Genomic DNA, 57,671 nt, shown 5'->3' on the forward strand with positions numbered 1-57,671 from the left:
GGGGCCTCACACGTACCTCAGGGGGTACGCACCGGCTTTTCGGGGGGCGCGGGGAACCGCGCGACAAGCCACAGGCGACCCGCACCCACACCACGACACAAGCCACCCCCGACCGATGTCACCCCCGCTCCGTAGACTGGCCCCGTGAGCGAGCTCCCTCCAGACCACAACGCCGACGACCAGCCCGACCCCCTCGACAGCTTCGACGAGATCATCGCGGAGGAAACGACCCGCGACCCCGACCTCGCCGTCATCGAAGCCGGCAGCCGAACCCTGCGCACCCAGGGCGGCCCGCCCGACGCCGACATCCCGACGCGCCCCGCCGACCCCGAGGTCGACAAGGCCCTGCGCGAGGTCGAGACCGAGCTCGCCACCCGGTGGGGCGAGACCAAGCTGGAGCCCTCCGTCAGCCGTATCGCCGCGCTGATGGACGTCCTGGGGGAGCCGCAGCGGTCGTACCCGTCGATCCACATCACCGGGACGAACGGCAAGACCTCCACAGCGCGCATGATCGAGGCCCTGCTCGGCGCCTTCGAGCTGCGCACCGGCCGCTACACCTCGCCGCACGTGCAGTCGATCACCGAGCGCATCAGCCTCGACGGCGCCCCCATCGCGCCCGAGCGGTTCATCGAGACGTACCAGGACATCAAGCCGTACGTGGAGATGGTCGACGCCGCGCAGGAGTACCGGCTGTCCTTCTTCGAGGTGCTCACCGGCATGGCGTACGCGGCGTTCGCCGACGCGCCCGTGGACGTCGGTGTCGTCGAGGTCGGCATGGGCGGCTCCTGGGACGCCACGAACGTGATCGACGGGGACGTCGCCGTGGTCACGCCCATAGACCTCGACCACACGGACCGGCTCGGCACCACACACGCCGAGATCGCCACGGAGAAGGCCGGCATCATCAAGCAGGGTGCGACGGTCATCATGGCGCAGCAGCCGGTCGACGCGGCGCAGGTGCTGCTGAAGAAGGCCGTCGAGGTGGACGCGACCGTGGCCCGGGAAGGGCTGGAGTTCGGCGTCGTCGAGCGGCAGGTGGCCGTCGGCGGGCAGCTGGTGACGCTGCGCGGGCTCGGCGGCGAGTACCCCGAGGTGTACCTGCCGCTGCACGGCGCTCACCAGGCGCACAACGCGGCCGTCGCGCTCGCCGCCGTCGAGGCGTTCTTCGGCGTCGGTGCGCAGCGGGCCGACGCGCTGGACCTGGACACCGTCCGCAAGGCCTTCGCCGCCGTGGCGTCGCCGGGCCGGCTGGAGGTCGTGCGCCGTTCGCCGACGGTCGTGCTGGACGCCGCCCACAACCCGGCGGGCGCCCGGGCGGCGGCCGCGGCGATCGGGGAGGCGTTCCAGTTCAGCCGCCTCATCGGGGTGGTCGGCGCGAGCGGTGACAAGAACGTGCGGGAGCTGCTGGAGGCCTTCGAGCCGGTGTTCGCCGAGGTTGTGGTCACGCAGAACTCCAGCCACCGCGCGATGGACGCCGACGAGCTCGCCGGTATCGCCGTGGAGGTGTTCGGCGAGGAGCGCGTCCAGGTCGAGCCGCGGCTGCCGGACGCCCTGGAGGCCGCCATCACGCTGGCCGAGGAGGAGGGCGAGTTCTCCGGCGGTGGTGTGCTCGTCACCGGTTCCGTCATCACCGTCGGCGAGGCCCGACTGCTCCTGGGGAGGGGCTGAGTCCCGTGCGCACGCTCTGTTCTTCGACGCTGATCGGCGAGTTCTTCGTCATCGGGTTCGCCGGTCTGGTCGCCATGAAGGACCCGGACCTGTCCATGACGACCGTGTGGACGGTCAGCGGCATCGCGATGTTCCTGTGCCTGGTGCTGTGCGGTCTGGTGACGCGCCCGGGCGGGGTCGCCCTCGGCTGGGCGCTGCAGATCGCGCTCATCGCGTCGGGGTTCATCGTGCCGACCATGTACTTCCTGGGCGCGATCTTCGCGGCCCTGTGGTGGGCGTCCGTCCACTACGGGCGGAAGGTGGACGAGGCGAAGGCGAGATTCGCGGCCCAGGCCAGCTCGTCCACACCTGACGCTGCGTAACAGGCGCCCCGACACGCCGGGTAATCTCGTCCCACCGCACAACCTTCACCTCCAAGGAGCCCGTCGTGAGCCAGCGCACCCTCGTCCTCCTCAAGCCCGACGCCGTCCGTCGTGGCCTGACCGGCGAGATCATCAGCCGCATCGAGCGCAAGGCGGGCTGGCAGATCACCGCGCTGGAGTTGCGCACCCTGGACCAGGACACGCTGGAGCAGCACTACGGCGAGCACAAGGGCAAGCCCTTCTACGAGCCGCTGGTGGAGTTCATGGCGTCCGGCCCCGTCGTGGCGCTGATCGTCGAGGGCGAGCGGGTCATCGAGGGGCTGCGCGCGCTCGCCGGCCCGACCGACCCGATCGCCGCCGCCCCCGGATCCATCCGCGGCGACTACGGCGTCATCGTCCGGGAGAACCTGATCCACGCCTCCGACTCCGAGGAGTCCGCCGAGCGCGAAGTGAAGATTTTCTTCCCCGGCCGGGCGTAGCGTCCGCACCTCACCAGCACATACGGCAGGGTCTGGGGGCGGGGCCCCCGGGCTTTGCGGCATATGCGTGGCGATCGAGGGAACGATGGGCCCCGAACGCCCGTCTCCAGAAGCGAATGCGGTCGGCATCTGCTGACAATGGCGGAGACCCTCCCGCAGTCTTCGCGAAGGCGCGTCTACGATGGAAGCCTTCACGTCACAGCACCCACCTTTGCCTACCTGAAAAGCCCTCAAAAGCTCCTGGGAAGGCCAGACGAATCCTGATGGGGAACTCAATGTCGTTCATCGGCCGTGACATGGCTGTCGACCTCGGGACCGCCAACACGCTGGTGTACGTCAGGGGTCGCGGGATCGTACTCAACGAGCCGTCCGTCGTCGCGATCAACACCAACACCGGTGGCATCCTCGCGGTCGGTGCCGAAGCGAAGAAGATGATCGGACGCACGCCCGGCAACATCGTTGCCGTTCGTCCACTGAAGGACGGCGTGATCGCCGACTTCGAGATCACCGAGCGGATGCTCCGCTACTTCATCCTGAAGATCCACAAGCGGCGGTATCTGGCTCGTCCGCGGGTCGTCGTCTGTGTGCCCTCGGGCATCACGGGCGTCGAGCGCCGCGCCGTCATCGAGGCGTCGTCCCAGGCCGGCGCCCGTCAGGTGCACATCATCGAGGAGCCCATGGCCGCGGCCATCGGCTCCGGCCTGCCGGTCCACGAGGCCACGGGCAACATGGTGGTCGACATCGGCGGCGGCACCACGGAGGTCGCGGTGATCTCCCTCGGCGGCATCGTCACCGCCCAGTCCATCCGTGTCGCGGGCGACGAACTGGACAACGCGATCATCCAGCACATCAAGAAGGAGTACTCCCTCCTGTTGGGTGAGCGCACGGCCGAGCAGATCAAGATCACGATCGGTTCGGCGTACGACCTCGATTCCGACGAGCACACCGAAATCCGCGGCAGGGACCTCGTCTCCGGACTGCCGAAGACCGTGGTCATCTCCGCGGCCGAAGTCCGCAAGGCGATCGAGGAGCCGGTCAACGCGATCGTCGACGCCGTCAAGACGACCCTCGACAAGTGTCCGCCGGAGCTGTCCGGCGACATCATGGACCGGGGAATCGTTCTGACCGGTGGCGGAGCGCTGCTGCGTGGCCTCGACGAGCGGCTGCGCCGGGAGACCGGTATGCCGATCCACATCGCCGAGGACCCGCTGGACAGTGTGGCGCTCGGATCCGGAAAGTGCGTCGAGGAGTTCGAGGCGCTCCAGCAGGTGCTGGACGCCCAGCCGCGCAGATGACATAACTCTTCGATTCCGCCGTACGGGACGATCTCCTCTCGTGCGGCGGATCGTTGATACAGCTGCATAAGCTCCCACAAAGCAGCCCCTCGGGATTCCCTGGGGCTTCCCGAATTCCTATGAGGAAGGGCACGGCCGCCGCACGTGAGGGACACACGAGAGAGCCGGCTGCTCCTGGTGCTGCTGATCGCCGTCGCGTTCGCGTTGATCACGGTGGACATCCGCGGTGGGGAGGACTCGCCCGTCGACGGTGCCCGGCAGGGTGCGGCGACGGTATTCGGCCCGATCGAGAGCGGCGTCTCGGCCGCGGTCGACCCGGTCGGCAACGCGGTCTCCGCCATCCGCGACTCCGGTGACCGGCACGACCGGCTCGCCACGCTGGAAGAGGAGAACGCGGCCCTGAAGGCCCGCCTCGGCAGCGACGACCGCAGCCGCAGCCGCCTCAAGCAGCTCGACAAGATGCTGAAGATCGCCGGTCAGGGCCAGTACGGCATCAAGGGCGCCCAGGTCATCGCCATCGGGGCCGCGCAGGGCTTCTCCTGGACCATCACTGTCGACGTCGGCGCCAATGACGGCATCAAGCGCGACATGACCGTCCTGAACGGGGAGGGGCTCGTCGGCCGGGTCACCACCGTCGGCCCCAACACCGCGACGGTCCTGCTGGCCAGCGACCCCGACTTCACCGTCGGCACCCGGATGGAGTCCGGCGACGAGCTCGGCTTCGCCTCCGGGCAGGGCGACCGCCCGCTGCGCGTCGAACTCCTCAACGGCAAGGCCGAGGTGAAGAAGGGCGACCGCCTGGTCACCTTCGGCTCGCAGGCCGACCGGCCGTTCGTGCCCGGCGTGCCCGTCGGCGTGGTGTCCCGCGTGGATCCCTCCGGCGGCGGCCTGACCCGCACCCTGTACGTCACGCCGTACGTCGGTTTCACCAAGCTCGACATCGTCGGTGTCGTCGTCGCGGCCCCGAAGAAGGACCCGCGTGACACGGTGCTCCCGCCCAAGCCCAAGCCGACCCCCAGGCCGACAGTGACGGTGACCGTGACGCCGTCCCCCGAGGCACCCGTGGACGGCCAGAACCAGCAAGAGCAGTAGGAGCTGTCACCCCATGCGCGTCAACCGGATCCTGCTCTCCTCCGCCCTGGTCGTCGTCGCCCTGGTGATCCAGGTGAGCGTCCTCGCCCGCCTCCACCTGCCGGGCGCCGTGCCCGACCTGCTGCTGCTCACCGTGCTCGGCCTCGCGCTGGTGTACGGGCATGTGGGCGGCGCCCTCGTCGGCTTCGGCGCGGGTCTGCTCGCCGACCTGGCCCCGCCCGCCGACCACGCCGCCGGGCGCTACGCCCTCGTGCTGTGCGTCATCGGCTACCTCGCGGGCCTGGTGAAACCCGAGTCGGGCCAGTTGAAGTCCGCCACCGGCCCCATGGTCGTGGTGGTGGCCGCCGCGGTGGGCTCCACCCTGCTGTACGCCGGGGTCGGCGCCCTCGTCGGCGACACCGCCGCCCGCCACGTGGGCCTCGGCAGCCTGCTGTTCACCGCCGCCCTGTACGACCTGCTGCTCGCCCCGTTCGTCGTGCCGGGGATCATGGCCCTGGCCCGGCGCGCCGACAACGATCCACTCGCCGAGTCCACCTCGGCCTCCGCCAAGGCCACGGACATCTCCTCCGGCTGGCTCTCCGGCGGCACCGGCCTGAAGATCGGCAGCCAGCGCAACGGGCTGCGCGTGAAGGCCGCCCGGGCACGGATGGCGCGCGCCGGGCGCATCAAGGGGGTCAAGCGGCTGTGAACGCAGCGAAGTTCACCCGAACGGGTCGGTCCAGTAGGAACGCCGGTTCGTGGGCCCGTCGTTCATCACTCGTATCCGCACATCCGTGCCCGGACGCACCCGCACACCCGCACACCCGTACGCGCACCGAGAGGGGGAGGCAGCCGCAGTGACCAACATTCCCGAGACCGGCAGGAACTCACGGGTCCAGATCCGGCTCGTCGTCATCCAGATCCTCGTCCTCTCCCTCCTGCTCACCCTCGGCGGACGCCTGTGGTACCTCCAGATCCGCGAGGGCGCCGCCTACGCCAAGGAGGCGTCGGGCAACCACGTCCAGCAGGTCGTCCAGCCGGCCGTCCGAGGCTCGATCCTGGACGCGCGCGGCGTGGCCATCGCGGACAACGAGACGCGGCTGGTGGTCTCCGCCTCCCGCACCGACCTGCTGAAGATGAAGGACGACGGCAAGGAAGTCCTCACCAAGCTCGCCGGGGTCCTGGGCATGACGCCCAAGGACGTCCAGATGAAGGTCCGGCTGTGCGACGCCGAGACGCCGCAGCCCTGCTGGAACGGCTCGCCCTACCAGCCCATCCCCATCACCGACGAGGCCACCGCCAAGCAGGCCCTGCAGATCCGTGAGCGCGCTGAGGACTTCCCCGGCATCACCGCCGAGCCGGAGGCCGTGCGCCGCTACCCGAGCCCCGGCAAGGCCAACACCGCCCAGGTCCTCGGCTATCTCTCGCCGGTCACCGACGAGGAGATCAAGAAGGCGCAGAACACCAACTCGCCCTACCTGCGCTCCGACCAGGTCGGCCGCTCGGGCCTGGAGCGCCAGTACGACAGGGCGCTGCGCGGCAAGGCAGGCGTCACCCGCTACGAGGTCGACAACCTCGGCCGGGTCATCGGCCAGGCCGAGGCCGACCCGGCCCACCCCGGCGACAACCTCGTCACCAGCATCGACTCCCGGGTGCAGCGGATCGCCGAGTACCAGCTGAACGAGGCCATGAAGGAGGCCCGCAAGCAGCACGACCGCAACACGGGCACGAACTACAAGGCCGACTCCGGCGCCGTCGTGGTGATGGAGGCCAAGACCGGCCGCGTCGTCGCCATGGCCTCCAACCCCGCCTACGACCCGAACGCCTGGGTGGGCGGCATCTCCGCCAAGGACTACGCCCGGCTCACCGGCAAGAGCTCCAACTACCCGCTGCTCAACCGCGCCATCCAGGGCCAGTCGGCCCCCGGCTCGATCTTCAAGGTCGTCCCGACGGCCGCCGCGATCAACGCGGGCTACTCCTTCGACGGCCCCTACCAGTGCTCCAGCTCGTACAACCTCGGTGGCCAGGTCTTCAAGAACTTCGAGTCCAAGGGATACGGCCCGATCAGCCTCGGCCGCGCCCTGGAGGTCTCCTGCGACACGGTCTTCTACCGGCTCTCCCACGAGGAGTGGAAGCGCGACGGCGGCACCAAGCCGAAGAAGAACGCCAACGACTGGTTCTACAAGACGGCCCACCAGTTCGGCCTCGGCAAGGAGACCGGCATCGACCTGCCCAACGAGGTCACCGGGCGCGTCCCCGACCGCCAGTGGAAGCTGAGCTACTGGAAGGCCAACAAGGACGCCTGGTGCCGCACGGGCAAGCGCAACGGCAGCTACGCCGAGAAGATCGCCTACGAGAACTGCCTCGAAGGCAACCGCATGCGCGCCGGTGACTCCGTCAACTACTCCATCGGCCAGGGCGACACGCTCGTCACGCCCATCCAGATGGCCACCATCTACTCGGCCATCTCCAACGGCGGCACCCTCTACAACCCCTCCGTCGGCAAGGCCGTCATCAGCGCCGACGGCAAGACCGTCACGCCGATCAAGCCCAAGTCGCACGGCAGGCTGCCGATGACGCAGGAGACACGCGACCGCATAGACGAAGCCCTCGCGGGAGTCGCCACCCGCGGCACGGCCGCCTGGAGGTTCGGCGGCTGGCCGCAGGACAAGATCCCGATGCACGCCAAGACGGGTACGGCGGAGGTCTACGGCAAGCAGACGACCTCCTGGTTCGCCACGTACACCAAGGACTACTCGATCGTCATGACGATCTCCCAGGGTGGTACGGGCTCCGGCGCCTCGGGCCCCGCCGTCCGCAACATCTACAACGCGCTGTACGGCGTCTCCGAGGACGGCGACATCGACGCGAAGAAGGCGCTGTTGCCCACGCCGCAGAAGACCCTGCCGAAGATCAAGACGGACGGCACCATCGCCTCCCCGAAGGTCCCCAAGGACCCGGCCAAGGACAGCCAGGCGAAGAAGAAGGACCCGAACGCCCCGGCGGACCCGCTCCAGCCGGTCACCTCGGCCCCGCCGTCCCCCGAGAACCGCAACACCCGAAGGCGGCGGCGCCGCCGGGGAAGCCGGAGGTTGTCAGCATGACCGGCGGTGTGAACAGCTTCCAGGTCTCCGGTTACGGGCCCGAGCGCTCCGGCTGGACGCGGCTGCTGGCCCGTGACTCGGTGGCGCGGCGCCTCGACTGGCCGATCCTGCTGTCGGCGCTGGCCCTGTCGCTGCTCGGCACGCTCCTCGTCTACTCGGCGACCCGCAACCGCACCGAGCTCAACCAGGGCGACCCGTACTACTTCCTCATCCGGCACCTGCTGAACACCGGCATCGGCCTGGCCCTGATGGCCGCCACGATCTGGCTCGGCCACCGCGGCCTGCGCACCGCCGTGCCGGTCCTGTACGGCTTCTCGGTGCTGCTGATCCTGCTGGTGCTGACCCCGCTCGGTTCCACGATCAACGGCGCCCACTCCTGGATCCAGCTGCCCGGCGGCTTCTCGCTCCAGCCCTCGGAGTTCGTGAAGGTCACGATCATCCTGGGCATGGCGATGCTGCTGGCGGCCCGGGTCGACGCGGGCGACAAGCAGTACCCCGACCACCGCACGGTCGTGCAGGCCCTCGGCCTGGCCACCGTGCCGATGCTGATCGTGATGCTGATGCCCGACCTCGGGTCGGTCATGGTGATGGTCATCATCGTGCTCGGCGTGCTGCTGGCCTCCGGGGCGTCCAACCGGTGGGTGTTCGGCCTGCTCGGCGCGGGCACCCTGGGCGCGGTCACCGTCTGGCAGATCGGGATCCTCGACGAGTACCAGATCAACCGCTTCGCCGCCTTCGCCAACCCGGAGCTCGACCCGGCCGGTGTCGGCTACAACACCAACCAGGCCCGCATCGCCATCGGTTCGGGCGGCCTGACCGGCTCCGGCCTCTTCCACGGTTCGCAGACCACCGGCCAGTTCGTGCCCGAACAGCAGACGGACTTCGTCTTCACCGTGGCCGGGGAGGAGCTGGGCTTCCTCGGCGGCGGTCTGATCATCGTGCTCCTCGGCATCGTCCTGTGGCGGGCCTGCCGCATCGCCCGGGAGACCACGGACCTGTACGGCACGATCGTGGCCGCGGGCATCGTCGCCTGGTTCGCCTTCCAGACGTTCGAGAACGTCGGCATGACGCTCGGCATCATGCCCGTCACGGGCCTGCCGCTGCCGTTCGTGTCGTACGGCGGATCGTCGATGTTCGCCGTGTGGATAGCGGTGGGGTTGCTGCAGTCGATCCGGGTGCAGCGGCCGATGTCGGCCTAGCGTCCCAGGAGGGGGAGCGGAAATGTCCGGCGAGTACGTGGCCCGGTGCCCGGTGACCGAGGAACTGGTCAGCCGGCTCCTCGCGTTGGCGGAGCTGGACCTGACCGACGGCGACGCCATCGAGGCGCGGATGCGAGAGGCCGGCTGGCCCGACTGGTCGCAGGCGGTGCAGGGCCCGGCGTACGAGGACACACCGGACGTCCCCGACGCCACCCACGTCACCCCGCAGGGGCACTTCGTCACGTGTGACGGCGACGGTTCGCTCTATCTGCCCTTCGCCTACCTCTACTCGGTCGACGGCGGCCTGCTCGACGAGGACTGCTGGGGCCCACTGCCCGGCTGGACCAGCGAGGAGGGCGCCTGGCGGCCGGAGTTCGACGCCCTCTTCGCCGCCGTCGTGCAGCGCTTCACCGACCGGCTGGGGCTGCCGAACCACGACGTCCGGCAGCCCCGGTACGACACCCGGTACGTCAGCTGGCGCCTGGAGCACAACGTGCTGATCGTCGGACAGGGCCCGGAGCCGCTGTCGTACCACCAGTTCGAGGACGCCCATGTGTATCTCGTCTCCCGGACGGCGAAGGACGCCCCGTTCCCGGACGGCGAGGAGATGCGGGCCCTGCTGACGACCTGAACGTGACGCCCGCTCGGAGGGCGCTCACCACTGCTGTCCCGGCCGGTCAGCCACTAGATTTGTCTCATGGCGGAGACGAAACGCGAGATCGAGCGCAAGTACGAATCCGACGAGGGCGGGCTTCCCGACCTGACCGGCGCCGCCGGGGTCGCGGCCGTCGTGGACAAGGGCGTCGCCCACCTCGACGCCACCTACCACGACACCGTGGACGAACGCCTCGCCGCGTCGTCCGTCACCCTGCGCCGCCGCACCGGTGGTTCCGACGCCGGCTGGCACCTCAAGTTCCCGATCGCTCCGGACGTCCGCGACGAGATCCGCGCCCCGCTCACCGACACCCTCCCCGAGGACCTCGCCGCGCTGGTCCGCTCCCGTGTGCGCGACAGCGAGCTGCTTCCCGTGGTCCGGCTGCGCTCCGACCGCGACGTACGGCACCTGCTCGACGCCGACGGCCGACTGCTCGCCGAGGTGAGCGTGGACACCGTGCACGCCGAGCGGCTCACCGGGCGCGGCGGCGAAGCGCGGTGGACCGAGATCGAGGTGGAGCTCGCCGACGGGGGCGACCCGGCCCTGCTAGACAAGGTGGAGAAGCGGCTGCGCAAGGCGGGCGTACGGCCGTCGGCATCGTCGTCGAAGCTGGCCCGAGCCCTGGAGGAGACGGCACCGGGGAAGCGGCGCAGGCCGGCGTCCGCCCGGAAACCGGTGACCGCCGGAGACCATGTGCTCGCCTACATGCGCACCCAGCGGGACGCGATCGTCGAGCTCGATCCCGCCGTCCGCCGCGACGCGGAGGACTCCGTGCACAGCATGCGGGTGGCCACCCGCCGGCTGCGCAGCACGTTCAAGTCGTTCGGCGAGATCCTCGACCGGGCCGTCACCGGCCCCGTCGCCGACGAGCTCAAGTGGCTCGCCGGCGAGCTGGGCCTGGACCGGGACCGCGAGGTGCTGACCGAGCGGCTGACGTCGGCCGTCGACGAGGTGCCCGAGGGCCTGGTCCGCGGCCCGGTCGCGAAGCGCCTGCACGCGTGGTCGAGCGCCGAGCACGGCAGCGCCCGCGGCCACCTCCTCGGTGTCCTGGACTCCCACCGCTACCTGAACCTGCTCGACACCCTGGACGCACTGATCGCCGACCCGCCCCTGCTGAAGGCGGCCGGCAAGAAACCCCGCAAGCCGATCGCCAAGGCCGTGCGCAAGGACTTCCGCAAGGTGGCGAAGCTGATCGAGCGGGCGGCGGACCTGGAGCCCGGCACCGACCGGGACGTCGTGCTGCACGATGCCCGCAAGAAGACCAAGCGCACCCGCTACGCGGCGGAGGCGGCCGAACCCGTGCTGGGCAAGCCGGCCAAGGACGTGGTCACGTCGATGAAGGCCCTGCAGAACCTGCTCGGCGAGCACCAGGACAGCGTGATGGCCCGGCAGGCCCTGCGCGAGCTGTCGGCGGTCGCCCACGCCGCCGGGGAGAGCGCCTTCACCTACGGCCTTCTCCACGAGCGCGAGGAACAGCGAGCGCTGCGCGTGGAGGCAGAACTGCCCGGGTTCTGGGGCGGGATCAAGGACCGTGCGGCGGACCTCTGATCTTCCGGCGTACGGAGGTACCCCGCGACCGCGTTAGTCTGGATGGTCACCCCTGTCAGTTCAGTCCAGCCCACGAAGGTGCGCGACATGCCTGCCGAAGTCGCTGCGTCGGTCTTCCCGCAGCTCGAAGCTCTGCTCCCGCACGTGCAGAAGCCGATCCAGTACGTCGGCGGAGAGCTCAACTCCACGGTCAAGGACTGGGACTCCTGTGACGTCCGCTGGGCGCTCATGTACCCGGACGCCTACGAGGTCGGTCTGCCCAACCAGGGCGTCATGATCCTCTACGAGGTGCTCAACGAGCAGCAGGGCGTCCTCGCCGAGCGCACGTACAGTGTGTGGCCGGACCTGGAGGAACTCATGCGGGAGCACCACGTCCCGCAGTTCACGGTCGACAGCCACCGCCCGGTGAAGGCCTTCGACGTGTTCGGCCTGTCCTTCTCCACGGAGCTGGGCTACACGAACATGCTGGCCGCCCTCGACCTGGCCGGCATCCCTCTGGAGGCCAAGGACCGGGGTCTGGACGACCCGATCGTCCTGGCCGGCGGGCACGCGGCGTTCAACCCCGAGCCCATCGCCGACTTCATCGACTGCGCCGTGATCGGCGACGGCGAGCAGGCGGTCCTGGAGATCACCGCGATCGTCCGCGCCTGGAAGGCGGAGGGCCGCCCCGGTGGCCGCGAGGAGCTCCTCTTCCGCCTGGCGAAGACCGGCGGGGTGTACGTGCCCGGCTTCTACGACGTCGAGTACCTGCCGGACGGCCGGATCGCCCGTGTCGTGCCGAAGCGCAGCGGGGTCCCGTGGCGGGTCTCCAAGCACACCGTCATGGACCTCGACGAGTGGCCGTACCCGAAGCAGCCGCTGGTCCCCCTGGCCGAGACGGTCCACGAGCGCATGTCGGTGGAGATCTTCCGCGGCTGCACCCGCGGCTGCCGCTTCTGCCAGGCCGGCATGATCACGCGGCCGGTGCGCGAGCGCTCCATCACGGGCATCGGCGACATGGTCGAGCAGGGCCTGAAGGCGACGGGCTTCGAGGAGGTCGGCCTGCTGTCGCTGTCCTCCGCCGACCACACGGAGATCGGCGACATCGCCAAGGGCCTCGCCGACCGCTACGAGGACGACAAGATCGGCCTGTCGCTCCCCTCCACCCGCGTGGACGCCTTCAACATCGACCTGGCGAACGAGCTCACCAGGAACGGCCGCCGCTCGGGCCTCACCTTCGCCCCCGAGGGCGGCTCGGAACGCATCCGCAAGGTCATCAACAAGATGGTCTCCGAGGACGACCTGATCCGCACGGTCTCGACGGCGTACGGCAACGGCTGGCGCCAGGTGAAGCTGTACTTCATGTGCGGCCTGCCGACGGAGACCGACGACGACGTCCTCCAGATCGCCGACATGGCGACGAAGGTCATCGCCAAGGGCCGCGAGGTCTCCCGCTCCAACGACATCCGCTGCACGGTCTCGATCGGCGGCTTCGTCCCCAAGCCGCACACGCCGTTCCAGTGGGCCCCGCAGCTCTCCGCGGAGGAGACGGACGCCCGGTTGCAGAAGCTGCGGGACAAGATCCGCGGCGACAAGAAGTACGGTCGCTCCATCGGCTTCCGCTACCACGACGGCAAGCCCGGCATCGTCGAGGGCCTGCTCTCCCGCGGCGACCGCCGCATCGGCGCGGTCATCCGCGCGGTCTACGACGACGGCGGCCGCTTCGACGGCTGGCGCGAGCACTTCTCCTACGACCGCTGGATGAGTTGCGCCGACAAGGCACTGGCCCCCTTCGGCGTCGACGTCGACTGGTACACCACCCGTGAGCGCACCTACGAGGAGGTCCTCCCCTGGGACCACCTCGACTCCGGCCTGGACAAGGACTGGCTCTGGGAGGACTGGCAGGACGCCCTCGACGAGACCGAGGTCGACGACTGCCGCTGGACGCCGTGCTTCGACTGCGGGGTGTGCCCGCAGATGGACACGAGCATCCAGATCGGCCCGACGGGCAAGAAGCTGCTGCCCCTGACGGTCAAGAACGCGGCACCGGCTCCTGGCGGGCACACGCACTGAGGAGAACCGTCCGGTCCTGCTGTCGGCCCTCGTGAGTGGCCGACAGCAGGTGGAGGGTGCGTCACCGCAAGAGTTCGCGGATCTTGAACAGCAGCATCGTGATGGCGATGAAGGTGCCTCCCGCCCACTTCGCCGCGTCGAGGACCGTGGCGTGGAGCAGCACGGCCAGCACGCCCGCTGCGAGGCCGGTGAGAAGGCCGATCAGTAAGGCGATGATGATGAGCAGGGCTCGTTGCGACAGGCCTCCGGCAGGAGGAGGCGGCGCCTGAGTCATGAGGTGCCTCCCCTTGAGCCCGATATCCGCCCAGGCTCTCGCTGGGCGCCTCGGCGGGCGGCCGTGCGGTGGGGCAGGGGGCCGACGGGGAATGCCCAGCCGTGGCTCTGGCCGGTGACACAACTCGCGTTACTATCTGCCATGAGGCTTCCTGGTTGAATCGAGTGGACGAGGGCGCTTCGCGGTGGGGGAGTACTCGGACGATGCTTGCCGGCTGACCGAGCGCTCCCCTTCTCGCTGTGAAAAACTCCCCGCATTCTTGGCCGAAAAGACGCTTGCCGCTTCGCGGGACATCATGTGCTTGGTCAACTTTCCATGACCGTCCCCTTCTCGGGTGTCGAGATCACCGGTATTCGACGGCCTTGGCAGTCATGGCTCCTGCCGTCATACTGACGGCCAGAGGCCGGGCTGTGCCATCGGTACCTGCAGTGCGGGATTGGGGGAGTCGTGACCCTTCCGGATCCGACATCGGAGTGGCGGAAGAGTTCCGCCAGTGGGCCGGAAAACTGCGTTGAGGTCTGTTTGGGTCGTCCCGTCATGGTCAGGGATTCGAAAGTGTCCGACGGCCCCTGTCTGGCGGTCGATTCCGCAGCGTGGGCGTCCTTTTTGAATTCCCTGTCCTCCCGCTAGGCCGCGAGCTGAGGGAGATTGTCGCTCCACTCGGTGATGGGCTGGGCGTAACGGTTCTCGATCTCCCAGAAGGCTTCGAGATAGTTTTCGACGCTCCGTTGCACGCCGACGATCGCCTTGTTGTTGAGGATGACACTTCCGTCTGGGTTCTCGAGGTACACCACCCGTTCCTGATCGGCTTTCGCGAACTCGAAGATGACATACGGTGAACGCAGCAGGGGATACAGCCCGCTGCTGAAGGGAACAACCCCCACGCTCACGTGATCCAGTGCGCTCACCTGTCGCAGGTGCCGGATCTGGGCCGCCATCAACTCACTGCTGCCCACGACACGTCGGAGCGCGGCCTCGTCGATCAGGAATCGCAGCTCGGTGCTCGACGATTCGCTCAGCATGCGGTCCTGGCGCTTGATGCGGAGGTCGAGCAGCTCCTCCTTCTCCGGGACCACGGACTGCTGGAGGGCGACGCGTGCGTACTCCTCGGTCTGCAGCAGACCGGGGACGAACAGCGCCTCGAAATTGCGGATCACGGACGCGGACGCCTCGTAGCCGAGGTAGGACTGAAAACCGTCCGACAGCAGGGAGCGGTACTCGTACCACCACGGCTGTCGGCGCGCTTCCTCGCCGGCGCGAAGCAATTGCGCCTTGTTGTCGGGGTCCAGATCGTAGAAGTTGATCAGTGCCTTGAGGTCGGTCATGGAGATCTTCACCCTGCCTGACTCCAGGCGCATGACTTTCGACAGGGACCATCCGGTCTCTCGCGCAACATCGGGCTGCGAATACCCCGCCTTTTTGCGCGCCTCCTGGAGCTGAGAGCTCAGAAGGTGTCGGTAGAACATCGGGTCGGCATCGGGCATGAAAAGCTCCTTCTGGTGCCACAGGTCGTACCGCCGCCAGGCACTCCGACCGTGTTCAGGACGACCAGTTTCGCAAGGCTACGCGGATTTTTGCCACGTGTCACTATGCCGCACGGCTCCCTGCGGAGGCCGAGAACTCTGAAGAGATACACGGGATGAGTGGGAAAGAATGAAACATCGATGCGGTTTATCAGTACGTGCAATCGATGCATTCACTCGCACGGGTGACTTCTGTTCGGCGACCCTCATCGACCCTCAGGAATTGCCCGATCCGCTCCCGCGGCTCATCCGAGGAAGGGGGCAACAACGAACACGGAGCTCATGTCACGCCCCAGGCGAACGAAGACGGGAGGTGAGAGGGCCGTTCTGAGGGGGACTCGCAGAGGAGGTCGAGTTGGTGACGCTCCCCCGGGGGATCGGCCCGACCAGGTTCCCCCAGTTCAGAATGTGTGCTGGGGGAGCCGTCAGTCCAGGCGGCCTTCGTCGCAGACCCGCCGGGCGACCTCGCGGAGCTTGACGTTCTTCTCCTGTGAGTAGCGGCGCAGTACGTCGAACGCCTGCTCCTCGCTGAGGCGGTGGCTGCCCATGAGGATGCCCATGGCCTCACCGATGGTGTGGCGCGTGGCCAGGGCCTGCTCCATCTGGGCGTGGCTGCGTGCGCTGGAGAAGGCGACCGCCGCGTGCGAGGCCAGCAGCCAGCCGGCGGTCTCGCTGTCGTCCGTGAAGGACCCCGGCCGGTGCGAGTAGAGGTTGAGCGCGCCCAGCTCCTCGTTCTCGGTGTACAGCAGGAAGCCCATCATGCTGCCCACTCCCAGGTCGCGGGCCCGGGTGGCGTAGGCGGGCCAGCGTTCCTGCTCGGCGGTGAAGTCGAAGATGCGGAACACGCGCTCCCCGGTGCCGGTCCGGGCCGCGTCGAAGCAGGGGCCCTCCGCGAGGCGCTCCTGGAGCCGGTCACTCTCGACGACCAGGTCGTCGGTGGGTGCCAGCGTCTCCACGCGCTCGCCGTGCAGAAGGAGGATGCCGGCCGCGTCGCACCCCGACACGCGCTCGGTGGCGGCTCTGGTGATGTGCTCGAGCGTCGCGCCGACCGAGTCCTGGGCGAGCAGGTCACGCGCCATGGAGGCCATCTCCCGTGCGAACACGCGCCAGTCCACTGTCGTCCTCCTAGGTCGCGTGCTGGGCATGCATACCTCCTGCCACGGTGTCACGTGTCGCACACACCGGCAGGCCGCCCGACCTAGCCGGGGCGTAGAAGGGTGACCCCTTGCGTCATCTATCGAATCTCGATAGATTTCCATCGCAGTTCGATCGAAGGGGTGGCAATGGGGAAGCTGGCCGTGGCGGCGTTGCGTGGGGTGCTCGTCGTGCTGATCGCAGGGTCGTTGTTCGTGCAGGCGGTGATGGTGCCGCTGCTGGCCGTGGACATGAACGGCCTCAGCGCCGAGTACGCGTACCTGCGCACCCCGATCCTCGTGATCACGATCCTGGGTATCGTGACGGCCCAGGTCGTCGTGGTCTGCGTGTGGCGGCTGGTGACGATGGTGCGTCGCGGGACGGTGTTCTCCCCTGCCGCCTTCCGCTATGTGCACATCGTGATCGGCGCGTTCGTGGCGGCCGCCCTGCTGGTCTTCGCGCTCGCCGTCGTGCTCGCACCGGGCGAGGCCGTCGCTCCCGGGGTGGTCCTCCTGCTGTGCGGGGTCGTGGTGGCCGTGCTCGGCGTCGCACTGGTCGTGCTCGTGCTGCGGATGCTGCTCGCGCAGGCCGTCGCGCGCGACATCGAGGCGGCCCAGATGCAGGCAGAGCTGGAAGAGGTCATCTGATGCCGATCGCCGTCGACATCGACGTGATGCTGGCCAAGCGCAAGATGTCCGTGGGGGAACTGGCGGAACGCGTCGGCATCACCCCGGCCAACCTGGCCGTTCTCAAGAACGGCCGCGCCAAGGCGGTCCGCTTCTCCACCCTCGCCGCGCTGTGCGAGGTGCTGGAGTGCCAGCCGGGGGATCTGCTGCGCTGGGAGACGGACGGAGCGGCGGACCCGACAATGCCCTGATGGAGAACATCAGCATCCGGCCGGCCCGGCCGGACGAACTCGCGGCCGTGGCAACCCTCCGGTGGGAGTGGCTCGTCGAGAACGGCTCGGACGACCTCGGCGAACGCGGGGAATTCGTACGGCACTTCGTCGCATGGGCCAAGGAGAACGCCGGATCCCACCGCTGCATGGTGCTCGTCCGAGACGACCGGGTCATCGGCATGGCCTGGCTCGCCGTGGTGCAGCGGGTGCCCACGCCCCGGGCCCCGCGCCGGGCCTCCGGTGATCTGCAGTGCGTCTACGTCGTACCCGAGGCGCGCGACGGCGGGCTGGGCGGGCGGCTCATCCGGGCCGTCCTGGAGGGAGCCCGCGAACTCGGGCTGGAGCGCGTGACCGTCCACTCCAGTACGCGAGCCGTCCCCGCGTACGCCCGCAGCGGCTTCCAGGGGTCGCCCCGGCTGCTGCAGGCGCAGGTCACCCGCGCCTGAGCCGTATGATCTTGCGGCCGAGTGGAGGAATCGCGGGAGAACGGGGCGGGACTGCGCGGTGCCGGAGCCGGACGGGGCACTGCGAGCGTCTACGACGGTATGGATCTGGAGAAGCATCCCCGCGAGGGTTCCGAGGCGCGGGTCGATCTGCGCAAGCGGCCGGCCGAGCCGTCCGTACGGCGCGCGCCGCAGCCGCCCGCCCCGCACGAGTCACAGGCCCCCGAGGGGTGCCTCGCCGTCGCCATCCGGATCCCGGTGCGGATCGTCGTGCTCGTCCTGGTCGTCCCCGTCCGGATGCTGTGGGACGCACTCGTCGTCACCGGGCGGTTCCTGAACGACGCCCTGCTCCGGCCGCTCGGCCGGGCACTGCTGTGGCTCGGGCGTGCGGTGTTCGTCTGGCCGTTCGTCGGGCTGTGGCGTTACCTCGTCGTCCCGGTGGGCACGGCCCTCGGATGGCTCGGCAACGTCCTCGTCGTCGTGCCGCTGGTGTGGTTCTACCGCTCCGTGCTGACCCCGGTGGGGCACGCGATCGCATGGGTCGCCCGGGGTTTCGGGGCCGGGCTCGGCTGGGTCGCTCGGGGTGTGGGAGCCGCGCTCGGCTGGGTGTACGCGTACCTCCTCGCGCCCGTCGGGCACGCGGTGACGTGGGTCCTGAAGGGGCTCGGCGCCGTGCTCGCCGCGCTCGGCATCGGTGTCTGGACGGTCGTGTCCTGGCTCGTCAGGTACCTCGTCGTCGTACCGGCCGTGTGGCTGTACACCTGGGTGCTCGCGCCCGTCGGCCGCGCGGTCGCCTGGTGCGGCAAGGGCCTCGTATGGCTGGTGAGCACGGCCGTCACCGGCATCGGCGTGGCCCTCTACTGGATCGCCCGCATCCTGCTCGTCCTGCCCGCGCTCGCCCTCTGGCGGTGGGTCCTCACGCCGGTCGGCCGCGTCCTCGCCGTCGTCGGGCGGGAGGTGTGGGACGCCCTCGGTCACGCCTGGCGCATCGCCGGGCACATCTCGCTGGCCGTCGGGCGGTTCCTCGGCACCCTCCTGCGGTGGATCTTCGTCGAGCCGGTGCGGTGGGTGTACCGCAGCGTGCTGACGCCCGTCGGGCACGCCGTCCGGGACACCGTCCTGCGGCCCGCCGCCGAGGCCGCCCGCAGTGTGCGGCGGGCCACCCGGCATGCAGTGGCCGCCGCCCGGGAATCCGTACGCCAGGCCCGCGCCGACTTCCGGAGGATGCTCCTCGGTGAGCCGCGCCCGCCCCAGCTCGCCGACCGAGGGGAACCTTCGGGACGCGAGGCACGTACTCTTGGTAGCAGTACGACCGCTCTCACGAAGGACTGAACGACACTGGGCAAGCGACAGCCCGAAGGCCCGCCGCCCGCACCCGCGGTGCAGCGCATCCGACTGCGCTACACCAAGCGCGGCCGCCTCCGGTTCACCAGCCACCGTGACTTCCAGCGCGCCTTCGAGCGTGCGTTGCGCCGTGCCGAGGTGCCGATGGCCTACTCGGCGGGCTTCACACCGCACCCGAAGGTGTCGTACGCCAATGCCGCACCCACCGGCACGGGCAGTGAGGCGGAGTACCTGGAGATCGCCCTCACCGCGCCCCGCGACCCGGAGCAGCTCAGGGCCCTTCTCGACGAGTCGCTGCCCACCGGGCTCGACATCACCGAGGCGGTCGAGGCCCGCACCTCGGGGCTCGCCGACCGGCTGACGGCTTCCGTCTGGGAGCTCCGGCTGGACGGAGTGCCGCCGGAGGAGGCCCGCCGGGCGGCGGACGCCTTCAACGCGGCCGAGACCGTCGAGGTCCAGCGCCTCGCGAAGAACGGCGTCCGTACGTTCGACGCCCGTGCCGCCGTGGCGAGCCTCGAGGTCCGCGACCTCACGGAAACACACAGTTCGCAGGCTGATAGGCCGACCGACCAGCCCTGTGCGATACTGCGGCTGGTTGTTCGGCACGTGACGCCTGCCGTACGACCCGACGACGTCCTGTCCGGTCTCCGCGCCGTGGCCGACCTGGCGCCGCCGGTCCCCGCTGCGGTGACCAGGCTGGCGCAGGGGCTGTTCGATGCAGAGACCGGCACGGTGACCGACCCGCTCGCGCCCGACCGCGAGGCAGTCGAGGCCCATTCAACGGCCGAACCGACTGCCACCGCGGCGGCGCCGGCGTAAGGAAGGTTCCGCGTAGGGACGGACGTCGTAGCGCCGCCCTCGGACTCGGGAGCCACCTGGGTCGGGCAGCGCACTGACCAGAAGACTTTCGCCAGGCCGTACGCATTCGGCGTACGGAACCGGCGAGACAGGACACAGAGAGCTCCCGTGCGGCGCCCGCGCCCCGGACGGCGGCGAACGCGCACAGCGCGCGCCGCGGACGTCACCGGCATCGCCGGACCAGGCGCGGCGCCCGGGAGCCTGACGGGAGACAAGCCCGCATGCTCGAACCGACCGAACCCACAGAGGGTTCCGAACAGAACACCCCCAGCGACACCCTGCCGCCCCGCCGGCGGCGGCGTGCCGCGTCCCGCCCGGCGGGCCCGCCCACCGGTGCCTCCTCCGACGCGCCGGTGGAGACCGTCGCGCCGGCCATACCGGCCGCCGATGCCGAGGACCTCGCGGCCGACGTCGTAGAGGCCGACGAACTCGAAGAAGCCGCTGCCGAGGCGGACAAGGCTGTCGAGGCCGTCGAGAGTGACGTGGCTGCCGCGCCCGCCCCGCCCAAGCGGCGTCGCGCCGTGCGCCGTGCCTCGGCACCTGCCGGCGCTCCGGAAGCCGCAGAGGCCGCCGAGACCGTGGTCCCGGTGACCGCCGGCGCCGCCGCCGACCGGACGGCCGAGCCGTCCGAGGCCGCCGCGCCCGCCGAGGTTTCCGAGGCCGCCGCGCCCGCCACCGAGGACGCCGCCCCCAAGCGGGCCCGGCGTCGGGCCACCCGCACCGTGACCTCGCCCACCGCCGCTCCTGCGGAGACGGCCGAGACGACCGAGACAGCTGCGGCCGCGGCACCGGCCGAGGCCGCGCAGCCGGCGGTCGTGACCGATGTCGCCGTCGAAGGTGCCGAGGCCACTGAAGAGGCTGCTCCGCGTCGGACTCGCCGGCGTGCCTCGCGGCGGGCGTCCGCGCCCGCTGGGGCCCCTTCCGCCGCGGACGCGGTGGAGGGGAACGCCGAGGAGGCGAAGGCGCCTGTGACCGAGAACCCCACCGCCGAGCCCGCCCGCGCGTCCGAGGCCCCCGCCTCCGAGCCCGCTGCCGCCGAGCCGGCCCGTGCTGCCGAGGTCCCCGCCGAGACAGCCGTCGAGTCGGCCGAGCCGGCCGAAGAGGCCGGTCCGCGGCGCCGCCGCCGGGTCGTGCGCCGGGCCGCCAGTGGCTTCGCCGAGCCCGCCCAGCCCGCCAAGGGTGGGAGGGCCTCGAAGGCCGCCGCTCGGGTGTCCGCGGACGCGGCCGACAGCGAGAGCGAGTCGTCCTCGCGTCCGAGGCGGCCCGCCGTCGCGCTGTTCCAGGCGCCCGTCTTCACCGAGCCCCAGTTCCAGACGCCGGAGCGGGCCGCTGCCGCAGCCGCCGCCGAGGCGGCCGGGGGCGAGGAGCCCCAGGAGGCCGAGGAGTCCGCGCCGGCCGAGGCCCAGCGCGAGGAGCAGAGCGGCGGCTCGCGTCGCCGCCGCCGTCGCCGCTCTGCCGGTGACGAGCCCGAGGCGCAGGGCCCCGAGACCGCCGCAGCCGACACCGCCGAGGAGGCGGAGGAGGCCGACGACTCCGCCGAGGACCAGGCCGACGGCGACGAGCAGGACGAGTCCGAGGGCACCGGCTCGCGCCGCCGCCGTCGCCGGGGCGGTCGCCGCCGCCGTCGTGGTGAGTCCGCCGACTCCGACGGCGAGGACGGCGAGGGCTCGGACGCCGAGTCCGAGCCGGCCGCCGCGCAGGACGCCGAGGACAGCGCCGAGGAGGACGACGAGGACTCCGAGGACGCCACCGACCGCGACGAGTCCGACGGGGGCGGCTCCAGCAGCAGCCGCCGGCGCCGCCGTCGCCGTCGCCGTGCCGGCGACTCCGGCACCGACGCCGAGCAGCCCTCCGACGACGACCCCGAGCGCACGGTCGTCAAGGTCCGCGAGCCCCGTCCCAAGGCGGAGCCGTCCGACGAGGTGCAGTCCATCAAGGGCTCGACCCGTCTGGAGGCCAAGAAGCAGCGCCGCCGCGAAGGCCGCGAGCAGGGCCGCCGGCGCGTCCCGATCATCACCGAGGCCGAGTTCCTGGCCCGCCGCGAGGCCGTCGAGCGTGTGATGGTCGTCCGCCAGCACGGCGACCGGACCCAGATCGGCGTCCTCGAGGACGACGTGCTCGTCGAGCACTACGTCAACAAGGAGCAGGCGACCTCGTACGTCGGCAACGTCTACCTCGGCAAGGTGCAGAACGTGCTGCCGTCGATGGAGGCCGCCTTCATCGACATCGGCAAGGGCCGCAACGCCGTCCTGTACGCCGGCGAGGTCAACTTCGAGGCGCTGGGCATGGCCCACGGGCCGCGCCGCATCGAGTCCGCGCTGAAGTCCGGCCAGTCCGTGCTCGTCCAGGTGACGAAGGACCCGATCGGTCACAAGGGCGCCCGCCTGACCAGCCAGGTCTCCCTCCCGGGCCGCTACCTCGTGTACGTGCCCGAGGGCTCCATGACCGGCATCAGCCGCAAGCTGCCCGACACCGAGCGGGCCCGGCTGAAGACCATCCTCAAGAAGATCGTCCCCGAGGACGCGGGCGTCATCGTGCGCACCGCCGCCGAGGGCGCGAGCGAGGACGAGCTGCGCCGCGACGTCGAGCGGCTGCAGCAGCAGTGGGAGGACATCCAGAAGAAGGCCAAGAGCGGCAACGCCCCGACGCTGCTCTACGGCGAGCCGGACATGACCGTCCGGGTCGTGCGCGACATCTTCAACGAGGACTTCTCCAAGGTCGTCGTCAGCGGTGACGAGGCCTGGTCGACCATCCACGGCTACGTCTCGCACGTCGCGCCGGACCTCGCCGAGCGGCTGTCGAAGTGGACGTCCGAGGTCGACGTCTTCGCCACGTACCGGATCGACGAGCAGCTCGCCAAGGCCCTCGACCGCAAGGTGTGGCTGCCCAGCGGCGGTTCGCTGGTGATCGACCGGACCGAGGCGATGGTCGTCGTCGACGTCAACACCGGCAAGTTCACCGGCCAGGGCGGCAACCTCGAGGAGACCGTCACCAGGAACAACCTGGAGGCGGCCGAGGAGATCGTCCGCCAGCTCCGGCTGCGCGACCTCGGCGGCATCATCGTCATCGACTTCATCGACATGGTGCTGGAGTCCAACCGGGACCTGGTGCTGCGGCGCCTGCTGGAGTGCCTGGGCCGCGACCGTACGAAGCACCAGGTCGCGGAAGTGACCTCGCTGGGGCTCGTGCAGATGACCCGAAAGCGGGTCGGGCAGGGCCTGCTGGAGTCCTTCTCCGAGACCTGCGTCCACTGCAACGGACGCGGCGTCATCGTGCACATGGAGCAGCCGACGGCCGCCGGGGGCGGTGGCAAGCGCAAGAAGCGCGCGCGTGCCGGCGCCGCCGAGCAGCCGCACGTGCACGAGGCGGCCGTCGAGACCGCCGAGGAGGAGGCCGAGACCGAGGCCGAGGTCGGAGCCGAGGCGGCCGAGCCGATCGCGCTGCCCGAGCCGTCCTTCGAGCCCGACGAGGAGCTGTACGGCAGCGCCGCCGAGGCGGAGGCCGCGGCCGGCCGTGGGCGGTCGCGTCGCCGGGCCGGCCGGCGGGCGTCGGCTCCGGCGGGCTCCCCGCGCGGTGAGGCTGCCGAGCCGAAGGCCGAGCAGGGCAGGGAGAAGACCCGGCGGGGCAGGGGCAGGGCCGAGCAGGCCGAGGCCGAGGTGCCGACGGCGCAGGACGTGACCGTCGAGCAGGAGGTCGCCCGTCCGGTGCAGCCGGAGCCGGCCGCCGAAGCGCAGGCCGAGCCGATGGCCGTGGAGGACCCGGTGGTCGAGGCCGCGCAGGCCCCGACGGCCGCCCAGGCGGCTCGGGCTACCGAGGCCGCTCCGGTCGAGGAAGCCGCACCCAAGGGCCGCACCCGGCGCCGGGCCACCCGCAAGGTGTCCGCTCCGGCCGGATCCCCGGCGGGGGCCGAGGCGACCGTGGTGACGGTCGCCGAGACCGCCCCGGTGGCCGACGCCACCGAGGCGCCCGAGCAGGCCGCGCAGCCCGAGGCCGCCGAGCCGGTCGCCGAGGCGCCCGCCGAGAGCGCCGCCCCGGCCCGTCCGCGGCGTCGTGCCGTGCGCAAGCCCACGGCGTCCACGGCGTCCGAGGAGACGGCCGTCGTGGTCGTCCCGTCGGCCGCGTCCGAGGAGGCCCCGCAGGCGCCCGCGTCCGAGGAGGCCGCAGGGGTGCCCGCGTCCGACGGTGCCGTCACGGAGGAGGCCGCCGAGGAGTCGGCCCCCGCCAAGAAGACGGCCCGCAAGACGGCCAAGAAGGCCACGGCGAAGAAGGCCGCCACCACCAAGACGGCGGCGGCGAAGAAGACCGCGGCCAAGAAGACGACGGCCAAGAAGGCGGCGAAGACCACCAAGACCGCCGCCAAGAAGACCGCGTCGAAGAAGACCGTGGCGGCGGAGCAGTCGGCGTCCGCCGGGTCCTCCGTCTCGGCCTCCACCGACGAGGGCTGACCGGCCTCGATGTCCCCGGGGCGGGCGCGAACACCGCGCCCGCCCCGGCGGACGCGACCGGCGTGACCGGTCGCACAGGTGGCGGGCCCGGCTCGGTTTGACCCCTTCGGCCGCGGCCCCGTAACCTTGACCGTCGGCGTGTCGACTGACACGTCACATCCCCGTAAACCTTCATCCTCCGGGCGCCGGGCGCCGGGAGAGGCTGTTCGCTGAGTCGGGCGGCTGGCCTGCGGGGGTGCCGTTTCCCGAGCGAGAGAGTGAGTTCCGCGTGTACGCCATCGTGCGCAGCGGTGGTCGCCAGCACAAGGTTGCTGTCGGCGACATCGTTGAGGTTGACAAGATTTCCACTGCCAAGGTTGGCGACTCGGTCGAGCTCTCGACCCTGCTCGTTGTCGACGGCGACGCCGTGACCAGCGACCCGTGGGTGCTGGCCGGCATCAAGGTCCAGGCCGAGGTCGTGGACCACCACAAGGGCCAGAAGATCGACATTCTGCGCTACAAGAACAAGACCGGTTACCGCCGTCGCCAGGGCCACCGCCAGCAGTACACGGCGATCAAGGTCACTGAGATCCCCACGGCTGCGAAGTAAGGGACTGAGGAGAAATGGCACACAAGAAGGGCGCATCGTCCACCCGGAACGGTCGCGACTCCAATGCCCAGCGGCTCGGCGTGAAGCGCTTCGGCGGTCAGGTCGTCAACGCGGGTGAGATCCTGGTCCGTCAGCGTGGCACCCACTTCCACCCGGGCTCCGGCGTCGGCCGTGGCGGCGACGACACGCTGTTCGCCCTCGAGGCCGGTTCGGTGCAGTTCGGCACCCACCGTGGCCGCAAGGTCGTGAACATCGTTCCGGTCGCCTGATCGGAAACTTTCGCGAGGCGGACCTCACTTCCCTCACGGGAAGCGGGTCCGCCTTTCGCGTGTTACGCAGAGAGCAACCCCGTACAACCTCGTACACATACGTACGCACCTGGAGGCACACACCATGACCACCTTCGTGGACCGCGTCGAGCTGCACGTCGCCGCGGGTAGCGGAGGCCACGGCTGTGCCTCCGTCCACCGTGAGAAGTTCAAGCCGCTGGGCGGGCCGGACGGCGGCAACGGCGGGCGCGGCGGGGACGTGATCCTCACCGTCGACCAGTCGATCACCACGCTGATCGACTACCACCACTCCCCGCACCGCAAGGCCACCAACGGCAAGCCTGGCGAGGGCGGCAACCGCTCCGGCAAGGACGGTCAGGACCTCGTCCTGCCGGTGCCGGACGGCACGGTCGTGCTGGACAAGGCGGGCAACGTCCTCGCCGACCTGGTCGGGCACGGCACGTCGTACGTCGCCGCGCAGGGCGGCCGGGGCGGACTCGGCAACGCGGCACTGGCCTCCGCGCGTCGCAAGGCGCCCGGATTCGCGCTGCTCGGCGAGCCGGGAGACCTGCGGGACGTCGTCCTGGAGCTGAAGACCGTCGCCGACGTGGCCCTCGTCGGCTACCCGAGCGCCGGCAAGTCGTCGCTGATCTCGGTACTGAGCGCCGCCAAGCCGAAGATCGCCGACTACCCCTTCACCACCCTCGTCCCCAACCTCGGTGTCGTCACGGCCGGTTCGACGGTCTACACGATCGCCGACGTGCCCGGGCTGATCCCCGGGGCCAGCCAGGGCAAGGGCCTGGGCCTGGAGTTCCTGCGGCACGTGGAGCGGTGCAGTGTGCTGGTCCACGTCCTGGACACCGCGACGCTGGAGTCGGAGCGTGACCCGGTCTCCGACCTCGACATCATCGAGGAGGAGCTGCGGCAGTACGGCGGGCTGGACAACCGGCCGCGGATCGTCGTCCTGAACAAGATCGACGTACCGGACGGCAAGGACCTGGCAGAGATGGTGCGGCCCGACCTGGAGGCCCGCGGTTACCGGGTGTTCGAGGTGTCGGCCGTGGCGCACATGGGCCTGAAGGAGCTGTCGTTCGCGCTCGCGGAGCTCGTGGCGCAGTCGCGGGCCGCGAAGCCGAAGGAAGAGGCCACCCGGATCGTGATCCGGCCCAAGGCCGTGGACGACACCGGCTTCACCGTGACGCAGGAGGCCGACGGCCTGTTCCGGGTGCGCGGCGAGAAGCCCGAACGCTGGGTGCGCCAGACCGACTTCAACAACGACGAGGCCGTCGGATACCTCGCCGACCGGCTCAACCGGCTCGGTGTCGAGCAGGAGCTGGTGAAGGCGGGCGCCCGGGGCGGTGACGGCGTCGCCATCGGCCCCGAGGACAACGCGGTCGTCTTCGACTGGGAGCCGTCCATGACGGCCGGGGCCGAGATGCTCGGCCGGCGTGGTGAGGACCACCGCTTCGAGGGCGAGCGTCCGGCCGCGCAGCGCCGCAAGGACCGGCAGGCCGAGCGGGACGAGGCGCAGCAGGAGTTCGACGATTTCGAGCCGTTCTGAGCCGACCGGGGCTGGGCTGCCGGGTGATGGACCGCGGTGCGCCGGTTGACGGTGCGGAAATTTGCAGCGTCTCTGGTGCAACCAAGTTGATCTCCGGTGAGTCGTACTGAGCAGTGCGGGTACGGGTGTTGTCGCCTGCCGTACAGCAACTGCCTCAGAAGAATCACGGAGTTGACGTGGCCCAGTCCATCAGTAAGCGCAGGATCGGCCGAGGGCTCGCGGTCGCGGCGGCGATTGCCGTCGCGACCACTGTCACCGGCATGGCGGCGGCACACGCCGCCGACGGCCCCTCCGCCGCGTCGACACTGCACGACGACTTCAACGGCGACGGCTACGCCGACCTCGCGGTGGCCGCCCCGTCCGCCACTGTCGGCGGGCACAAGGGCGCCGGCTACGTCGCCGTGCTCTACGGCTCGGCGAACGGGCTGAAAACCTCGACGAGGCAGGTGTTCAGCCAGAACACCGCCGGGGTGCCCGGCAGTGCCGAGACCGGCGACGCGTTCGGCAGCGCGCTCACCACCGCCGACCTCGACCGCGACGGGTACGCGGACCTGGTCGTCGGCGCGGGCCGCGAGGACACGGCCGACGGCGGTGTCGACTCCGGGCTGGTCGAGGTCCTGTGGGGTGGTCAGAAGGGCCTGTCCGGAGGTGCCGCGCCGGCCACGGGGAAGGCCTACGACCAGCTCGGCGGCCAGGGGCGGCTCACCGTCGCGGACATCAACGGTGACGGTGCCGAGGACCTGGTGACCGTGGAGATGCAGCACGATCTGCGGGTGCTGAACGGCCCGTTCGCCCGGGACGGGTCCACGTCCCACGGCGGGCAGCTCGTCAAGGACGAGTTCGACAGCCGCGTCCTCGACCTGGCCGCCGGTGACGTCAACGGCGACGGCGTCACGGACGTCGCCGCCACCGAGAACGACGGCGACGAGTACGACGCCCGGCGGGTCGTGTACTGGACGGGCTCCCGGCAGGGACTCACGCCGTACACCACCGTGAAGGGCGGCAACGGCTACCGGCTCCAGGGCGGCGAGAACCTCGACATCGGGGACGTCGACCAGGACGGTGTCGACGACATCGTGGTCGGCCGGGCCGTCGACGGGTACGACAGCGACCTCGACATCCCCCTCGCCAAGGGTGGCCGGGTCACCTTGATACCCGGCACCCCTGAGGGGCCCGACGGCGCAGGGGCCACGTTCCTGAACCAGGACAGCCCCGGCGTCCCGGGCGGCGCCGAGTGGGGCGACGGCTTCGGGACCGACGTCCGGATCGCCGACGTCAACGGCGACGGATACCCGGACGTGGCGACCGGCCTTCCCGGCGAGGACCTGGGCGGCGTGACCGGCGCGGGCGCGGTCGTCGTCCTGCGCGGCAGCGCGCAGGGCCTCACCGGCGCCGGCGCGCAGGTGGTCACGCAGGACACGCCCAACGTGCCGGGCGCCGCCGAGCGGGGTGACGCCTTCGGCGCGGCCGTGCGCCTCGCCGACGCCAACCACGACGGACTGGCCGACCTGGCCGCCGGCGCACCGGGGGAGAACCAGAACGCCGGGTCGGTCTGGTACTTCACGTCCGGGCCGTCGACCGTGGTGAGCCCGAACGGCACCACCACCTTCGGCAACACGCTCCTGGGCACTTCCGCCACGGACGCCCGGCTCGGCTCCGGTTTCTCCGGCTGATCACCTGTCAGACTCGCCCCGGCAACGGCTTGTTCCGATGCTGGCGGCGAGTCTCTTTTTGTCTGCTTAGTTGTCATGTACGCGAACCCCGGCGTTCAGCGGGCGGACCGCCCGCGAGCGTGAAGCTTCCCCGTGTCCATGTGGCCAGCGAGGTAAGGGAGTCAGCCGATGACCGGAGCAGTATCCCCCGACCGACGCCGCTTTCTGACCGCGGGTGCCGCCGTGCTCGGTGCCGCGGCCTCCGCCCAGCTGTGGCTCCCGGTCGCCGCCCGCGCGGCGGAGACGCCGCTGCCGGACGGTGTGTTCAGCCTCGGCGTCTCCTCGGGCGACCCGCTGCCGGACGGCGTCGTGCTGTGGACCAGACTCGCTCCGGACCCGCTGAACGGCGGCGGCATGCCCGACCGGGTGGTGCCGGTGGAGTGGCAGCTCGCGGAGGACCCCCGGTTCAAAAAGCCCGTCCGACGGGGCACCGCCCAAGCCCGGCCCGAGTACGGGCACAGCGTTCACGTGGACGTACGGGGGCTGCGCGCGGACCGTACGTACTGGTACCGCTTCCGCACCAGCGGGCAGCTCTCGCCCGTCGGCCGCACCCGCACCGCGCCCCACCCCCACAGCTCCGGTGGCTCCCTGCGCCTGGCCCTCGCCTCCTGCCAGAACTGGCAGCACGGCTACTTCACGCCATACGCGGACATGCTCGAGCAGGACCCGGACGTCGTCGTGTTCGTCGGCGACTACATCTACGAGTCCACGCCCTCGGCCACGGGCGTACGGCGGCACGAGGGCACCGGTGAGCCGTTCAGCCTCGTCCAGTACCGCAACCGGTACGCCCAGTACCGCTCCGACCCGGACCTCGCGGCGATGCACGCGAACGCGCCCTTCGTGGTGACCTTCGACGACCATGAGGTGGACAACGACTTCGCCGGCGAGATCCCGCAGGACCCGGACAAGCAGCCGCACGACGCTTTCGTGGCCCGGCTGACCGCCGCGTACCAGGCGCTCTACGAGCACATGCCGGTCCGTGCCACCGCCGTCCCGGACGGACCGCACATCCGGATGTACCGCCGCCTGGAGTTCGGCCGGCTGGCCCGGCTCAACGTCCTGGACACCCGCCAGTACCGCAGCGACCAGGCCACCAGCCAGGCCGGCGCACAGGACCCCTCGCTGACCATGCTCGGCGCGCGGCAGAAGCAGTGGCTGCTGAACGGGCTGCAGGACTCGCCCGCCCGCTGGAACCTCATCGCCTCCCAGATCATGATGGCCGAGACGGACCTCCAGGTCGGCGAGGGCAAGCTCTGGTTCTACGACGCCTGGGACGGCTACCAGGCCGAACGCAACGCGTTCCTGGAGGAGTTGCGGCAGGTCCGCAACCCCGTGGTGCTCTCCGGGGACCGGCACCTGACGATGATCAGCGACCTCAAGGAGGACTACGCCGACCCGGACTCGGAGGTCGTCGGCGCCGAGTTCGTCGGCACCTCCATCTCCAGCAACGGCGACCAGGACCAGGAGGCCTTCCGCAAGGAGTGGGACCCCCGGCGCCCGGACAACCCGCACTGGAAGCTGCTCGACGCGCACCGCGGCTACCACCTCTTCGACGTCCGCCGTGACGGCATCGACGCCCAGGTCAGGGTGGTCGACACGGTGCGAAGGCCCACGGCGACCCCGAGCACGCTGGCCCGGCTGAGGGTCGAGGCGGGCCGACCGGGCGTCGAGGTCGTCTGACCCGGGCCGTGTGCCGCGTGAGCCCGGGACTCTTCGGAGTCCCGGGCTCTTCGTCGTACGCGGCGGGTGGACAGGGTGAGAAGTCCGACCCGGGTTTGCGGCGTATTGCTCTCGCCGAGACCGAAATGCTGCGCAATCGCAACGAGGAATTCCGTGGCAATGAGCCGCGGGGAGAGCCGTATTCGCGGCCGGCCGGCATGAAGAACATGTGCAGCCGTGTGCACCGGGAAGTGGAGATCCACGCACCGGGACCCCCGTGCCCGGCCCCGCGGGCGGCGGGCGCGGTACGCGGGGCGCCCCCAAAGCGCGTACCGTGCACTGGACATCGTCCGAGGAACCCGTGAAGGCCCCCGGTCACCGCCGTCCCGTGCGGCTCCGCCGTGCTTGAGCTTCTGTGCAGTTACTCACAGCGTAATTTCCCGCAGCTCGCGCAACCGTCCGCAATCACCAGTGTCGTCAGGTGAATGAGAGGTGGCGCGCACATATGCGGTGGAGGGCGCTCACCTTGCATCGCGGTAACCACAAGTGGGACCATTTCCGAGTTCCCTGTCGCCCCAAGGTAGGTCACCTGTGTCCCAGCACATAGCCAAGCCCCGTACCACCGCAGTGATCCTGGCCGGTGGCACCGGCCAGCGCGTGGGTCTGTCGATCCCCAAGCAGCTGCTGAAGATCGCCGGCAAGGCAGTCATCGAGCACACGCTGACCACCTTCGAGAACACCGACTCGATCGACGACATCATCGTGCTGATGGCGCCGGGTTACGTGCCCGACATCGAGAAGATCGTCGCGAAGGCCGGCTTCCAGAAGGTCTCGAAGATCATCGAGGGCGGCTCCACGAGGAACGAGACCACCGAGCGCGCCATCGCCGCGCTGGGCGAGGGCCTGGCCGAGGGCGAGGACGCCAACGTCCTCTTCCACGACGCCGTGCGCCCCCTGCTCTCGCAGCGCGTCATCGAAGACTGTGTCGTCGCGCTGGAGCGCTTCCAGGCCGTCGACGTGGCCATCCCGTCCGCGGACACCATCATCGTCACGCGCACGCACGGCGAGGACGGCGAGTTCATCACCGAGATCCCGGACCGCTCCCGGCTGCGCCGCGGCCAGACGCCGCAGGCCTTCAAGCTGTCCACGATCAAGCGGGCCTACGAGGTCGCCGCCGGCGACCCCAACTTCCAGGCGACCGACGACTGCTCCGTCGTGCTCAAGTACCTGCCGGACGTGCCGATCCACGTCGTCGCGGGTGACGAGTACAACATGAAGGTCACCCAGCCCGTCGACGTCTTCATCGCCGACAAGCTTTTCCAGCTCGCCTCCACGGCCGCGCCCGAGCAGGTCTCCGAGGAGGCCTACCGCGAGCTGCTGACCGGCAAGACCATGGTCGTCTTCGGCGGCAGCTACGGCATCGGCAAGGACATCGCCGAGCTCGCCGAGTCCTACGGCGCCAAGGTCTACGCGCTGGGCCGCTCCACCACCGGCACCCACGTCGAGAACCCCGAAGAGGTCGACGACGCCCTGTCCAAGGCGTACGCCGAGACCGGCCGCATCGACTACGTGGTCAACACCGCCGGCGTGCTGCGCATAGGCAAGCTCGCCGAGACCGACAACGCCACCATCGAGGAGGCGCTGAAGGTCAACTACCTGGCCCCGGTCCAGATCGCCCGGTCCTCGTACAAGTACCTGTCCGAGACCAAGGGCCAGTTGCTGCTCTACACCTCCAGCAGCTACACCCGCGGCCGTGCCGAGTACAGCCTGTACTCCTCCACCAAGGCCGCCATGGTGAACCTCACCCAGGCCCTGTCCGACGAGTGGGCCGGCGACGGCGTCCGCGTCAACTGCATCAACCCCGAGCGCACCGCCACGCCCATGCGCACCAAGGCCTTCGGCCAGGAGCCCTCGGGCTCCCTGCTCTCCTCCGAGGCCGTGGCCCGCACCTCCCTCGACGTGCTGCTCTCCGAGCTCACCGGCCACGTCATCGACGTCCGCCAGCAGGACCCGACGGCCGGCGCGGCCCGGGCCTCCGGCTTCGAGCAGGCCCTGGCCACGGTGCTGGACCGGCAGGACGGCGTGTAATAATTGGCGCCAAATAGACCTCAGTAATTCAGGCCTCTGCGCCCTCCTGTAAACGGCTTTCCGTGTGCAGGAGGTTTCGCAGGGGCCTGAATCCATACAGTCTCGCGAATATTCACAGACCAGCCGCATTCTCGAACAAGACCGGCACACCCCTCCCAAGAGCAGGTTTATCCGTGATATCCACCGCTATTCGCGTCGCCCGGGTGGGCAGCGCGGCCCAGCTGGCCGCGGCGGTTCTCATGGTGGCGGGCTTCCCCGCCCTCATGCTGGCCGCGCTCGTCCCGAGCGTTCCCGCCTTCGCGGCAGCGGCCGCCGTGACGTACCTGGCGGACCACTATCTGCACCGCAAGGGCAGCTACCTGATCAACCGCCTCGGCAAGGTGCGGGCCGGACTGTCGATCCGCTTCCTGATACGGCAGCTGCTGCTCGTCCTGCTGCTGGCCCGGCTGTCCCTCGCGGACAACCTGATCTACTACGGGGCGATCGCCTGCTTCATCGCCTTCTACGGCCTGCAGGCCCCGCACGGCGCGCTGGTCCAGCTGATCCGCAACCGCCGCCGCATGCCGGTCGCCACCCGCAACGTCGACCTGGCCTCCCGCATCCGCATCCCGGACGCCCCGCCGCGCAAGCTGCTGCACCGCTCGGCCGAGAAGATGCTCCACCTCGACCTCGCGGCCGTCGTCGGCATCCTGCTCGCCGCCCAGGTGAAGTCGGCCCTGGTCGGCTTCATCGGCATCGGCGTCACGGTGGCCCTGGCCACCCTGTACGTCCTGGCGCTCGTGCCGTTCGTGCGCGGCCGGAAGGTCCCGCCGAAGGCCGAGAAGGTCCTGGCCGCCGTCGACGACTGGCTGGCTGAGTACAAGCCGGAGACGGTCCTGTACTTCTCCGGTTCCAAGGACTCCGCCTACCAGGTCAACATGTGGCTCGACACCATGGAGAAGCTGGAGTCCAAGCCGCTGATCATCCTGCGTGAGCGGGCCATCCTGAACAATCTGGCGCCCACCACGGTCCCCGTCATCTGCGTGCCCGGAGGGGTGCACCTGATGAACATGGACCTGTCCACGGTGCGCGTCGCGCTCTACGCGGCCAACGTCGGCAAGAACATCCACATGCTGCGCGTGCCCACCATCAAGCACGTCTTCATCGGCCACGGCGACAGCGACAAGCTCGCCAGCGTCAACCCGTACAGCAAGGTCTACGACGAGGTGTGGACGGCCGGCCGCGCGGGCCGCGACCGCTACGCCATCGCCGACGTCGGTGTCCGCGACGACGACATCGTCGAGGTCGGCCGCCCGCAGCTCGCCCCGATCCAGACCTGGCAGGGCGTGCCCGACGGGCGCATCCCCACGGTGCTGTACGCCCCCACCTGGGAGGGCTGGGACGGCAACCCGGGCAACACCTCGGTCGTGCTGGCCGGCGAGAACATCGTGCAGCAGCTGGTGCAGGCCGACCCGCCGGTCCGCGTCCTGTACAAGCCGCACCCCTTCACGGGCAACGTCAGCAAGGAGGCCGGCGCCGCGCACCGGCGGATCACCGCCCTGGTGCAGAAGGCCGCGGCCGAGCGGGCCATCAACACGCGGTTCGTCGCCGACACCGCCGCCCAGGCGCAGGCCAAGGCCGAGCTGGACCGGATCCAGGCCCGGCTCGCGCAGCTGTCCGGCTCCGGCGGCGACCGTGGCGACGAGGCCGTGGCCACCCGTGACGGGCTGGTCGACGTCGCCCGGCACGAGGAGGTCGCCCGGCTGCGCGCCGAGTGGAACGACGCCTACTGGCGTTCCTTCCCGTCCTGGGAGCACCGCGTCATCACGGGCGCCGAGCCGCGGCTGTACGACTGCTTCAACGTCTCCGACGCGATGGTCTCCGACATCTCCAGCGTGGTCTCCGACTTCATCGCGAGCGGCAAGCCGTACGCGGTCACGGACTCCGCCGGGGTGGGCGTCGAGGAGTTCAAGCGGAACAACACGGCGGTGCGTGCCGCGGTGATCCTGTCCAACAGCGCCGACGAGCTGGGCGAGTTGCTGGGTGCGGTCCGCGCCCCGGACGCCGACCCGCTGGCCGGGGACCGCAAGGAGCTCAAGCAGTACCTGCTGGGTCCGGACGAGCCGACCTCGCTGGAGCAGTTCAACACCGCCGTCGCGAACCTCGCCCTCAAGGCCGAGACGCGCAACGTCGGCCAGCAGTCACGGGACGCTGCCGCCCTCGCGGAGACCGAGGCCGAGCTGGCGAACGCCGTGCCCGGCCAGCGGGTGCCCGCCGCCGGTGACACGGACGGTGTCGGCACGGCCTGAACCGCCGCCGCTGACTGAAGAGTTCGGCCCCGAGGAGCTTCTCCTCGGGGCCGAACTCTTTCCCTTTCCCGGACCTGTCGGACCACTGTGTGACGTGTCCCACTAACACCCGTGTGCGAGGCAACCGCTTGCCTCGATCACCCGTCTATCAAGTAGCGAATGAGGCGATACGGGGGGGAATATCCCATTGACTAGGGGGAAACGTGACCGTGACGCAGCCTGATGTGAGTGTGATCATCGGTGCGTACGAAGCGATGCCGTATCTGATCGAGTGCCTCTCGTCCGTCGAGGCACAGACCATCGATCCGACGCGCGTCGAGGTCATCGCGGTGGACGACGGTTCGACGGATGGGACAGGGGAGTACCTGGAGGAGTTCGCCGAGCGGGCTCCCATGCACGTGCTGGTGATCCGGCAGGAGAACTCCGGCGGCCCCAGCGGCCCGCGCAACGTGGGCCTGGGGAAGGCCACCGGGCGCTACGTGTTCTTCCTCGACGCCGACGACCGGCTGGGCCCCGAGGCCCTGGAGCGGATGGTCGCCATGGCCGACCGTGCCGGCACGGACGTGGTGCTCGGCAAGGTCGAGGGCGTCAACCGCTCGGCACCGAAGTCCATGTGGGGTGCGACGGTGGAGCGGACGGACGTCTTCTCCTCCAACATCAAGTTCACGCTCAGCGCGCAGAAGCTGTTCCGCCGCGCGCTGCTCGACCGGCACGGCATGCGCTTCGACGAGTCGCTGTTCACCGGCGAGGACGCGCTGTTCACCATGGAGGCGTACCTGCGGGCGGACGGCGTGTCCGTGGTCGCCGACCACACCTGCTACTACCTGGTGGGCCGCGACGACGGCAAGCACGTGACCAAGAGCGGCAGTTACACGCTGCGCTTCGACTCCGCGCGGGCTCTGATGGACCTCATCGCCGAGCTCGTCCCCGCGGGCGGCCGGCGCGACCAGCTGATGGTCCGGCCCTTCCTCGTCACGCTGCTGCCCCAGTTCGGGCCCAAGTACCTGACCGACAGCGAGGAGATACGGCGGCACAAGTTCGAGCTGGCCAAGCCGCTGATGGACACCTACTGGACCGAGGGCGTCGCCCAGCGCCTCAAGGTCCACGAGCGGCTGCGGCTGCACCTGGTCGCCGAGCAGCGTGCCGAACTGCTCCCGGACGTCGTGAAGTTCGTCAAGAGCAAGAAGCAGGCGGCGGCCCTCCTGGAGAGGAAGGGCCGCCGTGTGTACCTGGCCTACCCGCACTTCCGGGACCGCGCCGCCCAAGTCCCCGACTCGGTCTACCTCGCCGAGCCCCGGGAGGCCCGCGCCTTCCCGGGGTACCGAGAGGGCGGCATCGACACGTTCATGCGCCGGGCGGTACGCAAGGCCCGCCGGGTGCTGACGTCCCGGGAAGTACGGCACGCGGCGTGACCGACGTGAGGGGCCGGTGCGCTCAGCGTGGTGCGGTCGGGATTGCGGTCCCGGTGCCGCTCAGCGTGGTGCGGTCGGGAGTGCGGTCCCGGTGCGCTGACCGGGCACCGCGGCCAGCCGCTCCGTCACCCGTGCCCGGTGCTCCCGGGCCTCCGCGCTCAGCGCCCGGACGGCCTCGTTGAAGCGTTCCTGAGACGTCGGCTCCGCAGGGCCCAGCAGACGCAGCTTCAGCTCGGCACGAGCCTCGGCCAGTTCGTCGCGCTCCGGGTGGCGGACCGTCTCCAGCAGGTCCGGCACCCCGGCGGCGTCCGGCGTCAGCACCGTCGCCGCCACCACCGTCGGGAACGCCGTACGGAAGGCCTCCTCGGACAGCCCGCTGGTGTTGGCCACCGCGTACGGCTTCTCGCTCGCCAGGAAGTCGCTGATCACGCTCGACACATCGCTGATCAGCAGGTCGGCCACGTTGAAGCAGGAGTACAGCGCGGGCCGGGCGGCCGTGACGATCTGGTGCTCACCCGCCGGCAGCGAGGCCCAGTAGGCCTCCTCCCATGCGGCCGTCGCCTGTGCCACGGCCTTCGCGCGGCCCGGCTCCGGCGCCGACTGCACCAGCATCCGCTCCACGGTGTCGGCCCCGGAGCGGAAGACCGACGTGGTGAGCCGGTCCAGCTCGGCGGTGCGGCGGGCGAGTTCCGCGCTGTCGGAGGCGTGCGTCGCCGCCCGCTCCCGGTTGGCCGCCCGGATCAGCTCCCGGATCCGCAGATCGGCCGCGCCCGCGCGCGGGTCCACCGAACCCGTCAGCGGATGCGGCTTGTACAGCAGCCGCACGCCGGGGTCCGCGAGCAGCGCCCGCACCAGGTTCTCCCCGGCCGCGATCACCGACGTGTTGCCGGGGTTGCCGTCCCAGCCCTCCCAGGTCGGCGCGTACAGCACGGTCGTCCAGTCCCCGGTCGGCGGTCCGGCGTAGGGCAGCACGCCGTCCAGCTGCGGGCGGCCGGTCTCCACCACGTCCTTGTCCTCGACCCCGACCTCGGCCAGGGCGTACCGCTCGCGCGCGGCGGGCCCGGCCACCCACACCTCGTCGTACGCCTTCGCGTACGGGTTGCACGAGGACAGCTTGTCGCTCTCGCCGTGGTTGACGAAGGTGTGCCTGATGGTGGGGATGCGCAGCACCTGGGAGGTCTTGCCGGAGTTCGAGGGGTGGATGAGGACCTGGAGCGTGGAGTGTTCCAGGCGCATCAGCGTCGACACCTTCGGCAGGCAGACGATCGGGATGTCCGTCGCCGCGATCTTCTGCACCATGAACCGCTCGCGCAGGATGATGACCGGCCTGCCCTCGATACCGGCGAGCGGCTCCAGCCACATGTTCGCCTGGTAGGCCGAGGCGGCGCCGCCGGAGAAGTACAGGCCGGCGGTCGGCCGGTACGCGGCCAGCCACGCGTCGAACCACTCGAGCACCTCCTGCTCGTCCGCCGGACGGCGGCCCGGCAGCAGCCGGAGCAGCAGCGCGCCGAGGCCGGTCAGTCCGAGGGCGAGGGAGAGCGCGATGCCCGCCGCCGCGTACACCGGACGGTCGCCCGGCGTGCTGGCCAGCAGCCCGGCCGTCGCCGGCAGGCCGAACACCAGCAGCCGCTGGCCGGGACGGCGCAGCAGCACGGACGGGGCCGGGGACAGCCGCAGCGCCGAGGCGTCGATGTTCCGGGTCAGCACCGGCAGGGTGCGGGTGCGGCGCACCAGTACGGAGACCGCCTGGATCGCGCAGTGCAGCACGTAGCAGACGAGCAGCCCGGCCACCAGCGGGGCGTACACCGTCTCCCGGTCCTGCTCGCCCAGCCGCAGCAGGGCCACGACCAGCAGCAGGTCCCGCACGACCTGGCGCACGGTGACGTCCGCGTGCGACTTGGCGAACAGCGACAGCACCCCACGCTGCCACCGGTACAGGACGCCCTCGGTGGCCAGGGAGACGACCGTCGCGGCGATCAGCAGCGGGACGTGGGGCAGCAGCGCCGCGACCGCCTGTGCGGCGAACGCGGCGGCCAGGACGACGGTGACCAGCCCCTTGAGGAGGGCCTGCTGACGGGGGAGAGGTACGGGCACTGCGGTCACTCCAGGAGCGTCGGGTCGGCGCAGGTCGGCCGTCCGGGTTAACGCGCGGCGGCCTCCCGACGACACGCGCGTGTCGCCGGGGCGTGGGGGCGGTTGCCGTCAGGCGTGTCGTCGGACCGTAGCGGAAGATCCTGTTCCTGTCGTGGGCTGGGCCCGGAACAGGCGGAAGGTCGGTTTCCGGCCGTAGGAGAAGCCGAGCCGGGAGGGCGGCTGATCGGCTCCCCGTCGTGGTGTCGAGGAGACGGCGATCGGCTCCCCTTCGTGGTGTCGAGGAGACGCTGACCGGCTCCCCTTCGTGGTGTCGAGGAGACGGCGATCGGCTCCCCTTCGTGGTGTCGAGGAGACGCTGACCGGCTCCCCTTCGTGGTGTCGAGGAGACGGCGATCGGCTCCCCTTCGTGGTGTCGAGGAGACGGTGATCGGCTCCTGTCGTGAGCCGAGGGGGCGGAGGCTCGGCTTCCGCCCTTGAGTGGGGCCGAGCCGCCGGAAGGGAAAGGGAAGGGCGGCTGCGCCCGCCCGTGACGCGGACGGCACCGTCCGTAGCGTGGACCGCAGCCGCATCCGGTCCGGCCGTCCCGTAGATTTCCTGGTGAGGGAGCGAATCGACGCGAGGGGACGGACGGCGACGTGGCAGGGGCAAGGCAGGCCGCGGGCGAGGCCCGCAGAATCGTCGTCAAGGTCGGGTCCTCCTCGCTGACCACCGCCTCGGGCGGCCTGGACGCGGACCGCGTGGACGCGCTGGTCGACGTCCTGGCCAAGGTCCGCAGCGGTGGGGAGCGCGAGATCGTCCTGGTCTCCTCGGGCGCCATCGCCGCCGGCCTCGCCCCGCTCGGCCTGCGCCGCCGCCCCAAGGACCTCGCCCGGCAGCAGGCCGCCGCCAGCGTCGGCCAGGGCCTGCTGGTCGCCCGCTACACAGCCTCCTTCGCCCGCTACGGCGTCCGCGTGGGGCAGGTCCTGCTGACCTCCGACGACATGAGCCGCCGCTCGCACCACCGCAACGCCTCGCGCACCCTCGACAAGCTGCTCGCGATGGGCGCCCTCCCGATCGTCAACGAGAACGACACCGTCGCCACCGACGAGATCCGCTTCGGCGACAACGACCGCCTCGCCGCCCTGGTCGCCCACCTCGTCCACGCCGACCTGCTGGTCCTGCTGTCCGACGTGGACGGCGTCTACGACGGGGACCCCGCCAAACCCGGCACCTCCCGCATCGGCGAGGTGCGCGACCCCTCCGACCTCGCGGACGTCGAGATCGGCAGCACCGGCAAGGCCGGCGTCGGCACCGGTGGCATGGTCACCAAGGTCGAGGCCGCCCGGATCGCGGCCGCCGCCGGCGTCCCCGTCGTCCTCACCAGCACCGTCCACGCCGCCGACGCGCTGACCGGCCAGGACACGGGCACCTTCTTCCACCCCACCGGCAAGCGCTCCGCCGACCGGCTGCTCTGGCTCCAGCACGCCTCCACCCCGCAGGGCGCGCTGACGCTGGACGACGGCGCCGTGCAGGCCGTCGTGGACCGCCGCAAGTCGCTGCTGCCGGCCGGTATCGCCGCCGTCGAGGGCGAGTTCAGCGCCGGCGACCCGGTCGAGCTGCGGGACGGCACGGGGCACGCGGTGGCCCGGGGGCTCGTCAACTTCGACGCCAAGGAGATTCCCCGGCTGATCGGCCGCTCCACCCGGGAACTGGCCCGCGACCTCGGACCCGCGTACGAACGCGAGGTCGTACACAGGGACGACCTGGTGGTCCTGCACCCCTAATGTGTCGAAACGTCCGCCCCCGGTGGTGGACGTTCCGCAAAACCGCCACGCGATCCCTTGCGGCCTGCTCAACTTTGTCTCGGGGACCTATTCCGCAGCAGCGCCACTGTGCAAAGGAGGCCGTCGTGAGACGAGTGCGCCCGGGGACTCAGGGGTCCCGCGGTGGTGCCGGCTCCCGCGCGGCCGGCGAGGAGCGCGCCCTGACCAGCGTGGCGGCCGGGGACCGGTTCGAGGGTGAGGAACCCGTGGACACCCCACGCCTGTGGCACGTCACCCTCAGCGTCTCCGGCAAGGAGGCCCCGCTCCCCGAGGTCCGGCGCGCCCTGGAGCAGCTCGCCCACGACCATCCCTTCTTCCTGACCAGCCGGTACGCGGTCGACCACGCGGAGATCCGCTACTGGGAGGAGGCCCGCGACCTGCACGACGCGGCCGCCGTCGCCCTGCGCCTGTGGGGCGAGCACCGGCAGACCGCCGGGCTGCCGCCCTGGGAGATCGTCGGCCTGGAGGTCATCGACCGCGCGACCTACCACCAGCGCATCGCCGAGGGGTACGGTCCGCCGCCGGCGTCCCCGGTCGGCGTCCACCCGTTTTGACCCGTTCCACGAAGTGTCTCGCGCTGTGGAACGAACGATGAACCGAGCGGCCCGGCGGACTACCCTTCCCTCATGACCACGCTCTCTCCGTACGACTCCATGTCCCCGGTCACCGAGGCCGCCTACCGCGCCAAGGCCGCCGCCGCGACCCTCGCGCCGCTGCCCCGGGCCGAGAAGGACGACGCGCTGCTCGCCATCGCGGACGCGCTGGAGGTCCGTACGAGCGAGATCGTCGAGGCCAACTCCGAGGACGTCGCCAGGGCCCGCGAGGCCGGCATCGGCGAGGGCATGATCGACCGGCTCACGCTCACCCCCGAGCGGATCCGCGCCATCGCCTCCGACGTGCGCGACGTGGCAGCGCTGCCCGACCCGGTCGGTGAGGTCGTGCGCGGCTCCACGCTGCCCAACGGCATCGACCTGCGCCAGGTCCGCGTGCCGCTCGGCGTCGTCGGGATCATCTACGAGGGCCGGCCGAACGTCACCGTCGACGCCGCCGCCCTGTGCCTGAAGTCCGGCAACGCGGTCCTGCTGCGCGGCTCCTCCTCGGCCTACCGGTCCAACACCGCCCTCGTGCGCGTCCTGCGCGACGCCGTCGGCGGGGCCGGGCTGCCCGCCGACGCCGTCCAGCTCGTCCCCGGCGAGAGCCGCGACAGCGTGCGCGAACTGATGCGCGCCCGCGGCCTGGTCGACGTGCTCATCCCGCGCGGCGGCGCCTCCCTGATCAACACGGTCGTCCAGGAGTCCGTCGTCCCGGTCATCGAGACCGGCACCGGCAACTGCCACGTCTACGTCGACGCCCAGGCCGACCTCGACATGGCCGTCGAGATCCTCATCAACTCCAAGGCCCACCGCGTCAGCGTCTGCAACGCCGCCGAGACCCTTCTGGTCCACCAGGACATCGCCGCGGAGTTCCTGCCCCGCGCCCTGGACGCCCTCGCGGAGGCCGGGGTCACCGTGCACGCCGACGAGCGCGTGCAGGCCTATGCCAAGGACTCCAAGGCCACCGTCGTCGAGGCGACGGCCGAGGACTGGGAGACCGAGTACCTGTCGTACGACATCGCCGCGGCGGTCGTGGACTCGCTGGACAAGGCCGTCGAGCACATCCGGCTGTGGACCTCCGGACACACGGAGGCCATCGTCACGACCTCCCAGCAGGCCGCCCGCCGCTTCACCCAGCTGGTCGACTCCACCACCGTCGCCGTGAACGCCTCCACCCGCTTCACCGACGGCGGCCAGTTCGGCTTCGGCGCCGAGATCGGCATCTCCACGCAGAAGCTGCACTCCCGTGGCCCCATGGGCCTGCCGGAGCTGACCAGCACGAAGTACATCGTCACCGGGGACGGGCACGTCAGGCGCTGAGCCGTGCTCACCGGGCCAGTACGGGTATGCGCACCGTCGCATGCCCGTGCAGGGTCACCCGGGTGGCGCAGATGCGCACGAGAGGAGTGCCGGGCGGGCGTGCGCCCTCCGGCGCCCCGCGGAAGCCGTCTCGACCGGCGGATGAATCTCCATACCGTCTGCCCAAAATGACCCCCCAGGTCTACTCTGGATCCGTGCCGGAGGACGTGGGGGGCACGCCGTTTCCGGACGGCCGGGAGCCCGACGACGACCACGACCGCGGGGTGTCGGACGAAGAGTTCGCCTCCGTGGTCTTCGACGAGGCCTTCGTACGCGCGGCCGTGGTGCACGAGCCGACCGCGGTGGAGCGCCTCCTGGCCGCCGCACAGGCGAGAGCCGAGGCCTCCGAGGCCGAGGCCCGCCGGGCCCACCCCAGAGGCGAGCGCTACGACGGGTACGGCCCGGACGGGCGGGGCGTGTTCGGTCATGATCCCGGCCTCGACGAGTTCGACGACCCCGACGTCCTCGAGGACCACTACGACGGCACCGGGCCGTACTCCAGACAGGTGCGCTGGCACCGCCCCGTCGCCTGGCTGCTCGCCCTGGTGATGGGGATCGGCATGGTCGCCCTGGCCTTCACGGCGGTCTACCGGGGTGCGTCCTCGGAGCGCGAGGAGCCCGCGCCGCCGCCCGCCTCGACCGGGCTGGAACAGGGCAGCGCGGTGGCCCCCTCGACTTCCGCCGAGTACTCCCCGCCGGCCGTCTCGGTGATCCCCCACAGCCCCTGACCGGAACCCGCCCATCTTGGTGAGAACCTGTCAGAACTTGCGGAGCAGCCGGGCGTTTACCCGAGCTTCCGGCGACCTACCCTGAAGATATGGGCGGGCCTGGAAACCCACCTGAGGGGCCTCCGGAGGGCGCCCCCGGAGGTGGCGAGGACGAGTACCGATCCGTCGTGTTCGACGAGTCGTTCGTCCGTGCTGCCCGCCTCCAGGAGTTCTCCGCGCAGGAGCGCATCGCCGACCACGCCCCCGCGGTCCGACGCCGCCGGCCGCTGCGCCGGGGCCTGTCCCGGCAGGCCCTGGTCCTCGTCCTGCTGATCGCCGTCGCCTTCGGTACCGCGATCTACATGGGCGTACGGCACCCCTACCAGACCCCCGCCGCCCGGGAGCCCGTCGAGCCCCTGCGGATGACCGTCATCCCGCTCGCCCCCGAGGGCAAGGTGCCCGGCACGGCGGATCCGGCCTACCTGTACGAGCACAGCCCCGCCGCACAGTTCCGGACCGGCGCGGAGGGGGTGCCCCTGCCCGCCTCGCGGCGCACCGCGCACTTCTCGGACAGCCAGGTCGTGAGCGCCCTGTCCACCGCCAAGGACTACATCGTCCGCTCGGCCCTGGACCCCGAGGTCCTCACGGGCGGTGAGGTCCGCGCCGTCCGCGTGCTGCTCGACCCCGACCAACTGGACCAGTTCGACCAGAGCTTCGCCCGCCCCACCGCCGACGGACGCCACGCGCCCACCGGCTGGCTGGTGCGCTTCGACCCCTCACGCGCCGAGCTCGCCGACCGGAAGGTCCGGGTCCAGGGCACGTTGCAGGCCGCCGAGACCGACGCGTCGACGCTGGAGGTCACCGCCGACCACACGTTCGTGTACGCGCTGCGGGCGGCCGGGGACGGTGACAAGAACGAGGTGTCCCTGTTCACTCTCCGGCGCGAGCTGCACTTCCGCTTCGACCGCGACGACCTGCGGCTGCACCAGGCCCAGCTGGTGGTCTCCTACGTCCAGGCCGGGCCCCTGTCCTGCGCCGAGGACTCCACGAACCACCTCCGGCCCCTGCTGGCCGGCCAGACGGCCAAGGAGGGCGGCCCCGCGGGCACCGATCCCTACGCCACGGGCGGCGCGACGGCCCTGTGCGGCTCCCTGGCGACGAGCGCGCAGCCGAAGGTGTGAGGGGGCCCTGAAGAGCCCCGGGCCCGGTAGGCGGCCTTGTGGCGGCTAGCTCTCGTCGCGCGGCGGCCGGTCGTCACCCGAAGGGTCGGACGGGTCCGTCTCCGGCCCCTGAGGCGGCTTCGGGGGCGCGGTCGTGAAGCCGTTGAAGCCGCGGCGGACCCGGTCGCCCAGGTCGCCGGCGCCGCCCGCGAGGTCCGTGACCAGCTTCATCAGCGGGTCCTTGGAGCTCTTCACGTGGGAGGTGTAGTGGTTCGCCGAATCCCGCCAGGAGTCCCGGACCGAGGTGTCCTTGTCCTCGTCGCGCCGCGGGTAGTGGCCGTCCATGATCCGCTGGAAGTCCCGCGACTCCGCCCACTTCTTCAGCTCGGCCGCCCGCACGGTGGTGAAGGGGTGCGAGCGGGGCAGCACGTTGAGGATCTTCAGCACGGAGTCACGCAGGTCACCCCCGGCCTCGTACTCCTCGGCCTGGGCCAGGAACGCGTCCACGTTCATCTCGTGCAGGTGGTTGCCGCCCGCGATCTTCATCAGACCCCGCATCGAGGCCTGGAGGTCCTGCCCGACCAGCAGCCCCGCGCGGTCCGCGGACAGCTCCGACTTGCGGAACCACTCCCGCAGGCCGGTCACGATCGCCATGATCGCGAGATTGCCCAGGGGGATCCAGGCGACCCGGACGGCGAGGCTCGTCAGGAACAGCAGGATCGTCCGGTAGACGGAGTGCCCGGACAGCGCGTGCCCCACCTCGTGCCCGACGACCGCCCGCATCTCCTCCTCGTCCAGCAGCTCGACGAGGCCGGTGGTGACGACGATGATCGGCTCGTCCAGACCGATGCACATCGCGTTCGGCTGCGGGTCCTGGTTCACGTACATCGGCGGGACCTTCTCCAGGTCCAGGATGTAGCAGGCGTCCCGCAGCATCACGTTCAAGTGCGCGAACTGCTGGTCCGAGACACGCACCGAGTCGGACAGGAACAGCAGCCGCAGACTGCGCTCGGGCAGCAGACCGCTGAGCGCCTTGAACACCGTGTCGAAACCGCTCAGCTTGCGCAGCGCCACCAGGGCGGAACGGTCGGCCGGGTGCTCGTACGTACGCGAGGAGATCCCGGGGAAGCGCCTGCGCTGCCTGCTCGGCACGCGCTCGTGTCCCTGCTGCTCGTGGCCGTCGGACATGTCTTCCCCCAGCGTCTGGTGTGACCTTTGCGGCCCTTTGTGCGGCCTTTTGCTTCCCCGAGGCGGAGCCCAGCCTAGGCGGAGTTACGGTGGTCGGGCAGTACAGCGAAGGAGACCACCGCCATGGAGCACCACCCCGTATCCGCCTGGCTCGCCGGGGCCGCGAACGCCGCCGAGGGACAAGGGCCGGGGATGCTGCGGATCGTGCTGATCGTGATGATCCTGGGCTGTGCGCTGACCGCGTGGTTCCTGCTGCGTGGCTACAGACGGAAGGACGACTGAGGCCACACGAAGGTTCCCCGCCGGGCTTCGGGGCCGGGCCGGGCGGCGGCACGCGTGGCCGCCCGCGGCACGAACAAGCGGAGTCGGGGTGATCGCGGAACGGGCGCCCGCTTACGATGAGCCGACGTCTTTAACCCGCCCTCACGCGATAGGTCCTGCCGAAGATGAGCTTCCACAGCACCGCTGCCCAGTTGGTCACCCTCGCCGCCGAGGGCGAAGAGCACGGCGGAAACCACGAGAGCCTCAGCCCCTACCTCACCGGCGGCGGCGCCCTCTTCATCCTGCTGCTCCTGCTGTGGATCACCACCCGCTTCAACCGCGACCGCTGAGACCGGCGGGGCATCCCGCCGAGGATGCCCGGGGGACCACGGGGGCGGCCGGAGCCCTCAGGCAGGGCCGGTAGGGTCTGCACGCATGGGAGAGCAGGACATGCCTACCGGTCCGGCGAACAAGACGCCGTACGACCCGGCACAGGAGACGGCGAGCGGCACCGAGCGACACTCGGAGCCCCGCCGTGTCTCCGCGACGGCCCCCCGCACCGACGGCACCGCAGAGGGTCCTGCACGGCCGGGCAAGCGCCGGCTCGGCGTCATGGGCGGCACCTTCGATCCGATCCACCACGGGCACCTGGTGGCGGCCAGCGAGGTCGCCGCGGCGTTCCACCTCGACGAGGTGGTCTTCGTCCCGACCGGCCAGCCCTGGCAGAAGACCCACCGCAGCGTCTCCCCGGCCGAGGACCGCTACCTGATGACGGTCATCGCGACCGCCGAGAACCCGCAGTTCTCCGTCAGCCGCATCGACATCGACCGCGGCGGCCCCACCTACACCGTGGACACCCTGCGCGACCTGCGCGCGCTCAACCCCGACACGGATTTGTTCTTCATCACCGGCGCCGACGCACTCGCCCAGATCCTGACCTGGCGGGACAGCGAGGAGCTGTTCTCCCTGGCGCACTTCATCGGAGCCACCCGGCCGGGCCACCACCTGGACGACTCCGGGCTCCCGGAGGGCGGCGTCTCGCTGGTGGAGGTTCCCGCCCTGGCCATCTCCTCCACCGACTGCCGTGCGAGAGTCGCCAAGGGCGATCCGATCTGGTACCTGGTGCCGGACGGTGTCGTGCGCTATATCGACAAGCGCGAGCTGTACCGCGGCGAGTGAGCCGAGAGGGGCACCGGTGAACGACCGATACGACGCGGGGGCCGCGGACCACGGCGCCGACCCGTACGAGCTCGTCGGCTACGACGAGTACGGCCGGCCGGTCTACCGGCAGGTCCAGACCCAGCAGCAGACGTACGACCCGTACGCCCAGCAGTACCAGCAGGGCTACGGCTACGACCCGTACGCGCAGACGGCGCAACAGCCCCCGTCCGCGTACGGCTACGGCACCGGCGAGCCCGCCTCCGACTACGGCTCCTACGACCCGTACGGCACCGCCCCGCAGCAGGGCGGACCCGCGCAGGGCGCCCCGCACGACCCCTACGGCCAGGCCGCCGCCGGCGCCACCGGCCGGCAGCCCCGCGTGGCGGAACAGCCGACCCAGCAGACCGCCCACATCCCGCAGCAGGCCGGCCCGGTCCACGACCGGGACACTCCCGCCGAACCGCAACGGGAGTACCACACCGAGCAGTTCGCCTTCGTCGAGGAACCGGACGCCAACTCCGAAGACGTCATCGACTGGCTGAAGTTCACCGAGAACCGCACCGAACGCCGCGAGGAGGCCCGGCGCCGGGCCCGCAGCCGGATCGTCGCCCTGACGGTCGTCCTCGCGCTCGTCGCGGCCGGCGGCGTCGGCTGGCTCTGGTACGCGGGGAAGCTGCCCGGCCTGTCCTCCGAGGACTCCAAGGAGGGCACGGCGACGGCCGCGGGCGCCCAGAAGCGCGATGTGATCGTCGTCCACCTGCACGACACCAAGGGCGGCGGCACCTCCACGGCCCTGCTCGTCGACAACACCACCACCGAGCGGGGCACCACCGTCCTGCTGCCCAACTCCCTCGCCCTGACCAGCGACGACGGCACCACGACGACGCTCGCCAAGTCGGTCGAGGACGACGGCTCCGACGGCACCCGCGACGCGCTCGACACGGTCCTCGGCACCGACATCGAGGGCACCTGGCGCCTGGACACGCCCTACTTGCAGAACCTCGTCGACCTGGTCGGCAACATCGACGTCGACACCGACGCCGAGGTCCCCGACCCCGCGGCCAAGAAGAAGGGCGAGGCCCCCCTGGTCAACAAGGGCCGGGACCAGACCCTCAGCGGCAAGATGGCGGTCGCCTACGCCACCTACCGCGCTCCCGGCGAGGCCCAGAACGCCCAGCTGGAGCGTTTCGGGCAGGTCATGCAGGGCGTGCTGCGCAAGATGTCCTCCGACCCGCAGGCCGCGACGACCACCATCCAGACCCTCGCCCAGATTCTCGACCCGTCCCTCACCGACAAGGACCTCGGCACCTTCCTCGCCGGGCTCTCCGACCTCGCCAAGGGCGGCGACGTCAAGACCGACCTGCTGCCCGTCCGGAACGACGGCACGCTCAGCGCCCAGGCGAGCGCGGGGGTCGTCAAGAACGTCCTCGGCGGCACCGCCAAGAGCCCCGACAGGGACGCCGCCGTGAGTGTCTCCGTCCAGAACGCCACCGGCGTCAAGGACAACACCGAGAAGGCCCGCGTCGTGCTCCTCAACGGCGGCTTCACCTTCCTGGAGAGCGGCACCGGCACCGCCCGGGCCACCTCCGAGGTCGTGTACGCCGACGCCGCCGACAAGGCGAACGCCGCCGAGGTCGCCAAGACCCTGGGCCTGCCCGCGGGATCCGTCACCAAGGGCAAGATCTCCGCGAGTGCCGACGTCTTCGTGGTCCTCGGCCAGGACTACAAGCCGTCCGCCGGCTGACCGGCGGGAGCGCGCTCCCCATGTGATTCCCGTTATCGCGTGGGGGGCCCGCGGCGGTCCGTGAGACCCTTGGGTGTCAAGAGTCCGCCGACCGAAAGCCTTGTAGTGACCGTGACCGACCGCTCTCACGAGCTGATCAACACCGCCGCCCAGGCGGCCGCCGACAAGCTGGCCCACGACATCGTCGCCTACGACGTCAGTGACGTGCTGTCCATCACGGACGCCTTCCTGCTGGCCTCCGCGCCCAACGACCGCCAGGTCAAGGCGATCGTCGACGCGATCGAGGAGCGCCTCTCGAAGGAACTCGACGCGAAGCCGGTACGCCGCGAGGGCGACCGCGAGGCCCGCTGGGTGCTGCTCGACTACGTCGACATCGTCGTACACGTCCAGCACAGCGAGGAGCGCGTCTTCTACGCCCTGGAGCGCCTGTGGAAGGACTGCCCCGAGCTCGACCTGCCCGAGGAGGCCAAGGCCACCCGCGGCAAGGCCGAGGAGCACGCCAAGCTGCGGGCGGCCGAGGAGGAGGCGGAACTGGACGGTGACTGGCGGTGACCTCCTCCCGTGAGGCGTCCGCCGGGAAGGGCCGTGGCCGTCGCATCATCCTCTGGCGGCACGGCCAGACCTCGTGGAACGTGGAGCGCCGCTTCCAGGGCAGCACGGACGTCGAGCTGACCGGGACCGGCCTCGCCCAGGCCCGCCGTGCCGCCCGGCTGCTCGCCTCCCTGAGGCCGGACGCCATGGTCGCCTCCGACCTGCGGCGCGCAGCGGCCACGGCCGCCGAGCTCGCCACACTCACCGGCCTCGACGTCACCCACGACGAGGGGCTGCGGGAGACCTACGCGGGCGTCTGGCAGGGCCTGACGCACGCGGAGATCATCGCCCGGTACGGCGAGGAGTACGCCGCGTGGAAGCGCGGCGAGCCGGTGCGCCGGGGTGGCGGCGAACTGGAGACCGAGGTCGCCGACCGCGCGGCCCCGGTGGTGCTCCGGCACGCCGAGAAGCTCCCCGAGGACGGCACGCTCGTCGTGGTCAGCCACGGCGGCACGATCCGCACCACCATCGGCCGCCTGCTGGGTCTCGACCCCCGCAACTGGGAGAGCCTCGGCGGACTCTCCAACTGCTGCTGGTCCGTGCTCGGTGAAGGCGCCCGCGGCTGGCGCCTGCTGGAGCACAACGCCGGCACCCTGCCCGAACCGGTGCTCGGCGACGACGACTGACCCCGGATTTCACTTTCCGGCAGGTCGCAGGCTAAAGTTCTTCTTGTTCGCCCCGCCAGCGGGGCAACAGAACAACATGCGGCTCCGCCGCGTGTGAGGGGCTATAGCTCAGTTGGTAGAGCGCCTGCATGGCATGCAGGAGGTCAGGAGTTCAATTCTCCTTAGCTCCACGTCAAGATCCCGTTCCCGGTGTGGGGGCGGGATTTTTCGTACTCCGGCTTGAGTCACTCGGGCTTGCTGAGGCGTATACCTCTACGGCCCCGCCGGGTGGCGTGTCCGGACTGGTACTGAGGCGTCGCTGACCGTATTGGTCCGGCCGTGGCAGAATCAAACGGCCGGAAGGGGGCGCGGCCCGACGGGAGGAGTAGTGATGCCTGCGAGCATCCTCGAGGAGGTCGACCACCTCCTCGAAGCAGCGTTCACACGGGACATGTCCACCCGACTCAGCTGCCCTTCCTGCGGTTCCGCGCACGTGGCCCAGATGCTCGGCGACAACGGCGGGATTTCCTACGTGTGCACGGCCTGCGGCCACAGCTGGAGCTGATCGATGGGTGCACACAGGCGGAAGTGCGACTGGTGTGGCAGCGGGACTCCGATCGTCCGCGACATGGAGCCGATCAATCCCGACTACCAGTACTGGTGCGAGGAATGCGCGCGGGCGCTGATCATAAAAGGCGACCCGATCGAGACGTACCGCGAGTTGGAGGGCGAGCCGATCTACGGCCGGCTCCTGGAGGAGCACTGCACGCTCAAGCGGTTCTATTCGTTCGTCACGGCCTGACGCACGAAGTCTCGGGGTCGACAAAACGGTCATATCGGGCGAGGTGAAACCGATTTGGTGTTGGGCCCGCAGGACCAGTAATGTTGGCTTCGCCGCCGGGGAAACCGGGCGGAGCACAGCAAGGGGCTATAGCTCAGTTGGTAGAGCGCCTGCATGGCATGCAGGAGGTCAGGAGTTCAATTCTCCTTAGCTCCACAGCAGATGAGAAGGCGGGCCATCCGATCGGATGGCCCGCCTTCTTGTCGTGCTTGTCGTGCGTATGCGCACGGCGGGCTCCCCTGGAGGAAGCCCGCCGGTGCTTCCGCTCAGCGGCCGAGAGCGCGGCGGCCGCGGCCCTGGGAGAGGACCGGGAGGTTGCGGGACGGCGCGCCCGGTGCGCCCGACTCCTCGATGCGCAGCGCCAGCGCCGGGCAGCGGCGCACCGCGCGTAGAGCCTTGGCCTCGGCGTACCGCGGTACCTGCGCCTGTGCCACGGTCGGGAAGCCGTCGGCGCCCAGCTGGAACACCTCGGGGAGGATGTCCGCGCACAGGCCGTGGCCCCGGCACAGCGTCCAGTCGACGTAGATCTTCTGGCGGCTCGGGCCGTTCTCCTCGGACTCGCCGCCGCCGGGGATGCCCGTCGGGGCCCTGCCGCCCTCGAAGAGCGGCAGAACGCCCTCCACGGGCCGTCCGCAGCCGTTGCCGAGGACATGGGCGGCCAGGTCGTCCGTGAACGCCTTGATGGTCGACTCCAGGAACATCGCCGAGCCGTCCGGGTGCGAGCACGCGCCGCGCCGCTTCACGTTCTTGGCGACCTGCTTGAGCGCCTCCAGGGCGGCAGGGCCACCGCCGTTGAGGATGTCCTCCAGGCCGCGTGCGGCGGCCGGCAGACCGAGGTAGCAGGGGCCGCACTGGCCCGCGCTCTCCTCGGCCAGCCACTGAGCCACCCGCAGCGACTCGCCCAGCGGGCAGGTGTCCTGAGTGATCGGCAGAATCGCGCCGGCGCCGAGCGCGCCGCCCACCGCGTCCAGGGAGTTGCGGGAGACGACCGCCTCGTTGACCGTCGCCGCGTCGATCCACTTGCCGTGGTAGCCGCCGGTGAGCACGCCCTGCGGGACCGGCGGCGCGCCGGCGAGCTGCAGGACGTAGCGCAGCGGCACGCCCGTCGGGACCTCGATCACCATGGGGCGGGCGACGGCGCCGGAGACCGTGAGCATGACGGTGCCCGGCTCGTCGTACAGACCGGTGTTGCCGTAGCGCTCGGGGCCGATGCGGGCGGCGATCGCCAGCTGGGCGAAGGTCTCGGCGTTGGAGAGCAGGGTGGGTGCGCCGCCGACGCCGTTCTGCGAGGCGCTGACCTTGCGGCCGGGCGGGACGGCCGGGCCGCCGTCGATCGAGCGGACCAGCGACGCGGCGGCACCGGTGACCATGCGGACCGGATTGCGCTGGACCCGCGCGCGCAGTGCCGACCGACGGCCGTTGCTGAGGCCGCGTTCGGCGAGCGCGGCCTCCATGGAGCGCTGGGTCGACTCACGGGTGACCCCCACCACGAGCGTGCGGGCACCCAAGGCCTCGGCGCACAGCAGGGCGCCGTCCAGGATGAGATGCGGGGCACGGTTGATCAGCACCGTGTCCTTGCGGCAGGCCGGCTCGTCCTCGCTTCCGTTCACGACGACGACCGGCCGGACGCCGCGCTTGATCGCCGCTTCGGCGACCGAGCGCAGCTTCTTGTGGAAGGGGAAGCCCGCGCCGCCGCGGCCCTTCAGGTTGATGCGTTCGGCGAGCTGCGCGAGCTGCTCGCCGCCCATCGGCTCGAGCGGCCCGTGCACCTTGAGGTGCATGGGCAGATCGAGCCGATCGACAAGGTCGAAGCCCGACGTGAGCTGGGGAAGACCGACCACGCGGACTTCGGGTACGTCGGGCAGGGCCTCGTTCACTTAAAGCCTCCGGAAGGCGTGTTCCAAGGTTCGCCCGATCCCGGTGCGTCGAAGTCGTAGGACGCACCGGGATGTGTGTCAGTGGCGGGACCGCTGTTGTACGTGTCGTTCGGGTAGTACGTGTCGAAGGCGGCGTTCGTCTCACCCGTGTCGTACACGTCACTCGATCCGTAACCGGCGGCGCCTGGATTGCCATAGGCCGGGATGCTTTGCCCGGTGTCCTGGAGGGGGTCGTAGGGCGGGATGTTGAAGCCCGTGTCCTGGAGCGGGTCATAGGCGGACGGCGGGGCCTCGCCGACCGGGGGCGGGGACGGGATCGGCCAGTTGCCCGAGGTGCTGGAGGGGCCGTCCACGGTCGGGAAGGTCTCGGTGGGCTGCAGGTCCAGCGGCAGCTGCATGCTGGTCGTCGGCCCGGGCGCGAAGGCCTGCCCGCCCTGGGGAGGGCCCGAGACGGCCCGGTAGGCGGCGGCGAAGCCGTTCGCCGGTTCCTTGGCCGGGCCGCGTTCCGCCTTCTCGTACAGCGGCCCCGACGGGGACGCCACGCCGCGCCGGGAAGCGCCCCGGCCCTCCTGGTCGGGGAACGCGAAGCCGCCGCTCGCCCGGGTCCGGCTCTCCTCCAGGTCCCTGCGGCCCTGGCCCTCGCCGGGGCCGATCATCGAGGCGATCTTGTCGGCGACCTGGCGCTTGACCTGGCGCGGAGCCGCGCGCAGGGCGAGCGCTCCGGCCACGCCGGCCAGGGACAGGCAGTACAGGATGACGAAGATCGGCTTGGCGGCGCGACCCGCGTAGAGCCCGTGGACCAGGGCGGCGCACCAGGCCGGGTAGGCCAGCATGTGCATGGCCCGCCAGCGGGCCGCGACGGGCGCGGGGGACGCGAAGCGGTTGCGCAGCACGCCGGTGATGCCCACGAAGATCATGAGCATGCCTGCCAGGGTGCCCAGGCCGATCAGGAAAGACCGGCCGGTGACCAGCTCGTCCTCGGTGAACACCAGCCCGAAGGGGATCACCGCGGCGATCCACGAGGTGTGGGACAGCGCCAGCTTCACGCCGATGTGCACCAGCAGGAAGACGATCGAGGCGACGGCCGTGGTCCGGTGCACGGCCTGCGCCAGGATGCGGCGGCGGGTGTCGAGGAGGACCCGGTCCTGGGCGACCAGCCCCCAGATCACCGAGCACGTCAGACACACGAGGGACAGCACGCCCGCACCGAAGTTGAGGAACTCGGCGAACGAGTCGTCTGCCGTGGAGTCGTAGGGGTTCACGACCGGCCTCCCCACGTCCCGGCGAGCGGGGGTAGGGAGGTGTTACTGCGATGAGGGTTCATGGGGGCAACTCCGAGCGGTTCGGGAAAGCAGCGGTCCCGCTGCCGAACTCTAAGCGGAGTCATACCGATCAGTACGAGGTTTGAGTTATTGCGTTGTTATCAAAGGACAATATGGGCGTTGCGATGCCCCTTAGCGGCTGTTACGCGAAGTAACTATTGACCATGGTTCAGCTTTCGGGGGTGCGGTACGGCCCCCCGAAAGCGCGTCGCGGCGTGCTGAGGGCCTGCGGTACCCTAGCGCCATGCGTGCCGTACGCCTTCTGCTTAGCGGGCCGCGCTGATCAGTCCCGGCCACCGGAGAAGTCGAGTGGCCGGCATCGGCGCGGCGTCCCCTCCTGTGTGAGGGGATTTTTCGTTTCTCGAACCAGACAGCCGCAGGCAGAGACGATCGATGGAGCTTTGAGGATCATGAGCGAGACGAACCCCGCCGCCACCTCCGAGGTGGCGGCGCCGCACCGCTACACGGCCGCCATGGCTGCCGAGATCGAGGCACGCTGGCAGGACTTCTGGGACGCCGAGGGCACCTACGCCGCGCCCAACCCCAAGGGTGACCTGGCCGGTGCCCCGGAGATCGCCGCCCGCCCCAAGAAGTTCATCATGGACATGTTCCCGTACCCCTCCGGTGCGGGCCTGCACGTCGGCCACCCCCTGGGCTACATCGCCACGGACGTCTTCGCGCGCTTCCAGCGGATGACCGGCCACAACGTCCTGCACACCCTGGGCTTCGACGCCTTCGGCCTGCCCGCCGAGCAGTACGCGGTGCAGACCGGCACGCACCCGCGCGTGTCCACCGAGGCCAACATGGAGAACATGAAGTCCCAGCTGCGCCGGCTGGGCCTGGGCCACGACAAGCGCCGGTCGTTCGCGACGATCGACCCGGACTACTACAAGTGGACCCAGTGGATCTTCCTGCAGATCTTCAACTCCTGGTACGACCACGACGCCCGGCGCGCCCGCCCCATCGCCGAGCTGGTCGCCGAGTTCGAGTCCGGTGAGCGGCCCGTGCCGGGGCACACGCGCGCGTGGAGCGAGCTGAGCGCCGCCGAGAGGGCCGACGTCCTGGGCGAGTTCCGGCTGGCCTACGCCTCCGACGCGCCGGTCAACTGGTGCCCCGGACTGGGCACCGTGCTGGCCAACGAGGAGGTCACCGCCGAGGGCCGCTCCGAGCGCGGCAACTTCCCGGTCTTCAAGGCCAAGCTGCGCCAGTGGAACATGCGCATCACGGCCTACGCCGACCGGCTGCTGGACGACCTGGACGCGCTGGACTGGCCCGAGGCCATCAAGCTGCAGCAGCGCAACTGGATCGGCCGCTCCGAGGGAGCCCGCGTCGACTTCCCCATCGACGGCGAGCGCATCACCGTCTTCACCACCCGCCCCGACACCCTGTTCGGCGCCACCTACATGGTGCTGGCGCCCGAGCACCCGCTGGTCGAGAAGTTCACCCCGGCCGCCTGGCCGGAGGGCACCCACGAGGTGTGGACCGGCGGCCACGCGACCCCCGGTGAGGCCGTCGCCGCCTACCGCGCCCAGGCCGCCTCGAAGTCCGACGTCGAGCGGCAGGCCGAGGCCAAGGACAAGACCGGCGTCTTCATCGGCGCCTACGCGACCAACCCGGTCAACGGCGAGCAGGTCCCGGTCTTCATCGCCGACTACGTGCTGATGGGCTACGGCACCGGCGCGATCATGGCCGTGCCGGCCGGCGACCAGCGCGACTTCGAGTTCGCGCGCGCCTTCGAGCTGCCGGTCCACTGCATCGTCGAGCCGACCGACGGCCGCGGCACGGACACCTCGACCTGGGAGAACGCCTTCGCGTCGTACGACGCGAAGATCATCAACTCCTCGAACGACCAGGTGAGCCTGGACGGCCTGGGCGTCGCCGAGGCCAAGGCGCGCATCACCGAATGGCTTCAGAGCAGGGGCGTCGGCGCGGGCACCGTCAACTTCCGGCTGCGCGACTGGCTGTTCAGCCGCCAGCGCTATTGGGGCGAGCCCTTCCCGATCGTCTACGACGAGGACGGCATCGCGCACGCCCTGCCCGAGTCGATGCTGCCCCTGGAGCTGCCCGAGGTCGAGGACTACTCGCCGCGCACCTTCGACCCGGACGACGCCGACACCCAGCCCGAGACCCCGCTGTCGCGCAACGAGGACTGGGTCAACGTCACGCTGGACCTGGGCGACGGCCGCGGTCCGCGCGCGTACCGGCGCGAGACCAACACCATGCCCAACTGGGCCGGTTCCTGCTGGTACGAGCTGCGCTACCTGGACCCGCACAACTCCGAGAAGCTGGTCGACCCGGAGATCGAGCAGTACTGGATGGGCCCGCGCGAGGGGCAGCCGCACGGCGGTGTCGACCTGTACGTCGGCGGCGCCGAGCACGCCGTGCTGCACCTGCTGTACGCGCGCTTCTGGTCCAAGGTCCTGTACGACCTGGGCCACGTCTCCTCCGCCGAGCCGTTCCACAAGCTGTTCAACCAGGGGATGATCCAGGCCTACGTCTACCGCGACAGCCGTGGCATCGCGGTGCCGGCCGCCGAGGTGGAGGAGCACGACGGCGCCTACTGGTACCAGGGCGAGAAGGTCTCCCGGCTGCTGGGCAAGATGGGCAAGTCCCTGAAGAACGCGGTCACTCCGGACGAGATCTGCGCCGAGTACGGAGCCGACACACTGCGCCTGTACGAGATGGCCATGGGCCCGCTGGACGTCTCCCGCCCCTGGGACACGCGCGCGGTGGTCGGCCAGTTCCGGCTGCTGCAGCGGCTGTGGCGCAACATCGTCGACGAGGCCACCGGCGAGGTGACCGTCGTGGACGCCGAACCCGACGAGGAGACGCTGCGCGCCCTGCACAAGGCGATCGACGGGGTCCGCGGCGACCTGGAGGGCATGCGGTTCAACACCGCCATCGCCAAGGTCACCGAGCTGAACAACCACCTGACCAAGGCGGGCGGCGCCCTGCCGCGCTCGGTCGCCGAGCCGCTGGTGCTGATGGTCGCGCCGCTGGCCCCGCACATCGCCGAGGAGCTGTGGCGCAGGCTGGGACACACCGACTCGGTGGTGCACCGGGACTTCCCGGTGGCCGACCCGGCGTACGTCGTCGACGAGACGGTGACCTGTGTCGTGCAGATCAAGGGCAAGGTCAAGGCGCGGCTGGAGGTCGCGCCGTCGATCTCCGACGACGAGCTGGAGAAGGTCGCGCTGGCGGACGAGAAGGTCGTCGCCGCGCTGGGCGGTGCCGGGATCCGGAAGGTGATCGTGCGCGCGCCGAAGCTGGTGAACATCGTTCCGGCGTAGCCGCCAGGACGTACCGGACCGCTGCCGGGGCCCCTGCGGGCGTGACCGCCCGGGGTGGTCTCCACGGGCAGAACCCTCTCGGGGTGGTCCCCTACGGGCAGGTTCGGGGTTTTTCTGGAACTCCGGACCTGCCCGTTGCGTTTACCGTGGAAGAGCGACGCGAGGCGCCGTGACGTCCTGAGGAGGAGCCCTTGTGGAAGCAGTGATCGCAGTCTTCGCCCTGCTCTTCGTGCTCTTTCTCGGGCTCGGGGCGTACGTCACCGTGAAGGCGGTCGGCGCCGCCAAGCGTGGCGTGGACCGAGGCATCAGCCAGGCCCGCCGCACGGTCGAGGACCACACACTGCGCGCCAAGTCCTTCGCCCAGCCCGGCGCCGCGGGTGAACTCGCCCAGCTCCGGCTGAAGCTGCGCACCTCGATGCGCGCCACCCAGGACGCCTTGCACGCGGCCGTCGCCGAGGACGAGTCCCTGAAGGAGTCCGTGGGCCTGTTCGAACGGCTCAGCGCGCTCGGACACGAGCTGGACGGTGAGCTCAAGCGCCTGGAGTCCGAGCCGGACCGTGCCGCCCTCACCGAGCGGCTGCCCGGGCTGCGCGAGCGCACCGAACGCATCACGCACTCCGCGGACTCGCTGCGCTGGGCGGCCCGCGACCGGGCCCGCCGCTTCGCCGACGACGACCTGGACACGCTCGGCGCCCAGATCGATTTGGAGTCCGGCGCACTGCGGCACTGGACGGAGCCGGAGCCGCAGTCCACGTCCGCGCAGCGGCCCTCGTCCTCGGCGCGGTCCGCGTCCTCCCGGCAGCCCGGCTCGCCGCCGCAGAGCGGGACGCCGCCGTGGCCCGAGGCGCCCGACGCCGACGCCGGCACGGCCGGGCAGAGCTGGCCGGACAGCGCGCAGCCGGGCCCGGCCCAGGAACCGGCACGGCCCGCCATCACGCCGCCGGGGCCACGCCTGACCCACCCCTGGCAGAAGAAGCCCCGTCCCGAGAGCACCACTTGAACCGGCCACTCGCGCCGCAGGGCGCAGGGCCCGGGCTGCCACACGAGCGCTACGGCAGGTAACCTCCAGCTCATGTCCCGCCATGTCGCGATCGTCACCGATTCAACGGCCTACCTGCCGACCCGGACGATGGAGCGTCACGGCAT

49 protein-coding genes and 2 tRNA genes (1 of these 51 running past the window's edge) are annotated in these 57,671 nt (G+C 70.6%); 44 read left to right on the forward strand and 7 right to left on the reverse strand.

Going from position 1 to position 57,671, the window contains the following annotated elements:
- The first annotated feature begins 144 nt into the window (after positions 1 to 144).
- From folC to FDO69_RS16485, 11 genes are all read left to right on the forward strand, one after another.
- Positions 145 to 1,668 carry a bifunctional tetrahydrofolate synthase/dihydrofolate synthase gene (gene folC, locus FDO69_RS16435; RefSeq protein ID WP_104780584.1) on the forward strand — a complete coding sequence of 508 codons (1,524 nt, stop codon included), beginning with the start codon at positions 145 to 147 and terminating at the stop codon, positions 1,666 to 1,668.
- 5 nt (positions 1,669 to 1,673) lie between these two features.
- Positions 1,674 to 2,030 (forward strand): DUF4233 domain-containing protein, encoded by a 357-nt coding sequence (locus tag FDO69_RS16440; protein WP_030836239.1) that lies wholly within the window; start codon positions 1,674 to 1,676, stop codon positions 2,028 to 2,030.
- 65 nt (positions 2,031 to 2,095) lie between these two features.
- On the forward strand, positions 2,096 to 2,509 hold the full coding sequence (gene ndk / locus FDO69_RS16445; protein ID WP_104780585.1) for a nucleoside-diphosphate kinase: 414 nt from the start codon (positions 2,096 to 2,098) through the stop codon (positions 2,507 to 2,509).
- A gap of 275 nt (positions 2,510 to 2,784) precedes the next feature.
- A complete protein-coding gene (locus FDO69_RS16450; RefSeq protein ID WP_004001297.1) occupies positions 2,785 to 3,804 on the forward strand; it encodes a rod shape-determining protein in 1,020 nt (339 codons plus the stop codon).
- A gap of 144 nt (positions 3,805 to 3,948) precedes the next feature.
- Entirely contained in the window at positions 3,949 to 4,896 is a 948-nt protein-coding gene (gene mreC, locus FDO69_RS16455) for a rod shape-determining protein MreC (RefSeq protein ID WP_104780586.1), read from the forward strand.
- Between the two features lie 13 nt (positions 4,897 to 4,909).
- Positions 4,910 to 5,584, forward strand: a complete 675-nt coding sequence (mreD, locus tag FDO69_RS16460) for a rod shape-determining protein MreD (protein WP_104780587.1) — start codon at positions 4,910 to 4,912, stop codon at positions 5,582 to 5,584.
- 148 nt (positions 5,585 to 5,732) lie between these two features.
- Positions 5,733 to 7,979 (forward strand): penicillin-binding protein 2, encoded by a 2,247-nt coding sequence (gene mrdA, locus FDO69_RS16465; protein WP_104780588.1) that lies wholly within the window; start codon positions 5,733 to 5,735, stop codon positions 7,977 to 7,979.
- The gene (gene rodA / locus FDO69_RS16470; protein ID WP_104780589.1) at positions 7,976 to 9,178 is read left to right on the forward strand and encodes a rod shape-determining protein RodA; all 1,203 of its coding nucleotides are present in this window, start codon (positions 7,976 to 7,978) and stop codon (positions 9,176 to 9,178) included. The genes mrdA and rodA overlap by 4 nt, the downstream gene beginning before the upstream one ends.
- Before the next feature lie 22 nt (positions 9,179 to 9,200).
- A complete protein-coding gene (locus FDO69_RS16475) occupies positions 9,201 to 9,809 on the forward strand; it encodes a hypothetical protein (protein WP_104780590.1) in 609 nt (202 codons plus the stop codon).
- 66 nt (positions 9,810 to 9,875) lie between these two features.
- Positions 9,876 to 11,381, forward strand: a complete 1,506-nt coding sequence (locus FDO69_RS16480; protein ID WP_104780591.1) for a CYTH and CHAD domain-containing protein — start codon at positions 9,876 to 9,878, stop codon at positions 11,379 to 11,381.
- Positions 11,382 to 11,468: 87 nt separating this feature from the next.
- Complete coding sequence (locus tag FDO69_RS16485) at positions 11,469 to 13,433, forward strand: TIGR03960 family B12-binding radical SAM protein (RefSeq protein WP_104780592.1); 1,965 nt, start codon at positions 11,469 to 11,471, stop codon at positions 13,431 to 13,433.
- A 61-nt stretch (positions 13,434 to 13,494) separates the two neighbouring features.
- Here FDO69_RS16485 and FDO69_RS16490 read toward each other — a convergent pair whose 3' ends face one another.
- The gene (locus tag FDO69_RS16490) at positions 13,495 to 13,707 is read right to left on the reverse strand and encodes a hypothetical protein (protein WP_104780593.1); all 213 of its coding nucleotides are present in this window, start codon (positions 13,705 to 13,707) and stop codon (positions 13,495 to 13,497) included.
- Between the two features lie 447 nt (positions 13,708 to 14,154).
- On the opposite strand from FDO69_RS16490, the gene FDO69_RS16495 reads away from it, so the two are divergent.
- Positions 14,155 to 14,337 carry a DUF397 domain-containing protein gene (locus tag FDO69_RS16495; protein ID WP_104780594.1) on the forward strand — a complete coding sequence of 61 codons (183 nt, stop codon included), beginning with the start codon at positions 14,155 to 14,157 and terminating at the stop codon, positions 14,335 to 14,337.
- Here FDO69_RS16495 and FDO69_RS16500 read toward each other — a convergent pair.
- Both FDO69_RS16500 and FDO69_RS16505 read right to left on the reverse strand, forming a co-directional pair.
- Positions 14,334 to 15,191, reverse strand: coding sequence for a helix-turn-helix domain-containing protein (locus FDO69_RS16500; protein ID WP_104780595.1), 858 nt, complete (start codon positions 15,189 to 15,191; stop codon positions 14,334 to 14,336). The two genes, FDO69_RS16495 and FDO69_RS16500, sit on opposite strands and share 4 nt — an antisense overlap.
- A 464-nt stretch (positions 15,192 to 15,655) precedes the next feature.
- Entirely contained in the window at positions 15,656 to 16,345 is a 690-nt protein-coding gene (locus FDO69_RS16505; protein WP_234387968.1) for a GAF and ANTAR domain-containing protein, read from the reverse strand.
- Between the two features lie 168 nt (positions 16,346 to 16,513).
- On the opposite strand from FDO69_RS16505, the gene FDO69_RS16510 reads away from it, so the two are divergent.
- The 14 genes from FDO69_RS16510 (at position 16,514) to FDO69_RS16575 (ending at position 35,930) form a co-directional block, all read left to right on the forward strand.
- A complete protein-coding gene (locus tag FDO69_RS16510) occupies positions 16,514 to 17,011 on the forward strand; it encodes a DUF2975 domain-containing protein (protein WP_104780596.1) in 498 nt (165 codons plus the stop codon).
- Entirely contained in the window at positions 17,011 to 17,241 is a 231-nt protein-coding gene (locus FDO69_RS16515) for a helix-turn-helix domain-containing protein (protein ID WP_104780597.1), read from the forward strand. The genes FDO69_RS16510 and FDO69_RS16515 overlap by 1 nt, the downstream gene beginning before the upstream one ends.
- Entirely contained in the window at positions 17,241 to 17,708 is a 468-nt protein-coding gene (locus tag FDO69_RS16520) for a GNAT family N-acetyltransferase (protein ID WP_104780598.1), read from the forward strand. The genes FDO69_RS16515 and FDO69_RS16520 overlap by 1 nt, the downstream gene beginning before the upstream one ends.
- 99 nt (positions 17,709 to 17,807) lie before the next feature.
- The gene (locus tag FDO69_RS16525; protein WP_170320902.1) at positions 17,808 to 19,037 is read left to right on the forward strand and encodes a hypothetical protein; all 1,230 of its coding nucleotides are present in this window, start codon (positions 17,808 to 17,810) and stop codon (positions 19,035 to 19,037) included.
- Positions 19,038 to 19,085: 48 nt separating this feature from the next.
- The gene (locus FDO69_RS16530; protein WP_104780599.1) at positions 19,086 to 19,868 is read left to right on the forward strand and encodes a TIGR03936 family radical SAM-associated protein; all 783 of its coding nucleotides are present in this window, start codon (positions 19,086 to 19,088) and stop codon (positions 19,866 to 19,868) included.
- A 260-nt stretch (positions 19,869 to 20,128) separates the two neighbouring features.
- Positions 20,129 to 24,352 (forward strand): Rne/Rng family ribonuclease, encoded by a 4,224-nt coding sequence (locus tag FDO69_RS16535; RefSeq protein WP_104780600.1) that lies wholly within the window; start codon positions 20,129 to 20,131, stop codon positions 24,350 to 24,352.
- 268 nt (positions 24,353 to 24,620) lie between these two features.
- Positions 24,621 to 24,941, forward strand: a complete 321-nt coding sequence (gene rplU, locus FDO69_RS16540; RefSeq protein ID WP_030836278.1) for a 50S ribosomal protein L21 — start codon at positions 24,621 to 24,623, stop codon at positions 24,939 to 24,941.
- A 14-nt stretch (positions 24,942 to 24,955) separates the two neighbouring features.
- Positions 24,956 to 25,210 carry a 50S ribosomal protein L27 gene (rpmA, locus tag FDO69_RS16545; protein ID WP_031107501.1) on the forward strand — a complete coding sequence of 85 codons (255 nt, stop codon included), beginning with the start codon at positions 24,956 to 24,958 and terminating at the stop codon, positions 25,208 to 25,210.
- A gap of 124 nt (positions 25,211 to 25,334) precedes the next feature.
- Complete coding sequence (obgE, locus tag FDO69_RS16550) at positions 25,335 to 26,771, forward strand: GTPase ObgE (protein ID WP_104780601.1); 1,437 nt, start codon at positions 25,335 to 25,337, stop codon at positions 26,769 to 26,771.
- Positions 26,772 to 26,947: 176 nt separating this feature from the next.
- Positions 26,948 to 28,444, forward strand: coding sequence for an FG-GAP and VCBS repeat-containing protein (locus FDO69_RS16555; protein WP_170320894.1), 1,497 nt, complete (start codon positions 26,948 to 26,950; stop codon positions 28,442 to 28,444).
- Between the two features lie 168 nt (positions 28,445 to 28,612).
- Positions 28,613 to 30,163, forward strand: coding sequence for an alkaline phosphatase D family protein (locus FDO69_RS16560; protein WP_104780602.1), 1,551 nt, complete (start codon positions 28,613 to 28,615; stop codon positions 30,161 to 30,163).
- A gap of 570 nt (positions 30,164 to 30,733) precedes the next feature.
- A complete protein-coding gene (locus FDO69_RS16565) occupies positions 30,734 to 32,230 on the forward strand; it encodes a bifunctional cytidylyltransferase/SDR family oxidoreductase (RefSeq protein WP_104780603.1) in 1,497 nt (498 codons plus the stop codon).
- A 173-nt stretch (positions 32,231 to 32,403) separates the two neighbouring features.
- Entirely contained in the window at positions 32,404 to 34,518 is a 2,115-nt protein-coding gene (locus FDO69_RS16570) for a CDP-glycerol glycerophosphotransferase family protein (protein ID WP_234387969.1), read from the forward strand.
- Positions 34,519 to 34,721: 203 nt separating this feature from the next.
- Positions 34,722 to 35,930: a glycosyltransferase family 2 protein gene (locus FDO69_RS16575; RefSeq protein ID WP_104780605.1), complete on the forward strand. Its 1,209-nt coding sequence runs from the start codon at positions 34,722 to 34,724 to the stop codon at positions 35,928 to 35,930.
- A 60-nt stretch (positions 35,931 to 35,990) separates the two neighbouring features.
- Here FDO69_RS16575 and FDO69_RS16580 read toward each other — a convergent pair whose 3' ends face one another.
- Positions 35,991 to 38,024, reverse strand: coding sequence for a hypothetical protein (locus FDO69_RS16580; RefSeq protein ID WP_167526619.1), 2,034 nt, complete (start codon positions 38,022 to 38,024; stop codon positions 35,991 to 35,993).
- Between the two features lie 635 nt (positions 38,025 to 38,659).
- On the opposite strand from FDO69_RS16580, the gene proB reads away from it, so the two are divergent.
- The 5 genes from proB to FDO69_RS16605 all read left to right on the forward strand — a co-directional run bounded on the left by proB (position 38,660) and on the right by FDO69_RS16605 (position 43,666).
- Positions 38,660 to 39,787, forward strand: coding sequence for a glutamate 5-kinase (proB, locus tag FDO69_RS16585; RefSeq protein ID WP_104780606.1), 1,128 nt, complete (start codon positions 38,660 to 38,662; stop codon positions 39,785 to 39,787).
- Positions 39,788 to 39,921: 134 nt separating this feature from the next.
- Positions 39,922 to 40,380 carry a hypothetical protein gene (locus tag FDO69_RS16590; protein WP_104780607.1) on the forward strand — a complete coding sequence of 153 codons (459 nt, stop codon included), beginning with the start codon at positions 39,922 to 39,924 and terminating at the stop codon, positions 40,378 to 40,380.
- 72 nt (positions 40,381 to 40,452) lie between these two features.
- A complete protein-coding gene (locus FDO69_RS16595) occupies positions 40,453 to 41,739 on the forward strand; it encodes a glutamate-5-semialdehyde dehydrogenase (RefSeq protein ID WP_104780608.1) in 1,287 nt (428 codons plus the stop codon).
- Between the two features lie 194 nt (positions 41,740 to 41,933).
- Complete coding sequence (locus tag FDO69_RS16600; protein WP_442802778.1) at positions 41,934 to 42,506, forward strand: SCO2584 family spore wall biosynthesis protein; 573 nt, start codon at positions 41,934 to 41,936, stop codon at positions 42,504 to 42,506.
- 89 nt (positions 42,507 to 42,595) lie between these two features.
- Positions 42,596 to 43,666 (forward strand): SCO2583 family membrane protein, encoded by a 1,071-nt coding sequence (locus tag FDO69_RS16605; protein ID WP_104780610.1) that lies wholly within the window; start codon positions 42,596 to 42,598, stop codon positions 43,664 to 43,666.
- Between the two features lie 45 nt (positions 43,667 to 43,711).
- On the opposite strand, the gene FDO69_RS16610 is transcribed toward FDO69_RS16605, so the two are convergent.
- On the reverse strand, positions 43,712 to 44,833 hold the full coding sequence (locus tag FDO69_RS16610) for a M48 family metallopeptidase (RefSeq protein WP_104780611.1): 1,122 nt from the start codon (positions 44,831 to 44,833) through the stop codon (positions 43,712 to 43,714).
- A gap of 123 nt (positions 44,834 to 44,956) precedes the next feature.
- Here FDO69_RS16610 and FDO69_RS41200 point away from each other — a divergent pair, with 123 nt between their 5' ends.
- The 10 genes from FDO69_RS41200 (at position 44,957) to FDO69_RS16650 (ending at position 50,192) form a co-directional block, all read left to right on the forward strand.
- The gene (locus tag FDO69_RS41200) at positions 44,957 to 45,115 is read left to right on the forward strand and encodes a hypothetical protein (RefSeq protein WP_167526620.1); all 159 of its coding nucleotides are present in this window, start codon (positions 44,957 to 44,959) and stop codon (positions 45,113 to 45,115) included.
- A gap of 164 nt (positions 45,116 to 45,279) precedes the next feature.
- A complete protein-coding gene (locus FDO69_RS41205) occupies positions 45,280 to 45,444 on the forward strand; it encodes a hypothetical protein (protein ID WP_003990192.1) in 165 nt (54 codons plus the stop codon).
- Positions 45,445 to 45,706: 262 nt separating this feature from the next.
- Positions 45,707 to 46,273 (forward strand): nicotinate-nucleotide adenylyltransferase, encoded by a 567-nt coding sequence (nadD, locus tag FDO69_RS16615; protein WP_389827937.1) that lies wholly within the window; start codon positions 45,707 to 45,709, stop codon positions 46,271 to 46,273.
- A 16-nt stretch (positions 46,274 to 46,289) separates the two neighbouring features.
- Positions 46,290 to 47,999: an LCP family protein gene (locus FDO69_RS16620; protein ID WP_104780613.1), complete on the forward strand. Its 1,710-nt coding sequence runs from the start codon at positions 46,290 to 46,292 to the stop codon at positions 47,997 to 47,999.
- A gap of 105 nt (positions 48,000 to 48,104) precedes the next feature.
- Complete coding sequence (gene rsfS / locus FDO69_RS16625; RefSeq protein WP_053669099.1) at positions 48,105 to 48,551, forward strand: ribosome silencing factor; 447 nt, start codon at positions 48,105 to 48,107, stop codon at positions 48,549 to 48,551.
- Complete coding sequence (locus tag FDO69_RS16630) at positions 48,548 to 49,216, forward strand: histidine phosphatase family protein (protein ID WP_104780614.1); 669 nt, start codon at positions 48,548 to 48,550, stop codon at positions 49,214 to 49,216. Before rsfS ends, FDO69_RS16630 begins: the two co-directional genes overlap by 4 nt.
- Before the next feature lie 97 nt (positions 49,217 to 49,313).
- Positions 49,314 to 49,386: transfer RNA gene (locus FDO69_RS16635), tRNA-Ala, on the forward strand.
- 200 nt (positions 49,387 to 49,586) lie between these two features.
- Positions 49,587 to 49,760, forward strand: a complete 174-nt coding sequence (locus tag FDO69_RS16640; protein ID WP_104780615.1) for a hypothetical protein — start codon at positions 49,587 to 49,589, stop codon at positions 49,758 to 49,760.
- A 3-nt stretch (positions 49,761 to 49,763) separates the two neighbouring features.
- Positions 49,764 to 49,997 carry a hypothetical protein gene (locus FDO69_RS16645; RefSeq protein WP_006136074.1) on the forward strand — a complete coding sequence of 78 codons (234 nt, stop codon included), beginning with the start codon at positions 49,764 to 49,766 and terminating at the stop codon, positions 49,995 to 49,997.
- 122 nt (positions 49,998 to 50,119) lie between these two features.
- Positions 50,120 to 50,192, forward strand: a tRNA-Ala gene (locus tag FDO69_RS16650).
- A 110-nt stretch (positions 50,193 to 50,302) separates the two neighbouring features.
- Here the strand turns inward: FDO69_RS16650 and FDO69_RS16655 are convergent.
- The gene (locus FDO69_RS16655) at positions 50,303 to 51,913 is read right to left on the reverse strand and encodes an NADH-quinone oxidoreductase subunit NuoF family protein (protein WP_104780616.1); all 1,611 of its coding nucleotides are present in this window, start codon (positions 51,911 to 51,913) and stop codon (positions 50,303 to 50,305) included.
- Entirely contained in the window at positions 51,910 to 53,175 is a 1,266-nt protein-coding gene (locus tag FDO69_RS16660; protein ID WP_104780617.1) for a ferric reductase-like transmembrane domain-containing protein, read from the reverse strand. The genes FDO69_RS16655 and FDO69_RS16660 overlap by 4 nt, the downstream gene beginning before the upstream one ends.
- A gap of 470 nt (positions 53,176 to 53,645) precedes the next feature.
- Between FDO69_RS16660 and leuS the strand changes: the two genes are divergently transcribed.
- The 3 genes from leuS to FDO69_RS16680 all read left to right on the forward strand — a co-directional run.
- Complete coding sequence (leuS, locus tag FDO69_RS16670; protein WP_104780618.1) at positions 53,646 to 56,525, forward strand: leucine--tRNA ligase; 2,880 nt, start codon at positions 53,646 to 53,648, stop codon at positions 56,523 to 56,525.
- A gap of 193 nt (positions 56,526 to 56,718) precedes the next feature.
- Complete coding sequence (locus FDO69_RS16675; protein WP_104780619.1) at positions 56,719 to 57,525, forward strand: hypothetical protein; 807 nt, start codon at positions 56,719 to 56,721, stop codon at positions 57,523 to 57,525.
- Positions 57,526 to 57,597: 72 nt separating this feature from the next.
- A protein-coding gene (locus FDO69_RS16680) for a DegV family protein (RefSeq protein ID WP_104780620.1) crosses the window boundary here: on the forward strand, positions 57,598 to 57,671 show its 5' portion. The gene runs 772 nt beyond the window's last position; the window shows 74 of its 846 coding nt (coding positions 1-74); the start codon lies at positions 57,598 to 57,600; its stop codon lies beyond the right edge, outside the window.

Source organism: Streptomyces tibetensis (genome assembly GCF_007655005.1).
GTDB classification, from domain to species: Bacteria; Actinomycetota; Actinomycetes; order Streptomycetales; family Streptomycetaceae; genus Streptomyces; species Streptomyces tibetensis.

What these genes read in the sequence shown, in the direction of transcription:
- FDO69_RS16475 (WP_104780590.1), top strand. Translation starts at nt 9,201, where the DNA reads ATGTCCGGCGAGTACGTGGCCCGGTGCCCGGTGACCGAGGAACTGGTC.
- FDO69_RS16535 (WP_104780600.1), top strand. Translation starts at nt 20,129, where the DNA reads ATGCTCGAACCGACCGAACCCACAGAGGGTTCCGAACAGAACACCCCC.
- mreD (WP_104780587.1), top strand. Translation starts at nt 4,910, where the DNA reads ATGCGCGTCAACCGGATCCTGCTCTCCTCCGCCCTGGTCGTCGTCGCC.
- FDO69_RS16450 (WP_004001297.1), top strand. Translation starts at nt 2,785, where the DNA reads ATGTCGTTCATCGGCCGTGACATGGCTGTCGACCTCGGGACCGCCAAC.
- FDO69_RS16610 (WP_104780611.1), bottom strand. Translation starts at nt 44,833, where the DNA reads ATGTCCGACGGCCACGAGCAGCAGGGACACGAGCGCGTGCCGAGCAGG.
- FDO69_RS16595 (WP_104780608.1), top strand. Translation starts at nt 40,453, where the DNA reads ATGACCACGCTCTCTCCGTACGACTCCATGTCCCCGGTCACCGAGGCC.
- FDO69_RS16515 (WP_104780597.1), top strand. Translation starts at nt 17,011, where the DNA reads ATGCCGATCGCCGTCGACATCGACGTGATGCTGGCCAAGCGCAAGATG.
- nadD (WP_389827937.1), top strand. Translation starts at nt 45,707, where the DNA reads ATGGGCGGCACCTTCGATCCGATCCACCACGGGCACCTGGTGGCGGCC.
- FDO69_RS16480 (WP_104780591.1), top strand. Translation starts at nt 9,876, where the DNA reads ATGGCGGAGACGAAACGCGAGATCGAGCGCAAGTACGAATCCGACGAG.
- FDO69_RS16500 (WP_104780595.1), bottom strand. Translation starts at nt 15,191, where the DNA reads ATGCCCGATGCCGACCCGATGTTCTACCGACACCTTCTGAGCTCTCAG.
- FDO69_RS41205 (WP_003990192.1), top strand. Translation starts at nt 45,280, where the DNA reads ATGAGCTTCCACAGCACCGCTGCCCAGTTGGTCACCCTCGCCGCCGAG.
- leuS (WP_104780618.1), top strand. Translation starts at nt 53,646, where the DNA reads ATGAGCGAGACGAACCCCGCCGCCACCTCCGAGGTGGCGGCGCCGCAC.
- FDO69_RS16640 (WP_104780615.1), top strand. Translation starts at nt 49,587, where the DNA reads ATGCCTGCGAGCATCCTCGAGGAGGTCGACCACCTCCTCGAAGCAGCG.
- FDO69_RS16510 (WP_104780596.1), top strand. Translation starts at nt 16,514, where the DNA reads ATGGGGAAGCTGGCCGTGGCGGCGTTGCGTGGGGTGCTCGTCGTGCTG.
- obgE (WP_104780601.1), top strand. Translation starts at nt 25,335, where the DNA reads ATGACCACCTTCGTGGACCGCGTCGAGCTGCACGTCGCCGCGGGTAGC.
- FDO69_RS16485 (WP_104780592.1), top strand. Translation starts at nt 11,469, where the DNA reads ATGCCTGCCGAAGTCGCTGCGTCGGTCTTCCCGCAGCTCGAAGCTCTG.
- FDO69_RS41200 (WP_167526620.1), top strand. Translation starts at nt 44,957, where the DNA reads ATGGAGCACCACCCCGTATCCGCCTGGCTCGCCGGGGCCGCGAACGCC.
- FDO69_RS16560 (WP_104780602.1), top strand. Translation starts at nt 28,613, where the DNA reads ATGACCGGAGCAGTATCCCCCGACCGACGCCGCTTTCTGACCGCGGGT.
- rpmA (WP_031107501.1), top strand. Translation starts at nt 24,956, where the DNA reads ATGGCACACAAGAAGGGCGCATCGTCCACCCGGAACGGTCGCGACTCC.
- FDO69_RS16645 (WP_006136074.1), top strand. Translation starts at nt 49,764, where the DNA reads ATGGGTGCACACAGGCGGAAGTGCGACTGGTGTGGCAGCGGGACTCCG.
- FDO69_RS16605 (WP_104780610.1), top strand. Translation starts at nt 42,596, where the DNA reads ATGGGCGGGCCTGGAAACCCACCTGAGGGGCCTCCGGAGGGCGCCCCC.
- FDO69_RS16525 (WP_170320902.1), top strand. Translation starts at nt 17,808, where the DNA reads ATGGATCTGGAGAAGCATCCCCGCGAGGGTTCCGAGGCGCGGGTCGAT.
- FDO69_RS16520 (WP_104780598.1), top strand. Translation starts at nt 17,241, where the DNA reads ATGGAGAACATCAGCATCCGGCCGGCCCGGCCGGACGAACTCGCGGCC.
- rodA (WP_104780589.1), top strand. Translation starts at nt 7,976, where the DNA reads ATGACCGGCGGTGTGAACAGCTTCCAGGTCTCCGGTTACGGGCCCGAG.
- FDO69_RS16490 (WP_104780593.1), bottom strand. Translation starts at nt 13,707, where the DNA reads ATGACTCAGGCGCCGCCTCCTCCTGCCGGAGGCCTGTCGCAACGAGCC.